58 protein-coding genes (1 of these 58 only partly in view) are annotated in these 57188 nt (G+C 59.3%); 33 read left to right on the top strand and 25 right to left on the bottom strand.

Features of this window, described 5'->3' with window-relative positions:
- The first annotated feature begins 13 nt into the window (after positions 1-13).
- From RBB47_RS23850 to RBB47_RS23800, 11 genes are all read left to right on the top strand, one after another.
- Positions 14-1459, top strand: a complete 1446-nt coding sequence (locus RBB47_RS23850) for a mannitol dehydrogenase family protein (RefSeq protein WP_305988407.1) — start codon at positions 14-16, stop codon at positions 1457-1459.
- Between the two features lie 13 nt (positions 1460-1472).
- Entirely contained in the window at positions 1473-2879 is a 1407-nt protein-coding gene (gene uxaC, locus RBB47_RS23845; protein ID WP_305988406.1) for a glucuronate isomerase, read from the top strand.
- A gap of 138 nt (positions 2880-3017) precedes the next feature.
- Positions 3018-4265, top strand: a complete 1248-nt coding sequence (locus RBB47_RS23840; RefSeq protein ID WP_305988405.1) for an MHYT domain-containing protein — start codon at positions 3018-3020, stop codon at positions 4263-4265.
- A gap of 439 nt (positions 4266-4704) precedes the next feature.
- Positions 4705-5571: a xanthine dehydrogenase family protein subunit M gene (locus tag RBB47_RS23835; RefSeq protein WP_305988404.1), complete on the top strand. Its 867-nt coding sequence runs from the start codon at positions 4705-4707 to the stop codon at positions 5569-5571.
- Between the two features lie 22 nt (positions 5572-5593).
- Positions 5594-6103, top strand: coding sequence for a (2Fe-2S)-binding protein (locus tag RBB47_RS23830; protein WP_371932843.1), 510 nt, complete (start codon positions 5594-5596; stop codon positions 6101-6103).
- On the top strand, positions 6100-8520 hold the full coding sequence (locus RBB47_RS23825; protein WP_305988403.1) for an aerobic carbon-monoxide dehydrogenase large subunit: 2421 nt from the start codon (positions 6100-6102) through the stop codon (positions 8518-8520). The genes RBB47_RS23830 and RBB47_RS23825 overlap by 4 nt, the downstream gene beginning before the upstream one ends.
- Before the next feature lie 208 nt (positions 8521-8728).
- Positions 8729-9610, top strand: a complete 882-nt coding sequence (locus tag RBB47_RS23820; protein WP_305988402.1) for a MoxR family ATPase — start codon at positions 8729-8731, stop codon at positions 9608-9610.
- Between the two features lie 4 nt (positions 9611-9614).
- Positions 9615-10814: a VWA domain-containing protein gene (locus RBB47_RS23815; RefSeq protein WP_305988401.1), complete on the top strand. Its 1200-nt coding sequence runs from the start codon at positions 9615-9617 to the stop codon at positions 10812-10814.
- Positions 10815-10833: 19 nt separating this feature from the next.
- Entirely contained in the window at positions 10834-11709 is an 876-nt protein-coding gene (locus RBB47_RS23810) for an XdhC family protein (protein ID WP_371932842.1), read from the top strand.
- A 23-nt stretch (positions 11710-11732) separates the two neighbouring features.
- The gene (locus RBB47_RS23805; protein WP_305988400.1) at positions 11733-12299 is read left to right on the top strand and encodes a carbon monoxide dehydrogenase subunit G; all 567 of its coding nucleotides are present in this window, start codon (positions 11733-11735) and stop codon (positions 12297-12299) included.
- A gap of 59 nt (positions 12300-12358) precedes the next feature.
- Positions 12359-12553, top strand: coding sequence for a hypothetical protein (locus tag RBB47_RS23800; RefSeq protein WP_305988399.1), 195 nt, complete (start codon positions 12359-12361; stop codon positions 12551-12553).
- A 216-nt stretch (positions 12554-12769) separates the two neighbouring features.
- Here RBB47_RS23800 and RBB47_RS23795 read toward each other — a convergent pair whose 3' ends face one another.
- From RBB47_RS23795 to RBB47_RS23770, 6 genes are all read right to left on the bottom strand, one after another.
- Entirely contained in the window at positions 12770-13420 is a 651-nt protein-coding gene (locus RBB47_RS23795) for a peroxiredoxin (RefSeq protein ID WP_305988398.1), read from the bottom strand.
- Between the two features lie 239 nt (positions 13421-13659).
- Complete coding sequence (locus tag RBB47_RS23790; protein WP_305988397.1) at positions 13660-14685, bottom strand: proline racemase family protein; 1026 nt, start codon at positions 14683-14685, stop codon at positions 13660-13662.
- 9 nt (positions 14686-14694) lie between these two features.
- Entirely contained in the window at positions 14695-15798 is a 1104-nt protein-coding gene (locus RBB47_RS23785; protein ID WP_305988396.1) for a cis-3-hydroxy-L-proline dehydratase, read from the bottom strand.
- 10 nt (positions 15799-15808) lie between these two features.
- A complete protein-coding gene (locus tag RBB47_RS23780; RefSeq protein WP_305988395.1) occupies positions 15809-17059 on the bottom strand; it encodes an FAD-binding oxidoreductase in 1251 nt (416 codons plus the stop codon).
- An 18-nt stretch (positions 17060-17077) separates the two neighbouring features.
- Positions 17078-18016, bottom strand: a complete 939-nt coding sequence (locus tag RBB47_RS23775) for a proline racemase family protein (protein WP_305988394.1) — start codon at positions 18014-18016, stop codon at positions 17078-17080.
- A complete protein-coding gene (locus tag RBB47_RS23770; protein WP_305988415.1) occupies positions 18007-18966 on the bottom strand; it encodes a dihydrodipicolinate synthase family protein in 960 nt (319 codons plus the stop codon). Before RBB47_RS23770 ends, RBB47_RS23775 begins: the two co-directional genes overlap by 10 nt.
- 266 nt (positions 18967-19232) lie before the next feature.
- On the opposite strand from RBB47_RS23770, the gene RBB47_RS23765 reads away from it, so the two are divergent.
- The 7 genes from RBB47_RS23765 (at position 19233) to RBB47_RS23735 (ending at position 24525) form a co-directional block, all read left to right on the top strand.
- On the top strand, positions 19233-19892 hold the full coding sequence (locus RBB47_RS23765) for a GntR family transcriptional regulator (protein WP_305988393.1): 660 nt from the start codon (positions 19233-19235) through the stop codon (positions 19890-19892).
- A 230-nt stretch (positions 19893-20122) separates the two neighbouring features.
- The gene (locus RBB47_RS23760; protein WP_305988392.1) at positions 20123-20449 is read left to right on the top strand and encodes a helix-turn-helix transcriptional regulator; all 327 of its coding nucleotides are present in this window, start codon (positions 20123-20125) and stop codon (positions 20447-20449) included.
- A complete protein-coding gene (locus RBB47_RS23755; protein ID WP_305988391.1) occupies positions 20446-20904 on the top strand; it encodes an SRPBCC domain-containing protein in 459 nt (152 codons plus the stop codon). The genes RBB47_RS23760 and RBB47_RS23755 overlap by 4 nt, the downstream gene beginning before the upstream one ends.
- Positions 20901-21479 (top strand): dihydrofolate reductase family protein, encoded by a 579-nt coding sequence (locus tag RBB47_RS23750; RefSeq protein WP_305988390.1) that lies wholly within the window; start codon positions 20901-20903, stop codon positions 21477-21479. Before RBB47_RS23755 ends, RBB47_RS23750 begins: the two co-directional genes overlap by 4 nt.
- A 312-nt stretch (positions 21480-21791) precedes the next feature.
- Entirely contained in the window at positions 21792-22625 is an 834-nt protein-coding gene (locus RBB47_RS23745; RefSeq protein WP_305988389.1) for a hypothetical protein, read from the top strand.
- 233 nt (positions 22626-22858) lie between these two features.
- On the top strand, positions 22859-23509 hold the full coding sequence (gene maiA, locus RBB47_RS23740; protein ID WP_305988388.1) for a maleylacetoacetate isomerase: 651 nt from the start codon (positions 22859-22861) through the stop codon (positions 23507-23509).
- A 137-nt stretch (positions 23510-23646) separates the two neighbouring features.
- Complete coding sequence (locus RBB47_RS23735) at positions 23647-24525, top strand: LysR family transcriptional regulator (protein WP_305988387.1); 879 nt, start codon at positions 23647-23649, stop codon at positions 24523-24525.
- Positions 24526-24626: 101 nt separating this feature from the next.
- On the opposite strand, the gene RBB47_RS23730 is transcribed toward RBB47_RS23735, so the two are convergent.
- A complete protein-coding gene (locus tag RBB47_RS23730) occupies positions 24627-25688 on the bottom strand; it encodes a Gfo/Idh/MocA family protein (protein ID WP_305988386.1) in 1062 nt (353 codons plus the stop codon).
- Positions 25689-25798: 110 nt separating this feature from the next.
- Positions 25799-26719 carry a LysR family transcriptional regulator gene (locus RBB47_RS23725; protein WP_305988385.1) on the bottom strand — a complete coding sequence of 307 codons (921 nt, stop codon included), beginning with the start codon at positions 26717-26719 and terminating at the stop codon, positions 25799-25801.
- Positions 26720-26851: 132 nt separating this feature from the next.
- Between RBB47_RS23725 and RBB47_RS23720 the strand changes: the two genes are divergently transcribed.
- A complete protein-coding gene (locus tag RBB47_RS23720) occupies positions 26852-27868 on the top strand; it encodes a Gfo/Idh/MocA family protein (RefSeq protein ID WP_305988384.1) in 1017 nt (338 codons plus the stop codon).
- On the top strand, positions 27869-28657 hold the full coding sequence (locus RBB47_RS23715) for a 3-keto-5-aminohexanoate cleavage protein (RefSeq protein WP_305988383.1): 789 nt from the start codon (positions 27869-27871) through the stop codon (positions 28655-28657).
- Here the strand turns inward: RBB47_RS23715 and RBB47_RS23710 are convergent.
- The gene (locus tag RBB47_RS23710) at positions 28654-29052 is read right to left on the bottom strand and encodes a cupin domain-containing protein (protein WP_305988382.1); all 399 of its coding nucleotides are present in this window, start codon (positions 29050-29052) and stop codon (positions 28654-28656) included. The genes RBB47_RS23715 and RBB47_RS23710 overlap by 4 nt on opposite strands.
- A gap of 44 nt (positions 29053-29096) precedes the next feature.
- Here RBB47_RS23710 and RBB47_RS23705 point away from each other — a divergent pair, with 44 nt between their 5' ends.
- Entirely contained in the window at positions 29097-30161 is a 1065-nt protein-coding gene (locus RBB47_RS23705; protein ID WP_305988381.1) for an Ldh family oxidoreductase, read from the top strand.
- Positions 30162-30224: 63 nt separating this feature from the next.
- Here RBB47_RS23705 and RBB47_RS23700 read toward each other — a convergent pair whose 3' ends face one another.
- The 10 genes from RBB47_RS23700 to RBB47_RS23655 form a co-directional block, all read right to left on the bottom strand.
- Complete coding sequence (locus RBB47_RS23700) at positions 30225-30707, bottom strand: OsmC family protein (RefSeq protein WP_305988380.1); 483 nt, start codon at positions 30705-30707, stop codon at positions 30225-30227.
- Positions 30708-30821: 114 nt separating this feature from the next.
- Positions 30822-31781, bottom strand: a complete 960-nt coding sequence (locus tag RBB47_RS23695) for a tripartite tricarboxylate transporter substrate binding protein (protein WP_305988379.1) — start codon at positions 31779-31781, stop codon at positions 30822-30824.
- Positions 31782-31867: 86 nt separating this feature from the next.
- Positions 31868-33349, bottom strand: coding sequence for a tripartite tricarboxylate transporter permease (locus RBB47_RS23690; protein ID WP_305988378.1), 1482 nt, complete (start codon positions 33347-33349; stop codon positions 31868-31870).
- Positions 33346-33894 carry a tripartite tricarboxylate transporter TctB family protein gene (locus RBB47_RS23685; RefSeq protein WP_305988377.1) on the bottom strand — a complete coding sequence of 183 codons (549 nt, stop codon included), beginning with the start codon at positions 33892-33894 and terminating at the stop codon, positions 33346-33348. Before RBB47_RS23685 ends, RBB47_RS23690 begins: the two co-directional genes overlap by 4 nt.
- Positions 33895-33990: 96 nt before the next feature.
- Complete coding sequence (locus RBB47_RS23680) at positions 33991-34920, bottom strand: TRAP transporter substrate-binding protein (RefSeq protein WP_305988376.1); 930 nt, start codon at positions 34918-34920, stop codon at positions 33991-33993.
- 11 nt (positions 34921-34931) lie between these two features.
- Positions 34932-36059: a Gfo/Idh/MocA family protein gene (locus tag RBB47_RS23675; protein ID WP_305988375.1), complete on the bottom strand. Its 1128-nt coding sequence runs from the start codon at positions 36057-36059 to the stop codon at positions 34932-34934.
- Positions 36060-36070: 11 nt separating this feature from the next.
- The gene (locus tag RBB47_RS23670) at positions 36071-37588 is read right to left on the bottom strand and encodes a tripartite tricarboxylate transporter permease (protein ID WP_305988374.1); all 1518 of its coding nucleotides are present in this window, start codon (positions 37586-37588) and stop codon (positions 36071-36073) included.
- Positions 37588-38154 carry a tripartite tricarboxylate transporter TctB family protein gene (locus RBB47_RS23665; RefSeq protein WP_305988373.1) on the bottom strand — a complete coding sequence of 189 codons (567 nt, stop codon included), beginning with the start codon at positions 38152-38154 and terminating at the stop codon, positions 37588-37590. The genes RBB47_RS23670 and RBB47_RS23665 overlap by 1 nt, the downstream gene beginning before the upstream one ends.
- 74 nt (positions 38155-38228) lie before the next feature.
- Positions 38229-39350 carry a tripartite tricarboxylate transporter substrate binding protein gene (locus RBB47_RS23660; RefSeq protein ID WP_305988372.1) on the bottom strand — a complete coding sequence of 374 codons (1122 nt, stop codon included), beginning with the start codon at positions 39348-39350 and terminating at the stop codon, positions 38229-38231.
- Positions 39351-39401: 51 nt separating this feature from the next.
- Positions 39402-39986 (bottom strand): carboxymuconolactone decarboxylase family protein, encoded by a 585-nt coding sequence (locus RBB47_RS23655; protein ID WP_305988371.1) that lies wholly within the window; start codon positions 39984-39986, stop codon positions 39402-39404.
- A 223-nt stretch (positions 39987-40209) separates the two neighbouring features.
- Between RBB47_RS23655 and RBB47_RS23650 the strand changes: the two genes are divergently transcribed.
- The gene (locus RBB47_RS23650; protein ID WP_305988370.1) at positions 40210-41145 is read left to right on the top strand and encodes an AEC family transporter; all 936 of its coding nucleotides are present in this window, start codon (positions 40210-40212) and stop codon (positions 41143-41145) included.
- Between the two features lie 24 nt (positions 41146-41169).
- On the opposite strand, the gene RBB47_RS23645 is transcribed toward RBB47_RS23650, so the two are convergent.
- Both RBB47_RS23645 and RBB47_RS23640 read right to left on the bottom strand, forming a co-directional pair.
- Positions 41170-41808 (bottom strand): glutathione S-transferase family protein, encoded by a 639-nt coding sequence (locus tag RBB47_RS23645; protein ID WP_305988369.1) that lies wholly within the window; start codon positions 41806-41808, stop codon positions 41170-41172.
- A 52-nt stretch (positions 41809-41860) separates the two neighbouring features.
- Positions 41861-42550, bottom strand: coding sequence for a FadR/GntR family transcriptional regulator (locus RBB47_RS23640; protein WP_305988368.1), 690 nt, complete (start codon positions 42548-42550; stop codon positions 41861-41863).
- A gap of 260 nt (positions 42551-42810) precedes the next feature.
- Between RBB47_RS23640 and RBB47_RS23635 the strand changes: the two genes are divergently transcribed.
- The 9 genes from RBB47_RS23635 to RBB47_RS23595 all read left to right on the top strand — a co-directional run bounded on the left by RBB47_RS23635 (position 42811) and on the right by RBB47_RS23595 (position 51449).
- Positions 42811-43956, top strand: a complete 1146-nt coding sequence (locus RBB47_RS23635; protein WP_305988367.1) for a zinc-binding dehydrogenase — start codon at positions 42811-42813, stop codon at positions 43954-43956.
- Positions 43957-43967: 11 nt separating this feature from the next.
- Positions 43968-44891: a dihydrodipicolinate synthase family protein gene (locus tag RBB47_RS23630; protein WP_305988366.1), complete on the top strand. Its 924-nt coding sequence runs from the start codon at positions 43968-43970 to the stop codon at positions 44889-44891.
- Positions 44892-45068: 177 nt separating this feature from the next.
- Positions 45069-46130 carry a C4-dicarboxylate TRAP transporter substrate-binding protein gene (locus tag RBB47_RS23625; protein WP_305988365.1) on the top strand — a complete coding sequence of 354 codons (1062 nt, stop codon included), beginning with the start codon at positions 45069-45071 and terminating at the stop codon, positions 46128-46130.
- 137 nt (positions 46131-46267) lie between these two features.
- A complete protein-coding gene (locus tag RBB47_RS23620; RefSeq protein ID WP_305988364.1) occupies positions 46268-46768 on the top strand; it encodes a TRAP transporter small permease in 501 nt (166 codons plus the stop codon).
- 12 nt (positions 46769-46780) lie between these two features.
- Positions 46781-48118 carry a TRAP transporter large permease gene (locus RBB47_RS23615; RefSeq protein WP_305988363.1) on the top strand — a complete coding sequence of 446 codons (1338 nt, stop codon included), beginning with the start codon at positions 46781-46783 and terminating at the stop codon, positions 48116-48118.
- A gap of 15 nt (positions 48119-48133) precedes the next feature.
- Complete coding sequence (locus RBB47_RS23610) at positions 48134-48439, top strand: DUF1330 domain-containing protein (RefSeq protein WP_305988362.1); 306 nt, start codon at positions 48134-48136, stop codon at positions 48437-48439.
- 27 nt (positions 48440-48466) lie between these two features.
- Complete coding sequence (locus RBB47_RS23605; protein WP_305988361.1) at positions 48467-49441, top strand: quinone oxidoreductase; 975 nt, start codon at positions 48467-48469, stop codon at positions 49439-49441.
- Positions 49442-49450: 9 nt separating this feature from the next.
- Complete coding sequence (locus tag RBB47_RS23600) at positions 49451-50839, top strand: SLC13 family permease (RefSeq protein ID WP_305988360.1); 1389 nt, start codon at positions 49451-49453, stop codon at positions 50837-50839.
- A gap of 103 nt (positions 50840-50942) precedes the next feature.
- Positions 50943-51449, top strand: coding sequence for a flavin reductase family protein (locus RBB47_RS23595; protein WP_305988359.1), 507 nt, complete (start codon positions 50943-50945; stop codon positions 51447-51449).
- Positions 51450-51623: 174 nt separating this feature from the next.
- Here the strand turns inward: RBB47_RS23595 and RBB47_RS23590 are convergent, their stop codons facing one another.
- Positions 51624-52526: a LysR family transcriptional regulator gene (locus tag RBB47_RS23590; RefSeq protein WP_305988358.1), complete on the bottom strand. Its 903-nt coding sequence runs from the start codon at positions 52524-52526 to the stop codon at positions 51624-51626.
- Between the two features lie 117 nt (positions 52527-52643).
- Here RBB47_RS23590 and RBB47_RS23585 point away from each other — a divergent pair, with 117 nt between their 5' ends.
- Positions 52644-53750 (top strand): LLM class flavin-dependent oxidoreductase, encoded by a 1107-nt coding sequence (locus RBB47_RS23585; protein WP_305988357.1) that lies wholly within the window; start codon positions 52644-52646, stop codon positions 53748-53750.
- Positions 53747-54562: a 3-oxoadipate enol-lactonase gene (gene pcaD, locus RBB47_RS23580; protein WP_305988356.1), complete on the top strand. Its 816-nt coding sequence runs from the start codon at positions 53747-53749 to the stop codon at positions 54560-54562. Before RBB47_RS23585 ends, pcaD begins: the two co-directional genes overlap by 4 nt.
- Positions 54563-54671: 109 nt before the next feature.
- Here pcaD and RBB47_RS23575 read toward each other — a convergent pair whose 3' ends face one another.
- From RBB47_RS23575 to RBB47_RS23565, 3 genes are all read right to left on the bottom strand, one after another.
- Complete coding sequence (locus RBB47_RS23575; RefSeq protein WP_305988355.1) at positions 54672-55304, bottom strand: glutathione S-transferase family protein; 633 nt, start codon at positions 55302-55304, stop codon at positions 54672-54674.
- A gap of 154 nt (positions 55305-55458) precedes the next feature.
- Positions 55459-56199 carry an SDR family oxidoreductase gene (locus tag RBB47_RS23570; RefSeq protein WP_305988354.1) on the bottom strand — a complete coding sequence of 247 codons (741 nt, stop codon included), beginning with the start codon at positions 56197-56199 and terminating at the stop codon, positions 55459-55461.
- A gap of 148 nt (positions 56200-56347) precedes the next feature.
- Positions 56348-57188, bottom strand: partial view of an aldehyde dehydrogenase family protein gene (locus tag RBB47_RS23565; RefSeq protein ID WP_305988353.1) — the 3' portion only. It continues 614 nt past the right edge of the window; 841 of the gene's 1455 nt are visible here — the last part of the coding sequence; the start codon falls outside the window, past its right edge — the gene reads right to left on this strand; the stop codon is at positions 56348-56350.

Genomic DNA, 57188 nt, shown 5'->3' with positions numbered 1-57188 from the left:
CAGCACAGACGTTATGAGCGAACCGATCTCAACCCAATTGCACGTAACCTACGACCGATCCGGGCTGCGTCCCCGAGTGCTGCATGTCGGTTTCGGCGCATTTGCAAAAGCGCATGTCATGGTGTTTCACGACGAGCTGCTCCGCAACGAAAGCAGCGACTGGGGCGCCGTCGTGACGCGGCTCCATTCTGGCGAAGGCGAACTCACCCTGCTCGACCAGGCGGATCATCTGTTCACGGTTGGTGAAATGTCGAATGATGACCTCATGCTTCGCGAGATCGGGGCAGTCGTCAAAACGCTGCATCCGAAGCGGGATGGCTTTTCAGCGCTGCTCGCGCAGATCGCTGATCCAGATCTTTCTGTCATCACGCTGACAATTACGGAAAAGGGGTACTGCCTGTCCGGCGGCCACCTCGACATGAACAACCCGGCTGTCGTGCGGGACCTTCGCGAAGCAGACGATGCAGAAACTGCCATCGGAATCCTTGCGAAAGGCCTGCGCTTAAGGCAGGTGGCCGGCCTTGGCGGAATAACAATCCTGTCCTGCGACAATCTTCCGGCCAACGGAACGCTTTGCCGCCAGGCGGTGCTTGAATTTGCAGAACAGCTCGACCCGGACTTGAGCAGGTGGATCGAGGCGGAATGCCGCTTCCCCTGTTCCATGGTCGACCGGATCACGCCAGCCATGACGGAAGCATCGCAGCAAAAGCTTGAAGCCGCACTTGGCCATCCCGATCCGAACGGCGTCCTGTGTGAACCGTTTCGCCAATGGGTGATTGAGGACAGTTTTGCCGGCGACCGACCGGCCTGGGACCTTGCCGGCGCTCAGTTTGTCGCCGACGTCGCCCCATTTGAGGACATGAAACTGCGTCTTTTGAACGGATCACATTCCTTCCTGGCTTATCTCGGCGCGCTCGCCGGAAAGGAAACGATTTCGGACTGCATGGCCGACCCCGTCTTTCTGACCGCCGCCAAAAGACTGATGTTGGACGAACAGGCACCAACGCTCGATCTTCCGGACGGGATTGATGTTTCGCGATATTCCGACGCGCTGATCGAGCGATTTTCAAACACGGCGCTTCGCCACAAAACGACGCAGATTGCCAGTGACGGCAGCCAGAAACTGCCGCAAAGGTTACTTGCCCCGATCCGACAGCATTTGCAAAGTGGCACCGAGTGGCCGCTTGCCGCTCTGGCCGTTGCGGGCTGGATGCGGTATTGCCGCGGCCGGTCCGAAATCGGCGGCCACCTACCCATCAACGATCCGCTTTCCGGCAAGTTCGAGGCGTTCGCAACCCGATCGGACGGGGCGGATTATGTAAACAACTTGCTGTCGCTTGCGGTGGTTTTCGGTACCGACCTGCCGGCGTCTCGGGATTTTGTGAGCCGGATCCAAACCGCGTATGAAGCGCTTGGTGTGAACGGTGCCGCAAAGTCAATCGCCGCTGCCCTCCAATAGCAGGACATCTTCCATGACCGCACCCTTTCTCGGACCGGATTTCCTGCTCGACACACCCGCCAGCCGGCGTCTCTTTCACGAGATCGCCGCGCCGCTGCCGCTGATCGACTTTCACAATCACCTCGATCCTGCAGCCATCGCAGACGACCGGCACTGGAGCTCCATCGGTGAAATCTGGCTGGAAGGTGATCACTACAAGTGGCGCGCCATGCGCTGGAATGGCATTGGGGAAGACCTGGTCACCGGGCCGGCAGATTATCGCGCGAAATTCAACGCCTTCGCCGAAACCATCCCTCACTGCCTTGGAAACCCCCTTTACCACTGGACCCATCTCGAACTGCGCCGCTATTTCGGCTGGGACGGTGTTCTCGGACCGGAGACCGCAGACGAAGTCTGGGAGATGGCAAACGAAAAACTTGCTCAGCCTGGCTTCGGTGCGCGTGGTCTTTTGAAACAGATGCATGTCGACTACGTCGGCACAACAGACGACCCTTGCGACGACCTGGCTTTTCATTCCAGGGTTCAAGCTGACGCCGCGCTCCCATTCCAGGTGGCGCCCAGTTTTCGTCCGGACAAAATCCTAACGCCGGGCGGCGCGCATTTCGCAAATTACTGTGAAGAGCTCCAGACGGTTTCGGGCACTGTGATCGAGCGTTTTGAAAACCTCATTGACGCCCTGTTCAAACGTCTTGATCATTTCGTGACGCTCGGTTGCAAGGCAAGCGATCACGGCCTGAGTGACATCAGACCTTTCGTGAAGCGCGCGAGACATGAGCTTGATGCCATTCTTGTGCGCGGCCGAAACGGTGAGCCTGTCACGGCGCAGGATGAAGCAGATTTCAAGGCGGCTGTCCTGATCGAACTCGGACAGGCCTATCGGGGCCGCAACATTGTGATGCAGTTTCACATCGGCGCCTTCCGGAACCGGAGCAGCAGACTGTTCGACACTCTCGGACCGGACATGGGCGGCGATTCCATCTCGGACGAGGCAGTCGGTGGAGCCCTGAACGCTCTGCTCGATCAGATCGACCGGCGCAGCGGACTCCCGCGGACGATCCTTTATTGCCTGAACCCGGCGTTCAACGAGGTGCTGGTGACGACTGCGGGCAATTTCCAGGACGGGTCGGAGCCCGGCAAGATCCAGTCCGGCCCGGCCTGGTGGTTCAATGATCAGCTCGATGGCATGGAGCGTCACCTGGAACAGGTTGCGCAAATGGGGCTCTTGTCGCGATTTATCGGCATGTTGACCGATTCCCGGTCCTTCCTGTCCTTCCCGCGGCACGAATACTACCGGCGCCTTGTCTGCCGGATGGTGGGCCGTTGGATCGAGGACGGCAGCGTTCCCGATTCGCCGGATCTGACGGACGGACTGATCCGGCGCATTTGCCACGAAAATGCACGGGACTGGTTCCTGCAGTAACTGCAGATCATTGGCCCGGGTCTTTGCAACCGATGCACCGGAAGACATGATTGCTGCCCCTGACCCTTTACCCTATCATGGGTAATCGAGTGCCTGTTCGTGAGGCAGAAACGGGCAAAGAGGGAGGAGAGCCTCGGCATGACAGTGACGCACGAGCCCTGGCTCGTTGCGCTTTCCCTGGTTATGGCCTTTCAGGGAAGCTTTGTTGGTTTAAGTCTGGCAGTTCAGGTTCGCAATGCAGTTGACCCCCGGCGGCGTTTGCTTCTGGTCGGGGCCGCGCTGACGCTTGCCCTTGCTATCTGGTCCATGCATTTCGTTGGTATGCTCGCGGTCAGATTTCCGCTTGGTGTCGATTTCCTGGTCCTGCCGACGCTGCTTTCCTTTCTTGTTTGCGTCCTCGTTGTCGGTGTCGCCGTGTTCACGGCCAGCAATCGCCGCCTGACCTCGTTCAGGCTTGGATTGGCAGCTTTCGTGATGGGAACGGGCATCTGCACGATGCACTATCTCGGCATGTATTCCCTGCACACTTCGCTTCAGATGGCCCACAGCCCGACCTATGTTCTGGCGAGCTTCCTGATAGCTTTCAATGCAGCCGGTCTGGCGCTGTGGTTGCTGTTCGGCCTCGGCAAGCGTCCCCCCATTGTTGTTTCAGCCGCGGTCATGGCACTTGCCATCTCCGCCATGCACTACACCGCCATGTCCGGCATGACATACGAGTTGACGCAGGCAGCCGGTGACCTGTCCGCGCCGTCGCTCGGCCCCGGCACCCTGGCGATTTTCGTATCCTGCGTGGCCTTTCTCGTGTCCGGGCTGTTTCTTCTGGCCCTTGTGCCGGCCGAAAACGCCGAAACTACAAAGACTGAAGAACCAGGCCTTGCCGCGGACGTGGCACCAGAAGCCCAAGTTGTTGAAGAGCCGGTCGAGCAAAAGCCCGCTGAAGAGGCTTCAAAGCGTGCTGCCGCCGGTCTCCAGGCTGCAGCAGCCACGCCGCGAAAATCGACGACAGGTTCAAGGCGGACCCTGCCGATTGAGCGCGATGGTCAAAAAGCGCAGATCAGCGTTTCGGACATCGCAGCCGTCCATGCCGATGCCCATTACACCAAGCTCTATGACGGGCAGCGGGAGTATTTCTGTCCGCTCTCGATCAGCGAAGCTGAGCAGCAGCTCGATCCGAAGGTCTTCAAGCGGGTTCACCGCAGTCACATCGTCAATCTCTCCTGTGTTTCCAGTTTCAAACGCTCAGGCGACGGTGGCTTGCTGGTTCTCGAAGGCGACGACGGCCAGACCGTTCCGGTCAGCCGGTCCAGATGGGGCCGTATTCGCGACCGGCTGACGGCACTTGGCGAAGGCCCGGACCAGCCAAACCAGCCGGCCGCCGCGCAATAGTTTCTGTACATTGATTGATCGCCTGCACGGTTGTGCAATGCAATATTTCGATTGCACGCCCGTCATTCGTGCAAGTTGCACGAACGGCGCCCTTTGCAGCCGCAAGACCCGGCCAAAAGCTGCTCTCCGGTCTAAATTCATATTTTTCAATAACTTATTGGTCGTATCGTTACGAGTTGCGAGCCACATTCCACGAAATGCGTCAGTTTTCCTGTCGCATTTCGTGGCTTCAAACTCCGCAACCGATGTATTCCGGCAGGTATTCGGTGCATGGCTCCTTGAGTGTGCAGTGCACCGCTCCGCACCCTTGGGGACATATGACATTCCGCCGCCTCACGACGGCGATGCACGGTTCAGCCGGTCGAACGACTCATTGAGAGAAAGCGACGTCCGGCTTTCGGTCCGAAGTATTTCGGGCCGTCAGAGGGAGGAGAAAGACGTGATCCCTGGTGAATTCACCTATCACCGGCCATCATCCGTGGCCGAAGCCGTTGCCATTCTGGTAAGCCACGGCGATGAAGCCCGGCCGCTGTCCGGTGGCCACAGCCTGATCCCCATGATGAAACTGCGCATGGCGGCGCCGGAACATCTGGTAGACCTTGGCGGTATCGCCGATCTCAAGGGCATCAGCGAAGACGGCGGCACGATAACCATCCGTGCAATGACAACCCAGCACGAGCTTATCGGGTCGGATCTTCTGGCAGAAAAATTGCCGATCATCAAAGAGACATCGCTGCTGATCGCAGATCCTCAGATCCGCTACGTTGGCACTCTCGGCGGCAATGTCGCCAACGGTGATCCGGGCAATGATATGCCGGCGCTCATGCAATGCCTGAACGCGTCCTACGTTCTGACCGGTCCGGACGGAGACCGCGAAGTGGCGGCGCGGGACTTCTATGAAGCGGCTTATTTCACCGCGCTCGCACCTGAAGAAATCCTGACCGCCGTCAAGATTCCGACACCTCCGGCAGGTCACGGCTACGCCTACGAGAAGCTCAAGCGCAAGGTTGGCGACTACGCCACCGCAGCAGCTGCCGTTCTGCTGACCATGAACGGCGGGAGCGTCGCGAGCGCTTCGGTCGCCCTGACAAACGTTGCGGACACGCCACTTTACGCTGCCGACGCGAGCAACATCCTGACCGGCTCAACACTGGACGACGCCACAGTGGCAAGTGCTGTTGCAGCTGCTGAAGCCATCACCGACCCGGCTTCCGACGGTCGCGGCCCTGCAGAATACCGGACCAAGATGGCAGGTATCATGATGCAGCGCGCGCTCGCCCGCGCCGCAGACCGTGCACGTTCATAACACCGGACCGAGGGAAACACTCATGAGCGATATCGAACAAATCCCGGTCACGGTGACCGTTAACGGCAAGAAGGTGCAGCGCTTCGTCGAACCGCGCACGCTTCTGATTCACTTCCTGCGAGAAGAACTGAACCTGACCGGCCCGCATATCGGCTGCGAGACGTCTCATTGTGGCGCTTGCACCGTCGAGATGAACGGCATGTCGGTGAAATCTTGCACAATGTTTGCCGCCCAGGCCAACGGTGCTGAGCTCACCACAATTGAGGGCATGGCGAATCCGGACGGCACGCTGTCGGCCCTTCAGGAAGGTTTCCGCCAGATGCACGGCCTTCAGTGCGGTTTCTGCACTCCGGGCATGATCACCCGGGCACACACGCTGTTGAAGGAAAATCCCAACCCGACCGAAGAAGAAATCCGGATGGGAATTGCCGGGAACCTTTGCCGCTGCACCGGATACCAGAACATCGTCAAGGCCATCCAGTATGCCGCCGAAAAACTCAATCAGCCTGAAACCCAGGAGGCTGCAGAATGAATGACATGACCCCGACACGGGAACAGCGCGAAGCCGCCCTGGAAGGCATGGGCTGCAAGCGCAAGCGCGTTGAAGATGTCCGGTTCACGCAGGGCAAGGGCCAGTATGTCGACGACCTGAAGCTGCCCGGCATGGTGTTCGGCGATTTCGTGCGGTCACCCTATCCGCACGCCAAGATCACCAAGATCGACGCCACCGAGGCGCTGAAAATCCCGGGCGTGATCGCGGTGCTCACCGCCGAGGATCTGAAAGGCGTCAATCTGGCCTGGATGCCAACGCTCGCGGGCGACGTCCAGATGGTGCTCGCGGACGGCAAGGTCCTTTACCAGAACCAGGAAGTCGCCTTCGTCGTTGCCGAAGACCGTTACATCGCAGACGACGCCATCCAGTTGGTTGACGTCGAATATGAAGAACTCCCGGTGCTGGTTGATCCCTTCAAGTCGATGGATCCGGACGCTCCGGTTCTTCGTCCGGACCTTGACGGCAAGACCGAAGGTGCGCATGGCCCGCGCAAGCACCACAATCACATCTTCAACTGGGAAGTCGGCGACAAGGACGAAACTGCGAAAGCCTTCGCAGAGGCGGACGTGACCATCAACGAGATGATCTCTTACCACCGGACGCACCCGTCGCCGCTGGAAACCTGCCAGTGCGTCGCGTCGATGGACAAGGTGAAGGGAGAACTGACCGTTTGGGGGACCTTCCAGGCACCCCATGTCATCCGCACCGTTGCCTCGCTCCTGTCCACCATCCCGGAGCACAAGATCCACGTGATCGCGCCGGATATCGGTGGCGGCTTCGGCAACAAGGTCGGCGCCTACCCCGGTTACATCTGTTCGATTGTCGCCTCCATTGTCACCGGCGTGCCGGTGAAATGGGTCGAGGACCGGATGGAGAACCTTTCGACCACGTCCTTTGCCCGCGACTACCACATGACCACGGAAATAGCCGCCAGGAACGACGGCACCGTGACTGGCCTGAAAGTGCATGTCCTTGCCGATCATGGCGGGTTCGATGCCTGCGCTGACCCGTCGAAATGGCCGGCCGGCTTCTTCAACATCGTCACGGGATCTTATGACTTCCCGGCGGCGCATCTCTCGGTCGATGGCGTCTACACCAACAAGGCACCGGGCGGCGTCGCCTACCGTTGTTCCTTCCGGGTGACCGAAGCGGCGTATTGCATCGAACGTGCGATGGACATTCTTGCGCAGAAGCTGGAGATGGACCCGGCGGACCTTCGCATCAAGAACTTCGTCAAGGCTGACCAGTTCCCGTACCAGTCCGCTCTCGGCTGGGAGTATGACAGCGGCGACTATCACACAGCGATGCAGAAGGCGATGGACACGATTGGATATCGTGAACTGCGCGCCGAACAGAAGGCCAAGCAGGAAGCCTTCAAGCGTGGCGAGACCCGCGAGATCATGGGGATCGGCGTCTCCTTCTTCACCGAAATCGTCGGCGCAGGCCCGTCCAAGAACTGCGACATCCTGGGTGTTGCCATGTTCGACAGTGCCGAGATCCGCGTTCATCCGACCGGGTCCGTTATCTCGCGCATGGGCACCAAGTCCCAGGGGCAGGGCCACGAGACCACCTGGGCGCAGATCATCGCGACGGAGATCGGCATTCCGGCTGACGACATCATGGTCGAGGAAGGCAATACCGATACGGCGCCTTACGGTCTGGGGACCTATGGCTCGCGTTCAACGCCGGTCGCAGGCGCTGCCATTGCACTTGCGGCTCGCAAGATCCGCAACAAGGCGCAAATGATCGCGGCACATATGCTGGAAGTTTCCGAATACGACCTAGAGTGGGACGTCGACGGTTTCCAGGTGAAAGGCAATCCGGAAGCGCGCAAGTCGATGAAGGAAATTGCCTGGGCCGCCTACCACGCTCCGCCGCCAAACATGGAGCCGGGTCTGGAAGCGGTCAGCTATTATGACCCGCCCAACATGACCTATCCGTTCGGCGCCTATTTCTGCGTGATGGATATCGACGTCGATACGGGTGTCGCAACAACCCGACGCTTTTATGCGCTGGACGATTGCGGCACACGCATCAACCCGATGATCATCGAGGGCCAGGTCCATGGCGGCCTTACCGAAGCCTTCGCGATCGCTATGGGTCAGGAGATCCGCTACGACGAGACGGGCAACGTGCTCGGCGCGTCCTTCATGGATTTCTTCATCCCGACCGCCGTGGAAACCCCGCATTGGGAGACCGACCACACGGTGACCCCGAGCCCGCATCACCCGATCGGCGCAAAAGGTGTCGGCGAGAGCCCGAATGTGGGCGGCGTTCCGGCGTTCTCGAACGCTGTCAACGACGCGTTCCAGTTCCTCGGCAACACCCATATCCAGATGCCTCATGACGCCTGGCGCATCTGGCAGGCCGCCAAGGATCTCGGCGCGCACGGCTGAACGATCAGGTAATCGCGGAAAGGCCGGCCTCCGGTCAGTCAATCCGCGATGACCTCTCTTCGGTCCTTCCACGGCTCGACCATGGAATTCATGTCGCTTCGTTGCCGGCTTCACATTCACGAACCTGGATGACAGGCATCGGCATGGATTGCCGGATCAGGTCCGGCAATGACGACGAGATCGAGAACAGGTGAACAAGACGAACCCGATGAGCAAAACCAGGGAACAATTGGCGGAAGCGCTTTCAGAGACAGGCTACGTGGCAGACCACGGCCTCGCGACCGCGCTGACGCTGACGGAGATGCTGAACCGTCCGCTTCTCCTGGAGGGCGAGGCGGGCGTGGGCAAGACCGAGGTCGCCAAGGCGCTGGCAAAGCTGGAGGAAACGGATCTCATTCGTCTTCAGTGTTATGAGGGTCTCGACCGCTCCGACGCGATCTATGAGTGGAATTATCAGCGCCAGCTGCTTGCGATCAAGGCTCGTGAAGGCTCCGGCGAAGATGCCGAACGGGTCGAGGAGGCAGTGTTTTCAGAGAAATACCTTCTCGAACGCCCCTTGTTGGCGGCGATCCGGCAGGAGAAACCGCCCGTACTGCTGATCGACGAAGTCGACCGGGCTGACGAAGAATTCGAGGCGTTTCTGTTGGAGATCCTGTCGGACTACCAGGTATCCATCCCCGAGCTCGGAACGGTTCATGCCGCAAGCATTCCGCGCGTCGTGCTGACATCGAACGGCACAAGGGAACTGTCCGATGCGCTCCGCCGCCGCTGTCTTTATCACTACGTGGATTATCCGTCGCCGGACCGGGAAGCCCGTATCTTGCTGGCGCGCGTTGATGGACTTGATGCTGCCCTTGCCTTGCAGATCGCGGAGCTGATGGGCAAGCTCCGCAAGGAAGACCTGACGAAAGTTCCCGGTGTTGCCGAGACAATCGACTGGGCAGCGGCTCTCCTGGGTCTCGGCGCAAAAGACCTGCACGAGAACCGGGAACTGGTGTTCGACACGCTCGCCTGCGTGTTGAAGACTCGCGAGGATCAGGCACGTGTAACCCAGGAAGTCACCGACCGGCTTTTGGGAAAGGTGGCCTGAGGTGATGGCTGCCGTTCAAATGGACTCAAGCGATGAGATCGGCGCCGCACTCAGGCTTCGGCTTGCGGGCTTCGTGCGTTCGCTCCGGGACAGCGGTTTCAAGGTCGGGCTGGCCGAGACAAGAGACGCGCTCGCTCTTTTGCAGTCCCCGTTCATGCGCAAACCGCACAGTCTCAAGGGCGCATTCAGGTCCCTCTTTTGCGGCCGCTTGTCGGACTGGAAGAAGTTTGACGAACTCTTCGATGCCTATTGGTCCGGAAAAGGTGTGAAGTCGGGCGTGAAGGTCTCTGGCACCAGTTCTAAAAAGAGCATGAAGACCATCCGTGAACTCATGGATGCGCAAGGCACCCGGCAGGAGACGATTGCCGGGGATGTCGAACGTCAGCCGGGCGAAGAGGACGAGGACACGGACGACAGTCCGTCCGGTCGCCGGGAAGGTGCCAGCATTGCGGACAATCTCGGCCAGATCGATTTCCGTAACTTGCATGATCCCGAAGCGATCGCGAAAGCCCATGAACTGGCCGAGAGGCTGGCCCGGTCGATGCGCGTGCGCCTCACGCGCCGTGACAAGCAAAAACGCAAGGGTCCGCGCCTCGATCTGCGGCGGACGATCCGACATTCGATTGCTCATGGCGGCACGCCGATCGAACTGATCCGCAAAGGTCCGCGCCACCGGCAGCTGAGATTGGTGATCCTGCTCGATGCCTCGGGCTCGATGAACAACTACACCGCGGTCTTCACCCGGTTCGTGCATGGCATGCTGGACAATTTCCGAGAGGCCGAAGCCTTCCTGTTTCACACGCGGCTGGTCCACGTGTCATCTGCACTTTCAGAACGCGACGCAGCGCGTGCGCTCGACCGGATGGGCCTGATGGCGCAGGGGATCGGCGGCGGCACGAAGATCGGCGAGGCGCTTGCCGAATTCAATCGCTGGCACGCGGCCCGCGTCATCCATTCGCGCACCTGCGTCCTGATCCTGTCCGACGGCTACGACACCGGCGCGCCGGATGCCCTGGGTGAAGAGATGGCCCGGCTTCGCCGACGCTGCAAGCGGATCGTCTGGCTCAATCCGCTGATCGGCTGGCAAGGCTATGAGCCGACCGCCGGCGGCATGCAGGCGGCGCTGCCGCATGTCGACCTGTTCGCTCCGGCGCACAATCTCGACAGCCTCGCCGCACTCGAACCTTACCTGGCCAAGCTGTGATGCCATGGGAGACGAACCGATGAAGCACTCTTCCCGACCGACCGCGCAAACCGGCGCCGCGCCCGAGCTGACAAGCGACCTGCAACCGCTCATGAACCGGCTACAGACCGAAAGCGAGCCTTTTGCGCTTGCAACGGTCGTCCGGACGATTTCCGTGACCGCGGCGAAAGCGGGCGCGAAGGCGGTTATCGCGAAGGACGGTTCGATTGTCGGCGGATGGATCGGCGGCGGATGCGCCCGCGCCGCAGTGATCAAGGCAGCAAAGGCTGCGCTTGATGATGGCGAGACCCGGTTGATCTCAATTCAGCCGGAAGATCTTCTGGCTGACCTCGGCGTTGAAGCGGGAGAAGAGCGCGAGGGAGTCCAGTTCGCGAGGAACATGTGTCCGAGCAAGGGCACCATGGACATTTTCGTCGAGCCAGTTCTGCCCCGGCCAAACCTGGTCATCTGCGGTGCCAGCCCGGTCGCCATCGCCTTGTCCAAGCAAGCACCAACCATCGGGTTCGACGTGACGGTCAGCGCACCCGCCGAGGAGCTCACCGCTTTCCCCGGCACACCCAAACGGATCGATGGCTACGATCTTGATCCGTTGGGCAACGCTGAAACCTACATTCTTGTGTCGACACAGGGTCGCGGCGATCTCGCGGCTCTCGAAGGCGCCCTGGCTGTTTCGGCCCGGCACATCGGGTTCGTCGGCAGCCGGCGCAAGATTGCCGCGCTGAAAGACAAGTTGCGCGAAAAGGGCGTGAAAGAAGAGGCGCTGGAGCGCATCGAAGGCCCGGCCGGTCTCGATCTCGGAGCCATCACTCCAGAGGAAATCGCGCTGTCCATTCTCGCTGAATTACTGGTGATCCGCCGCAAGGACCAGCGCCAGACCAACGTTGAATTTATCTGACATCTCTATTGGAGACACGCGACATGCAAATGAACGACAGCCAGCGCATTGAAGCCCCCCGGCAAAAGGTCTGGGAAGCACTGAATGATGCGGACGTGCTCAAGGCTTCGATTCCGGGCTGCGAAGAGCTGATCAAACACTCGGACACCGAGCTGGAAGCAAAGGTGAAGCTCAAGGTTGGCCCGGTAAAAGCGACATTCGGCGGCAAGGTCACCCTGAACGATCTCGATCCGCCGAACGGCTATACGATCGAGGGCGAGGGTTCCGGCGGTGTCGCCGGTTTTGCGCGGGGCGGTGCGAAGGTTCGCCTTGAAGAGGACGGACCCGACGCGACCATCCTGCACTATGACGTCGACGCAAAGGTTGGCGGCAAGCTTGCCCAACTCGGCGCGCGGCTGATCGACTCGACTGCCAAGCGCCTGGCCGGTGAATTCTTTACCGCCTTTGCCGAGCAGGTGGCACCAACGGCGCCAGCGGAAGCTGCTGCCGAAACGGCAGAGGCTGACGCGCCCGACCAGAAGAAGGGCTGGCTCGGCGGCCTTTTCGGGGGCAAGAAGACGGAAGCGTCGACCGAAGAGCCGGTGACTTGATTATCAGCGCGTCCGGGTTGACACTTATCCCGACGCGTCGCTCTCGAGGGGAGGAACTCATGGAAAAGACGCAAGACGCCGGACCAGCCGTTTCAACGATTGAAGAGATCCGTCAGGATCCCTCGCTGATGCTCGCGCTGGCAACTGGCACGGTCCTGACTGCATTTCTGTTGACCGTGCATGCCTGTTGCATCGGCCTGGCGACGCCCGACCATCTGGCGGCGCTTCTGCAAATCTGCTCGCCGAGAGGCTAAGACGGCGAAATCAGTGTTACCCCGGCTGCGCAAAGCAAGAGCCGGGGCCCACTCGTTTGCAGAGAAGCTGCCTGACCAGCAGTTGTCCATCGGATAGAATCGCTAGGCTGCTGCTAGCGGTTCTTTGAGTAGGCCCCGGATCAGCGCTTCGCTTGTCCGGGGTGACAGCACAAACCATCCTCCGGGACCTACTTTAAGATCGATCCGCGCAGTGCGCTATGCAGGCGCCTTGATCTTGCGCAGATACGGCAGCACAGCATCAAACTCACCGAACTTCGCTCTGGCGTCGTCATCATTGACGGACGGCGGGATGATCACGTCTTCACCCACGTTCCAGTTGGCAGGTGTGGCAACACCCTTTGCAGATGTCTGCAGGGCATCAAGCGCGCGGACGACTTCCCCAAAGTTGCGGCCAACCGTCATCGGATAGGTCATGGACAGCTTTAGTTGCTTGTCCGGACCGATGATGAAGACGGAGCGGACCGTGGCGCTGTCAGCCGGTGTGCGGCCATCAGGCAGGTAAGCTTCGGCGGGTAGCATGTCGAACAGCTTGGAAACCTTCAGGCCGTCATCGGCGATGATCGGGAAACCGGGCGTCGCGCCGGAGACCTTTTCGATGTCGAGCTTCCATTTCTTGTGGTCTTCCGCGCTGTCGACTGAAACGCCGATAACCTTGGTCCCGCGCTTTTCCCATTCGTCCTTCAGCTGACCGACAACACCGAACTCGGTTGTGCAAACCGGTGTGAAGTCTTTCGGATGGCTGAACAGAATGGCCCAGCTGTCGCCGATCCATTCGTGAAAGCTGATCGGTCCCTGGTCGGTCTCAGCCGTAAAATCGGGAACCGTGTCATTGATGCGAAGAGACATTTGAAAAGTCCTTTCAGGTATCTGCGGGAAGGGCATTCAGTGCCCGACCGAATGCAGTGCATTAGGTAATTGATCCGCTTCGGCGGGGCAATGGGTCTGCCCTTCAAACGTCGCCTTGCAGATGGGCGGGATGGGGCGACAGGCTCCGGCCCTCCCAACCAGGGCACTATACCAAGTTACCGTCGCCCGGCGTCAAAAATCGGCAAATTTGCCGCACAAAGGCGCGCCTCCGGCAGACCTCACGCCCCCCATGTGTCGCTCAACTTGTATCCACCGGGCCATGGATCGGCTGGATCCAGCATGTGCTGGTGAATGCCGGTGATCCAACCGCGCCCACTGATCTGAGGGATGATGCCCGGCCTGGAACCTACAGAAGCTTCGCCCAGGATTTTGCCGGTGAAGGTGGAACCAATAATTGATTTTGCCTCAAACTCCTGTCCAACGGAGATCTGGCCGCGAGCCGCCATCAGGGCCATGCGGGCCGAGACTGCCGTCCCCGTGGGCGACCGGTCGACCTTGCCCGGCTGAATTGCGACCGCCGAACGGCCTGTCAGTCCTTTGTCAGTCGCGGTCAACGGGCCGCAAAACGCGCAGAACGATATATGATCCCAGTCCGGATTTTCGGGGTGGCTGAACCCGAGCTGCGCGTTCGCCGCGTTGGTGATGCGGACACCGAGCCTGGCTATGTCGGCCGCCTCGCTTTCCTCAATGGAAAATCCAAGCGCGGCGGCGTCGACGACAACAAAACTGTCTCCGCCGTAGGCGGTATCGACCGTCAGTGTGCCAAAGCCCTCGACTTCAAGAGACGCGTCCAGCTTGTCTGCGAAACTTGCAACATTCTGGACGTAGATCCGTTCTGCCTTCCCTTCCCTGCAGTCCGCCCTCACGTGTACCAACCCGCCAGGTGCTTCCAGAAGAAGTTCAGTCACAGGTTCCGTCATCGGCACGATGCCGCCGTCCAGGAGAACCGTCGACACGCAGATGGAATTGGAACCGGACATGGGCGGGGTATCTTCCGGTTCCATGATGATGAAGGCGGCATCGGCGTCCGGATTCTTTGGCGGAACCAGAAGATTGACATGCCTGAAAACCCCTCCTCGCGGCTCATTGAGGACAAAGTTGCGCAGCGTCTGGTCTTCAGCAATGTGGCTGCGCTGGTCCCAGATCGTCTCTCCCGGCGGAGGCGCGACGCCGCCCACGATGACATCTCCGACCTCGCCCTCGGCGTGGCAGGAGATCACATGAATGGTTTTGCTGCTGCGCATGGTTGAACCTCAAGAATAGATGGCGACAGGCTCGCCGAGAGCTTCGAATATCGGAGTGATGCCAAGGCCCGGCCGGTCCGCTGCCGTCATGCGGCCATTGACACGCTTCGGGGCTCCTTCCGCGATATCAACGGTTCCGTAGCTGTTGAAATCGGTTGCGGAGAAGGTGAATTCGGCCGGAGTTGAACGGGCAAGGTGTGCGATCGCGGCGGTGGTGATGTCACCGCCCCAGGTGTCCTCGATTGTCATCGGCAGGCCATGCAGCACGCACAGATCGCGCATCAGCTTGGCCTTGGTCAGACCGCCAACCTTTGAGATCTTCAGGTTGATGCAGTCCATGGCATCTTCCGAAATGCCGCGCACAAGCATGTTCGGACCATCGATGACCTCGTCCAGAATGAAGGGCAGCCCCGTCCTGCGGCGGATCGAAACGCTCTCCTCATAGGTCAGGCAAGGTTGCTCGATATAGACGTCGAGCGAGGACACCGCACCGACGACCCGGGCAGCTTCGTGCCGGGTCCAGCCGGTATTGGCGTCGGCAACCAGAAGATCTGAAGGTTTCAGGACCGTGCGGGTTGCATGGATGCGCTCTATATCGTCATTGGCGTCGCCCCCGACCTTCAGCTGGAACTTGGTGTAACCCTCGGCTGCATACCCCTCGATCTTCTTCGCCATGACATCCGGCGCTTCCTGGCTGATCGCCCGGTATAGAACCACATCGTCCTGCGCCGCGCCGCCCAACAGCGTATAGACCGGCAGATCCGTCGCCTTGCCGAGAAGATCCCAACAGGCAATGTCGATGGGCGCCTTGGCATAGGGATGTCCGCGCAGAGCGGTGTCCATGACGCGGTTGACCTCACCGATATTGAGCGGGTCTTGACCGATAAGTTGAGGCGCCAACTCCTCAAGACCTGCCCGGACGCCACGTGCAAAGCTCGGCAGATAGGCCGATCCGAGCGGGCAGCACTCCGCATAGCCCTTCAGACCCTCGTCGGTGACAATCTCGACGACGGTGCTGTCGAAGACCTCGATGAAGTTGCCGTTGGACCAGCTGTAGCGGCCTTCTTTCAGCGGCAGTCCGACCTGAAACACATTGATGGCCGTAATTCTCATGAGTGTATCCTTAGAACCTGCGCGCAGAGAACGCGCTCACGTCGATTGGCGGGGTCTTGTTACTGATTAGCGCCGATACAAGCTCGGCGGTTCCAGCCGCCTGGGTAAGCCCGAGGTGACCGTGCCCGAAGGCATAGAACACACGGCGGTCGGTCGGCGATCTGTCGATGACCGGAAGGCTGTCCGGCATGGAAGGACGGAACCCCATCCATTGCTTGCCGTTTTCCGTTTTCAGATCCGGAAGGAAACGCTTGGCTTTGTTAAGCAGCGTTTCTGCGCGCCTGAAGTTCGGCGGAAGCACGAGGCCGCCGAGTTCAACGGCGCCGCCCACCCGGATGCCGTCATTGATGCGCGTGACCACAAATCCATGACCGCCGAAGGTCAGATGCGTTTTCAGATGGAAAGCGCCAGGGTCCAGCGTCGTGTTGTAACCGCGTTCGGTTTCCAGCGGAAACCGGTCTCCGAATGTCCGCGCAATCCTGTCGGACCACGCGCCTGCGCACACAACGACCTGGCGTGATGAGATTTCACCGGAGGACGTGATCAAGGCGACTGCGGTCTCGCCTGGCCGAACGGACCTGACCTCGCTGTTTTCAATCCTCCCGCCGCGCGCCACAAAGATCTCTGAAAGGTGCTTCAACCACTTTGCAGGATCGCAGATATTCATCCAGTCGGGCGTAAAGCCGGCATGGGTGAAACGGGCATCAATGCCTGGCTGGATAGCCGCGATCGCATCCCGTGTTTCCAGTAGTTCAAACGGAATGCCGTGGTCGCGCCGCAAATCCCAGGTGTCGAGACTGGCGCGAAATTCCCGTTCGCCCTCATAGAGCTGCAATTGACCTTCGCGCTGGAACAGATGATCTGCGCCCGTCTCTGCGATTTGCTTTTCAAGCGCATTTCGGGTGATCTCCATCAGGGCTGCCTGCGCGCTCAGGGAGTGACGATACCGGTCCGGCCAGCTGGCACGCCAGAACCGCAACATCCACGGGGCGATTTTGAAGGCATACGCCGGCGGAACCGAAAGCGGACCGAGCGGATCCAGCAGCCACTTCGGCGCCTTACGCATGATGCCGGGCGTTGCCAGAGGCACAATGTCGGTGAAAGCGAAAGCGCCGGCATTCATTTCAGACGCCTTCGCCTTGCCATCGTCCTGGTCCAGCACAAGGACGGACCGATCCTGCGCCTGCAACGCCAAGGCCGTGCTGATGCCGATGATCCCGGCGCCAACCACCACAATGTCGTGGGCGTTGTTGTCCGTCATGGCCGAGACAAACCCTTGCTAACCTTCGCTTCGGATGCCGAGCCGATACGGATCCGCCGGATTGAAAATCAGGGTCGCATCCGACGTCACAAAGGCTTCCCCGGTGATCGTCGGAACGACAGCCCCGTTCTCTCCAAGGTGATAGCTGGCCCGGTATGTGCTGCCGATAACGCTTTCCTGCAGCCACTCCCGACCAGGTTCAAGAAGCCCGTCTTCGGCGAGGCAGGCGAGCTTTGCAGAACATCCTGTGCCACAGGGGGAACGGTCATATGCTCCGCCAGGGCAAAGAACAAAGTTGCGGCTGTTCGCAGACGCGGACCGAGGCGGTCCGAAGAGTTCGATGTGATCGATCCAGGCGCTCCCAGCGCCGGTAATCCCGTTCTCTTCAAGCGCCTCACGGATTTTCAGGGTCAGATCGGTGAGCGGTCTGATATTCGCAGACGTCAGATCAATCGGACTGTCCTTGACCAGGAAGAACCAGTTGCCACCCCATGCAACGTCGCCCGTAAAACTGCCATATCCGCGCACGTCGACAGTGACGTCTTTCAGGTGACGATAGCTTTCGACATTTGTCACGGACACGGTGTTTTCGTCACGGAGGTTGATTTCGACAACGCCAACCGGGGTTTCAAGCCTGTGACGGCCCGGTTCGATCCGGCCCATGTAGGCAAGCGTCACCCCAAGACCGATAGACGCGTGCCCGCACATGCCAAGGTTCTGCAGGTTGTTGAAATAGATCACCGAGGCAACGCAGTCGTCTCGCGAGGGCGGCAACAAGAGCGCGCCGATGATTGCGTCATGCCCGCGCGGCTCCAGCACGACCGAGGTGCAAAAATCCAGATGCTCCGCCTCCAGGCGCGCAGCGCGCTCGGCCAGCGTTCCGGACCCGAGATCCGGTCCGCCATCAACCACGACACGGGTCGGTTCACCGGCCGTATGACTGTCGATCACGCGCATTCAGCGACCACTCCTCCCTGCCTCGACCAATCGGCGTACCATGTCTTGAAGAGACGGTATTGCGCTTCGACATAATTGCGCTGCGCATCCGTCAGGGCATCTGTCTCATTGAAGTGGAGACGATATTCATCCTCGCCGTTCAACACCATCAGGTGCTTGTAATAGAGAACCAGGTCCGGACCTTCATCAAAACTGGACAGGACGCCGAGCGCTACTTCCAGTTCCTGCGCCCTCTGGCGCGCTTCCACGTTGCTTTCAGCCGCCTTTTGACAGAGCCTGACCAGATGCAGAACTTCTTTCGGGAGGGCATTGCCGATCCCGGTGATCGCGCCGGTCGCACCGCAATTGACGTAACCGTGCAGAACAGCGGTGTCGACGCCGACCATGAGCGTGACCTTGTCGTCATGTGACGTGATGTTCTCGGCTGCGTAACGCAGGTCATCCAAACCGCCGAATTCCTTGAAGCCAATCAGGTTCGCAAACTCCTTTCGCAGGTCGAAGAACAGATCTGCGCGCGTTGCAAAACCATAATAGGGGCTGTTGTAGATAACCGCCGGAAGTTTGGGCGCGGCCGACAGGATTGCGCTGAAATGGTGTCGCTGCGCATTGGGTGAGCTGCCCCGGGACAGCACCCGAGGAATGACCATGAGCCCATGAGCGCCGACCCTGGCGGCATGCGTCGCATGGGCGACGGCAGATCTGGTATTGATGGCACCGGTACCGACAACAACCGGCACACCGGCGCCCGCCAACCGGGCGACCCCTTCCATGCGCTCCTCGTCGGTCAGCAACGGCCAATCACCCATGGACCCGCAATAGACAACAGCCGACATGCCGGCCGCGATCAACTCCTGCCCCTTTCTGACGAGCGCATCATGATCCGGTGTGCGGTCAGCCTTGCAAGGCGTCATCAACGCAGGCATGCAGCCGGAAAAGATATTCGTTGTCATCATTCACTCCTTCAGATGCAGGCCTGCCGTGTCTGCACCGCGTCTTGTCGGGGTGCAGGTCCGTCGTCACCAAGATGGGCGCCTTCTCGGCACACGTCATCAAGAAAACGCAGGTGACGCTCTTCGTGGCATCGCCGGGGAAAGTCTTATTGCAGAGATTGATAAACCAATTTGGATCCAATATTCAATATAAAATATTCAAAAGGATTTCAGCTTTCCCGGCCCGGGCGCTTCGCTTAAAAGACGACTTCAAGGAGAAACGGCCCATGAAACTGACTTCGATGGACATATCCGCAACCGCGTCCGCGTCCTCGATCGTTTTCGACGCCCTCAGGAAAGCCATTATCCAGGGCCAGCTGGAAGAAGGTGAACCACTTCGCCAGGACGAAATCGCCCGCCTTTTCAACACCAGCCGCATTCCGGTGCGCGAAGCCATCTCGCGCCTGGAAGAACAGGGGCTGGTCAAGACCCAGCGCTACAAGGGCGCGGTTGTCGCCGGCCTGTCGCCAACCGAAACCAATGAGATCTTCGACTTGAGGGCCCTGGTCGAACCCGAAATCATCAAGAATGCCGTACCTCTGATGACGCGGGAGCTGCTGGTACAGGCGCGTGAAAAATGCGCTGCCTTCTCCGCCTCGAAAAACTCCATGGAATGGGGCGATCTCAACCGGGATTTCCACGAAACGCTTTACAGTGCCAGCGACCTGAAATTCTTCAAGGAAATCGCCCGAAACGCCATCGACCGGGTGGAACGTCAGACCCGCGCGCAGCTGGTCATGTCAAATGGCATGGAACGCGCGGGCCGCGAACATTTCGGCATCATGGATGCCTGCGAAGCCGGGGACGCGGACCTTGCCGCCACACTCACACGCGAACACATCCAGGGTGCGAAGAGATCATTACTCAAGCATCTCGAGGCTGTGTGAAAGCTTTAGAGTACGAGCCTTGGGGTCTGTGCGGCTGAATCGCTGACCCGGTTGGCAACCCGAAGAGTTAAATCCGTTTTCCCGTCATCGGATCGATCCTAGGGATCTTGTCCGGTCCGGTTACACCCCAGAGATTACAGCGCTGCGCAATACATCCTGACCGGGCAATTCATTGACAGAAAGCCTCACGTAAATTATATAGCCATATGGCTATACAATATCAAAATCCCATGGACAGGTTCTTCCATGCGCTCGGCGATGGCACGCGGCGTGAGATGATTTCCATGCTGGCCAGAAATGGCGCGCTGTCAGCAAATGATCTGAGGAAACCGTTCAACGTGGCGCAACCGACGATCTCCAAACATCTGAAGGTGCTTGAAAAAGCCGGATTGGTCCGGCGGGAAATCAGCGGGCGCATGCACAACTTTCATTTGGAAACAGCGCCCCTTGAGGAAGCGGAAAACTGGATTTCCAGACACCGCACCTTCTGGCAAGGCACACTTCAGCAATTGGAGGACTTTGTCGGTGCATCGGACGTCGAGGAGAACGGGGAATGACCCAGTCGTTGATACCACTTGTCGTTCGCCGCACGATCAATGCGTCGCAGGACAGGATCTTCGACGCGTTTTCGAGTGCGGCCTCTATGACAAGCTGGTTTACACCCAACCCCGACATAACCGTCGAGGCGCTGGAATACGATTTCTTCGAGACCGGTTGTTTCAAGCTCAGATACGCCATGCCGGACGGCCGCCACCCGGTTGTCGCAGGCGTCTTTGAGCGCATCGACCGCCCCCGGCTGATCGTCATGACGTGGATTTGGCAGGCTCCGGACCCACTGGAAAACGTGCCGATGAAAGTGACATTCCGGTTTCTGGAGGAGGCAGGCGGCACCGAAGTCGTCATTTTCCATGAGGGCATCCCGACGGACATTGCCTGCACGATACATGCCGATGGCTGGGAGGGAACCCTGACCCAATTCGAAGCCTTCCTCGCAAAGGAGTTCGATCGATGAGAGACCTTGCAATTCTGACCTTCGTCACTCTTGACGGTGTGATGCAGGCGCCCAGCATGCCGGATGAAGACCGCTCGCGCAGCTTCGACCTGGGAGGCTGGGCCGCTCCCTTCTGGGAAGGCGTAATGGAACAGGTTCAGCGGGAAGCCATGGCCATGCCCTACGATATGCTATTCGGCCGCAAGACTTACGATCTCTTCGCCGGGCATTGGCCGGATACCGATGACGATCCGATCGCGGACATGATGACAGCGGCCAGGAAATATGTCGTGACATCGTCCACGTCCGGTCTGACCTGGAACAACTCGCAGGCTGTCTCGGGTGACCTGACACGAGAAATTGCGAAACTGAAGCACGAGGATGGCCCGCTGCTGCAAGTTCATGGAAGCTGGCAGTTGATCCAGTTTCTACTCGCCGAAGGCCTTATTGACGAATTCAGGATCTGGACGTTCCCTGTCGTCCTTGGGTCGGGCAAGCGCCTTTTTGAGAGCGGTGCGCGCCCGTTGAAGCTTAAACTGCAGAAGTCGGAGGCCCTCGCCGACGGCACTGTCATGAGCCTCTTCAAACGCGGCTAGTCCTTCTGCGAAGACAGCCGAGCGACATCCCGCATCGTCCGGCGGCGCGAGCATGGCCGGGGCTTGTCTTAACCTTTCCGTTTCAGACCGCATCACCCGCGGCGGCTGTTACACTTGATACAAAATTGCCCGCCCACAGACACATTGTAACAGGCAATTTGTGTTAGCTTCTTTCCATTGCAGAAATGGCGTTGGAAGAGGGCATTGCGAGCCTCATTAGACAACGCCACTCATAGCCTTTTTTGCAGGCAAAGTGATCCGGACAACTTCGTTAGCGGTTGCCAATACAAATTCGATTCATGGAGACTGAACGTGGCTGAAGCATTTCACCTGCCGTTTGAATACGTGAACCTTTTGACCAAGCCCGGACTGCCGACCAGCGCCGGCCCGGTCGCGCTCAACCAGTACCTGTGCAAGGACCGCGGCAACGGCGGCAACGACAGTGCGCACAGTTTTTACAAGAACTTTCGCTGGATCAAGAATGAGTACGGCGAAAACTTGAACCGGAGTGTTGGGGGTCGCGCGATCGATCTCGCCCTGAAGGGCCAGGGAAACGACAAGGCCTTCATCGAGATCTGGAATTTCATGCTCAAGCACAAGGACCTTCTCGACAAATACAAGGTCGAGGTCTGTGGCCGGGCCAACAAAGATGGCTCAAAGGACGTCGAGCAAAAGGGAAAGATCAAGCAAATCTATTTCGACAAGATGTCTGACCGGGCTGCTCTTCAGGAGATGGTCCAGGATCGCTTTTTTGGCATGGATTGCATTGGTTTTGTTGCGAATTTTCTCATCTGGGTCGGCGAGTGGGACAAGTACTACGGCGTGTCGCCGCGGAAATATCCGCAAAGGGTCTGCAAGATCAACATCGACGAAATCAGTGAAGTCAAACCGCTCGACTTCATGGTCTGGAACGGCCATGTGGCGATCGTCGACTGGGTCTGGGAGCAGATCGATGACAAACGCGCACGCATCGATTTTTGCCAAAGCTCCAGCGGGGGGCCCCAGTGCAATGAATGGGTGACCCTCAGGCAGACCAACGGCAAGGGCATCAACGGCGGACGGGAATTCACCATCGACGGTGGCACACCTGCGCCGCCTGTTCGCGGGCATTTCACAATCTGGCGCCGCCAGGGTTTCTGGTATTGATCAGACACGCCACTTTTGTCACGAGCAAGCCGGCTCTCCTTCAAATAGATGATGGAAAGCCGGACGCCCGAATATGTGATGCCGCATTACTCGAAGGTGCTGGGCGAGGAAGAGTCCGTTGAACTCTGGGTGAGCTCCACACCCATCAAGACACCTGTCTGAGATTGTGCGCCATTGCGCGGAGCCTCCTCCACGGTCTATCACTTGATGGTTCGGATCAACCGGAGGACCTGATGGAGCGGACGGCAATACTTTTCGACTACTGGCGGTCTTCGGCCAGCTATCGGGTGCGGATTGCGCTGAACCTTTTGCAAATTCCGACCGAGCACCGGCCGGTCAATCTTCTGACCGGAGCGCACCGCTCGGAAGCTTACCTTGTAGAGAACCCGCAGGGGATTTTGCCGACGCTCCAGATCGACGGCAAAACGCTCACTCAGTCCCTGGCCATTATCGAATATCTGCATGCAACCACCCCAGGCTCAGGTCTTCTGCCAGACAGTGTCGACGGCCAGTTCAAAGTGCGTCAGCTTTCCGATGCGATTGCCATGGAAATCCACCCCGTCTGCAATCTTGGCGTCGCCCAGCATGTCGTCGAACTCACCGGTGGCGGCGACGAGGTCAAGGCTGAATGGATGCGGCATTTCATTTCCAAGGGTCTGTCTGCATTCGAGATGTTACTGGCGGCAAGCGACGGGCCGTTTTGCCTCGGCAGTCAACCGACCATGGCCGACTGCTGCCTGATACCGCAGCTCTATAATGCCGATCGATGGGGCGTCGACATATCCGGTTTCACCCGAACGCTGGAAGCAAGAGACGCTGCCAACGCGCTGAAAGCCTTCCAGGATGCACATCCCGACGCCATCGGTGCCCCACCAGCGAGCTAACAGACCCCTTGGGTGATCGCCATTTGCAACAGAGTGTTTCGAAATCTCGCCTTGCATTTTCAAGCGCTTGTGCCGAATAAAACCTATTCGGCACAGCTCAGCAGATCTGCCTGCCGGCAACGGAAAAAGGCGTACCCATGAATTTCCGGCAACTGGAAGCCTTCCGCGCCGTGCGCGATACCGGCTCGACCACGCTGGCCGCCGATCGGATCGGTGTCACCCAATCGACCGCCAGCCGCCTCATCCTCCAGCTTGAAGAAGACATCGGTTATCAGCTGTTTGACCGGCAAGGGGCCGGCCTGACCCTGACGCCGGAAGGTTTGGATTTTTCTGAAATCGCCGAACGTATCCTCGCCGAAATTGAGCGTATCAACCTGATGTCGCGCAACATCCGGCAGCTCAGCACGCGCACGGTCCGCATCGCGGCCATGCCCGCAATCGGCACCTGCATGACGCCGAAACCGCTGCGCCGATTTCTCGACGAGAACCCGAATGTTCATCTGAAAGTCGACCTGAAGCCGAGGTCGGAGGTCCAGTCGCTTGTTATCAACGGCAAATGCGATCTTGGCCTTGTGACCCTGCCGCTTTCGGATGACGGACTGCATATCGAGCCGCTCTGTCAGGAGGAAACAGTGTGCGTCCTGCCGCCCGGCCACCGGTTGGAAGACAGGCAGCAGATTACGTTTGAAGATCTGGCTGACGAGCGCCTCATCAGCATCGCCACACACACGATCCTGCGCTACCGGCTCGAGGAAGCACTCAGCAGCGCGGGCGTTCGGCTCAGCTCGGTTTGCGAGACGGATTCAACCGTGCTTGTGGCCAATCTTGTTGCCGCAAATGCCGGTGTCGCAATCATTCACAAGGTGGTGGCGGACATGCTCAAGGACCGGCTGATCATCCGCCCGTTGGCAACGCCGATCCAGCTTTCCTACGGCATCATCCAGCGCCGAGGCAGCCCGCCACGCGTTCTCACCGAACGGCTCGTCGCGTGTTTGAAGGCCGCGTTCCCGGCTTAGGTCCAGGGTACGGACGCAGAAGTGAAGCCGATTTGGCACAGGTCCCGGATCTCCGCTGCGCTGCGTCCGGGACGGCACTGTTTCATCTCGGAAAATGATTGTCAGGCCATGATCGAACTGATGTTGGCGTCGTTCAGCGGCAGGTTGACGGGTTCACCGCGCTCGGCCGACAGATCGGCCGCGATATAGACTTCCATCACCTGCCGGGCCTGATCAGCCGTCACCAGAACAGGTTTATCCCGTGCACAAGCGTCGATGAAGTGATGGGTCTCCGGTGCCATCGGCCCGGCATAGGCGTGGCCGACAAACTCCCCGGGCATGGAGGACATCGGGAACTGGATGCCGTTGTCTTCCGTGTTCAGGACAACGTCCTTATGGCTGTCATCCACCATCAGCGCGCCCTTGGTGCCGACCATTTCAAGCGTGGTGCTGGAATAGTTCGGATAGCCAAGCGGCAGGATCCAGCCGGCACCGATGGTGAAGGCGATGCCGTTGTCCATGGTGACGATGATCCAGGTGCAATCCGGAGCATCAACACCCTTGCCCTTCATGTAGCGGTAGACGTTCTGGGCATAGACCTTCACGGGCTTGGCCGGCTCCAGGCACCAGAGCACGAAATCGAGATCGTGGGTTGCTTCCATGGCGGCCGGAGACAGCTTGGTCCGACCCGAGATCTTGCTGCCGAGGCTACGCGTGATATGCCGGCTCACCAACGCCGAGACCGGTTCGCCCAGGGTCCCGTTCAGGAGGCTCTCCCGGATATAGGCATATTTGTAATTGAAGCGCTGCGAATATCCGATCGTGAACTTGACGCCGTTCTGTTTCGACAGAGCCACCAGTTCGTCGGCCTCCGCAAGCGTGATCGCAATCGGCTTTTCCAGAAAGACGTGCTTGCCGGCGGACAGAGCCGCCCTCGCCATCGGATAATGCGTATCCTCCGGCGTCGCCGAAATGATCACCGATGAGATGTTGCCGTTTTCGATGATCTGCTCATAACTGTCCGTGGCCGTCGCAGGGGCGTAGAGATCCTTCATTTCCTGAAGGCGCTCGCTGCGCGTTTCAGCAATATGAATGGCCGCGACCTGCGGATTGCGCGACGCGGCCTCAATGCGGATGCCGCCGCACCAACCTGCACCGATAACACCCAGCTCGATCTGTTCCATACCCTGGCTCCCTTGACTGCAGAGCCGTAAGGAACGGACTCCTGCTCACTTTCGGGGCATGTTGGTCAAGCTGAAGGCCGGGGTAAAATTCTGAATCCGCGTTGCGTTATTCAAACTCCGCATCGGGCCGCTTCCCGGGTCGCGGCAATGGTCCGGGTGAGTTCGTCCTGCAGGATTTCGCAAAAGGCCTGGGCAGCGTCGTTGAGCGGTTTTGCGGCCGGCTCGATACGGCTGTAGCTGACGGTAAGCTCGGGGCCGACGAGCGGGTGAAGCCGCCGGCGCTGCCCGTCGAGATCGGCCGCACACATGATGCCGGGAAGGATCGTGTGCCAGTCGGAGCGCGCAACCAGATCGATTGTTCCGAACATGGCATCGAGCTCCAGAATATCGTCAACACGGATGTGGTGATTGGCAAAATAGCGGTCGATCCGGCGCCGTCGGGAATTGGCAGGGCTCGGCAAGACGTAACGCAGAGGCGCGTGCTCAATCAGGTTGACCGGCTGAAGATGCGTCGTGCCCGGAGCGCCGACCAGGAACTCATGATCCGTACCCATGGGCTCCGCACGAATGTTCTCATGACCTTCAAAAGCCGGAACGATTGCAAAATCAAGCTCTTCGCGGCCGACCGATTCAATCAGCTGGAACGAATAGGCCTCCACCATCGACAGGCGCACCATCGGATAGGTTTCGGTAAAGCGCAGCATTGCCTCGGACAGAACGCTCCGGGTCAGCGTCGGGATCAGCCCGACGCGAACCTGGCCCGTCATGGTGCCTGACGCCCGCTTCAACGTCTCGTCGGCATCTGCAGCCGAGCGCAGAACGTCGATGGCCTTCTTGTAGAACAAGCGCCCCGTTTCAGTCGGCGTAACGCCGGTCGACTTGCGGATCAGCAACTGGACGCCGTAGCGGTCTTCCAGTTCCCGGACCTGCATGGAAATACCCGATTGCGTCGCGTGGACACGATTGGCGGCCGCAGAAAACGAGCCTTCCTCGTAGACCGCGACAAAGAATCTGAGTTGCTGTAGCTTCATCCCAAGCCATCAATTTTTCTGTTGGCAAATATCATTGATAATGAGTTGCGTTGAAGGCCGCAAGTTCTACTAACTATCGGAGGGAAACGCTGCAAGAATGCAAAAAACCAGACCGGTCAGCAGGGCAAAGCTATGAACATACAGAATAAAACGTTTTGTATCGCGGTCGCCGGGTTTGGTTGGTGGGGGCGTCATATCGTCAACCGCCTGAAGCTCACGGACGGCTTTGCCGTGCCCGCTGTCATCGAACCGAATGAGAGTGTCCATGATCAGATCAGGGATGCCGGGCCGACGCCCTACGCCAGCTTCGAAGACGTCCTCAAGCGCCCCGACGTGGATGCTGTTGTCCTGACCACGCCCAATCCGTTGCACGAGGAACAGGTGCACCAGTGTGCGGCTGCCGGCAAGCACGTCTTTTGCGAAAAACCGCTTGGCCTGACAGGCGAAAGTGCACGCCGTTCGGTGAAAGCCTGCGAGGATGCGGGAGTAACCCTTGGCATCGGCCACGAACGCCGTTTCGAACCGGCTATGGAGGCCCTGAAGGCTGCGATCGACAAAGGCGCTCTCGGCAAGATCATGCATGCGGAAGCCGCCTTCAGCCACGACAAATTGATCAACGTACCTGCGGGCGACTGGCGCACATCCAAGGCCGTCTCTCCCGCTGCGGGCATGACCGCGATGGGTATTCATCTGACAGATCTGCTGATTTCCTTTTTCGGGCCGGTCAAGACCGTGCAGGCCATGACGGCAAACCGGTCGCTCGGCTGGGAAACCGGAGATCTCGTGACCGTCCAGCTCGGCTTCAAGGAAGGTATGACGGCAACGTTGAGTGCCATTTTGCACACGCCGCATTTCATTCGCATGCATGTGTTCGGAACGGACAGGTGGATCGAAGCACGCAACGACACCCATCCCGATACACCCGGTGGCAAGGTGAGCTATGTTGAGTCGATGACCGGAGAGCCGCTGAAGGAAACTGTCTACGAATGGACCGACGCGGTCGTCAAAAACCTGGAAGCCTTCAAGGATGCATGCCTGGGGCGCCAGCCCTACCGGTTTTCCCACCAGGAAATGATCCACAATATTGAAGTTCTTGAAGCAATTGCGCAATCTGCCGAGACCCGCGAAACCATCCACCTGAATGTATAAATGACCGAACTACCCAAAATTCTCGTCGCGCCGAACGGCGCGCGCCGGGACAAGTCCGCCCATCCTGCCCTGCCAATGAGCATTGACGAGCTGGTTGAGACCTGCCTTGCGTGTGCTGCAGTAGGCGCGGGTGGTGTCCACGCCCACGTCCGGGACGACGAAGGCCTGCACAGTCTCGATGCCGGGAGATATGCGGAGGTCATCGAACGCCTCACAGAAGCGCTTCCCGGCTGGTTCGTTCAGATTACCAGCGAAACAGCCGGACGCTTCAGCGCAGCCGACCAGAGAGACCTGATAAGGGCGATGCGACCCAAGTCTGTCTCCGTCGCCGTCAGGGAATTTCTACCCGATACGGAAACGCTCCCGGCTGCCCGGGAAACCTATCACTGGGCCCACGACAACGGCGTCTCGATCCAGCATATCTGCTACGCGCAAGACGAGCTGAAGCGCCTTGTCGGCCTTGTCGAAGAAGGAATTGTTCCAGGGACGTCGCATCAGGTGCAACTGGTTCTTGGCTCCTACGATGGCAGCAAAGTCAGCCGTCCGGAGGATATTGAACCCTTCATCGAGCCGATGATGGACCTTGCCGGGCGTCATTCGTTCGACTGGATGCTGTGCGCCTTCGGCCGCGAGGAAACCGACTGCCTCCTGAGAGCTCTCGAACTTGGCGGCAAGGCCCGCATCGGGTTCGAGAACTCGCTCTGGAACAAAGATGGCACGCTTGCGAAGAACAACGCTGAACGTGTCGCTGAGCTCGCTGGCTTAGCCGGCAAAGCAGGTTTGATTTAGACTTGGTCGCCCGACGAAAGATGCGCCACGGTTTCTCCGGTTTCGACAAAGGTGCGCGTCACGTCGCGCGCGCCATAGATCCACATAATGACAAGGCGGCCTTCGCCGGTGTTCTTGAAATAGTGTGGGGACTCGGCTTCAGCGAAAGCCGTGTCACCTTCCACCAGATTGTGAATGACGCCTCCGATACTGGCTTCAGCCTCGCCTTCCAGGATCGTGACCTGTTCATCGCAGTTGTGGTAGTGCATCGGGGCACTGCAGCCGGGAGGAAACACAGTCGTTCCGGTGGTGAACGGTGCGCTGTCACTGACCGATTTGCCGATCAGGAGCCGGGTCTCGACACCGTCTCCGCGCTGGAAGGGCTTGATATCCTTGTAGGTGATCACGGTGGACACGACTTCATCCTTTTTTGGAACGGAAACAATGGTGGAACAGGTGGATGTCTGAGACACGCGTAACTGGAGCAGCGCTTGAGAGCTTTATTTCCGGCATCCTTGAGGCAAATGGCCTTACCGTCCAAGATGCGGGCATCGTTGCAGGTCTGATGACGACGGCCGATCTTATCGGCCAGGACGGTCACGGCGTTTTTCGGCTTGCGCAATATGTGAAGCGCATCCGGGCAGGGGGCATCAATCCATCGCCGGCCTTTTCGCTTGCAGAAGACTATCCGGCCAGCGCGGTTGTCGACGGCGACAATGCCATGGGTCACCTGGTGATGAACCATGCCGCCGATCTTGCGGTCGACAAGGCGCGGCAGACCGGCGTTGCCTGGGTCGGATCGCGGAATTCGAACCACGCAGGACCCGCCTCCCTTTATGCGATGAAGGCGCTTCCCGAAGACATGATCGGGCTCTATGTGGCGGTCGGCAGTGCCAACCACATGCCGCCCTGGGGTGGAACGGACATGCTGCTTTCCACCAACCCGATCGCCGTCGCGATCCCGGCAGCGAAGCGTCCGCCGATCATTCTCGACATGGCCACCACTGTTGCCGCCTACGGCAAGGTTAAGACAGCCGCACAACGGGGCGAGATGATGCCCGAGGGCTGGATGATCGATCGCGAAGGCAAACCCCTTCTCGATCCGAAGAGATCCGCCGAGGGTTTTCTGCTGCCCATTGGCGGGCCAAAGGGGTACGGGCTTTCGCTGGTATTCGGTATTTTGGCAGGCGTTCTCAACGGTGCCGCCTTTGGCCGCAACGTGGTTGATTTCAACGCGGATTCGGTAACGCAAACCAATACCGGTCAATTCATCCTCATGCTCAATATCGCCGCCTTCATGGACCCTGCCGCCTTCAAGACCTCGATTGACGCGGTCTGGGACGAGATGAAATCGTCGGAGCGTCTTCCCGGCGTTGACGACATCCGGCTGCCCGGCGAACGGCTCGAGGCAACGCGCCGAGAACGCAGTGCCAAAGGCATCCCAATTCCTCCGGCACTTCTTGCCGTGCTTGACGGTCTGGCCGACGAGACTGGAGTTCCAAAGGTCGACCGCAAAGCAGGATAATGCCGATTTGGATGCCAGACCGGCCCGGTGCTTTGCCGGACCGGCCTGTTCAGCCGAAACCGGTCAGGCGGCCTCTGCCCCCCAGCTTCGACCGTTTATCGTCCATGCCTCGGTCACCCGGCTGCCCGACATCTGCAGCATCTTCGAAACCGCACAATGATGACGCAGCTTTTCAACGACGGCGGCGATGCCCTCATCGGTCCCGTTCATTTGTGCCGTGATCGAGATTTTCACGTCCGGAAACGGCACGTCGATCGGCTCGACAAGGCGTGTGCCGCGGCTGTCCATCGTGGTGACGACGTCGATATCCATCTCGGTGATGTCGACATCATTTGCCCTGGCGAGCTTGTTTGAAATGACGTGCGTACAGCCAACCAGACCGGCAATCATGGTCTCGACCGGCATGGGTCCGAGATTGGTGCCGCCGCGTTCGATCGGCTCGTCGATTACCATTTCGACGTCGCGAGCACGAACGACAGATTTGGTCCCTGTTTCCTGATGTCCGCTGACCCGGAAGGTCCAGATCTGTTTTTCCTTAATTCTCATGCCGGATCCCTTTCCGCGCGAGACAAACCAATCCCTTTGCCCCCGCCGGACAGGGGGTCATGGATGCGTTCCAGTGGTCTTGACCGGCCGGCACGATGCCGGCCGGTGCTCACCTTACTGCGTGATCGAAGCGACCAGGTCCTTGTAGGCCTCAGCCTGTTCTTCGCGCATTTTCTGGTAGTCGGCGCCGGACATGTAATCGACGTTCTCGCCAAGGCGGGACATCATGCGATTGTAGGTCTTGTCCTCCAGAAGAGACGCGAAAGAGGCTTCCAGCTTTTCCAGAACTTCCGGCGGCGTTCCAGCCGGAGCCAGCACGACGCGGTGCATGAAGCCGACATCGCCTTCAACACCAACTTCGCCGAATGTCGGAACGTCAGGATAGATCCGCTCTGCACCGGCGGTTGCCAGAACCCGAACGTCACCTGACGCCAGCAGGGAAGAAAGCGTCGACGGGAAGCCCATGGTCAGGTCCGCGTCACCGGACAAAAGCGCCTGCATAGCCGGGCCGCCACCCTGATAGGGAACCATGTTGAAATAAGCGTCACGCGCTTTCATGATCTGCGCAGCGGGAACGAACAGCGCGCCCCAGTTGCCGGAATGGGCCATGCGGATTTCACCCGGCTTTTCTTTTGCTGCCGTGATCAGTTCCTCGAAGGTCTGATAGGGGCTGTCAGCCCTGACAACGACGGCGATCGGCGCATAGTTGATGCGGGCGACCGGAACGAAGTCTTCCATCGGATTGTAGGGCAGGTTCTCAACGTGCTGCTGCAGCATGTCGATGTAGTTGTGGCTGAACAGGAGCGTATAGCCGTCCGAATTGGAATTGGCGACTTCCTGGGTTCCCTTCTGGCCGCCAGCACCGGGCGTCAAGCGAACGATCATCGCCTGGTTCAGGAACGACGGGATCGTCGAGGTGATGACACGGGCATTAAGGTCATGCGACCCGCCGGCACCGAGCGGAATGACCATCGTCACCGGCTTTTCCGGATATTCTGCCAGAGCCGGCGAGACTGCGCCCGCAAGGGTCGCTGCGGCCGCAAAAACCGCGCCTTTCCATAGCTTCTTGAACATTACTTCCTCCTCCGTATGCATCGATTGAAGGTGTTGGAGAGCCAGCGGACGATGCAGACGCGGCCTCCTTGTTCCTCAATGGGTAGCTAGCCCGTGGCCATCCTCTTCATCCTCCTCCAAAGGATGAAGGCAATGACCGGAATGAGGATCAGAACGAAAAGCATTCCCTGCCGCTCGGTGAACAGGAAGGCGAACGGAGCATTGTTCGCCATCGCGACCGTCTGGCCGAAGGCGTATTCCATCGGCGGCCCCAGAATGAAGCCCATCACCATCGGCATGACATCAAACCGCGCTGCCCGTGCGATCAGGCCGAAGGCGCCGAAGCCGACCAGCATCAGGAGATCGATGGAATCGGAACGGAACACGAAGGCGCCGGCAAAGGCGAACATGATCACGACCGGCACAAGGATCGAGTTTTTCAGGGTCACCAGGCGCGCGAAAAACGGCACCGACAGGTAGCCGATGACCAGGAACAAGAGGTTCGCCAGAACCATGGCGATCAGGATCGCAAACACCGTCGCGCCCTGTTCCTCGAAGAGTTGCGGTCCGGGACGCAGGCCCTGTGCAACAAAGGCGCCGAGCAGGATCGCGGTCACGTTGTCGCCCGGAATTCCGAGTGTCAGCAGCGGCACAAGCGTCGGGCCGTTGACGGCGTTGTTCGCCGACTCCGCCGCAGCAACCCCCTCGATCTCACCCTTGCCGAAATTCTCAGGTGTCTTTGACGCGTTCTTGGCCGCCGTGTAGCCCATCATGGCGGCAACAACCTGCCCGAGACCCGGAATGATGCCGATGCTCGTTCCAATGACACAGGAGCGGCACAGGGTGCGGAAGATCCGTTTGAATTCAGACCATTTCAGGCGGTCGCCCACAACAGCGGCAAGCGCCTGCCCCTGCGTCGAGCGCATCACCACATTGACGATCTCTGGGATGGCGAAAACGCCGATCAGCATCGGAAGGAGCGGAATCCCCGATTTCAGATCGAACAGGCCGAAGGTAAAGCGTTCAACGCCGCCGAGCGGGTCGGTGCCGATGAAGGAAAGCCAGATGCCAAGCAGCATCATGATCAGGCTTTTCAGAACGTTTCCGCCGGTTGTCACCGCGATGATCACCAGCGACATGAGCAGTACCGCGAAGATCTCCGGTGGGCCGAACTGCATGACGAGCAACGCGATCGGAAAGATCATCACAAGCGTGAAAATGTCGGAGAACGTGTCGCCGAAGGCCGAAGAGACCAGCGCAGTATCGAGCGCCTTGCGCGACTGGCCCTTCTTGGTGAGCTGGTAGCCGTCGAGGGTCGTTGCGACCGCCGCACCAGTTCCCGGCATCGATACCAGGATCGCCGGTACGCTACCGCCGAACATGCCGCCCTTATAGATGCCCAGCAGGAACGGGATGCCCACCAGCGGATCGAGGAAGAAGGAGATCGGCAGGAGAATGGCCATCGCCATCAGGGTGGTAAACCCGGGCAGCGCACCAACCAGCATGCCGCCAAACAGACCAAGGCAAATGAACACAATCGTGTCCAGCCGGAAGGCCATTTCAAACCCTTGAGCGAACTGCTCGATCATTGGGCTGCTCCCCCGTTGCCGCCGCTTTCACCAAGGATGTAGGCGTAGAAAAACTCGATCGGCGACAGTTCGGGCAACGCGACCGCAAGCAGGCGGGTGGCGCCGAGATAGAGCACGACCGGAGGGAGGAACGAAACGAGCGCGATCTGCCAGGGGCTGCGATTGCCGACAAGAATCGTGATCATGGCGAGGGTCAGGACGCTTGAGATCAAAAATCCAAGCGGTGCCATGGTGAGCGCATAAAACAGCATGATCGCGAAAAGCAGCAGGCCCCGGATGCTGCTTTGTTCGGCATAGACAGGTTCGGACCAGAAGCCTTCGGGCCGCACCTTGCAACGATACAGAAACAGAAGGTTGAGAAGGACCAGCCCAGTCAGGACGAGGTAAGGAAACAAGGTCGGCGAGATGGCCGTGAGCGACCGGCCGAAGAGTACCTTCGGTGGTGCCACCAGAGCCGACATAAAGACGATCGACAGGGCCGACGCCACTCCCAGGACTGCCGAGACAATCACTTCCGGGTCGATACGTCTGTTAACAGGATTCATCTGTGCTTTTTCCTTCCATAAGCACCAGACTAACGACCCGCCAAATTGATCCGAAATGCTAACTTTGAGTAGACGAATGCAGAACACGAATAGTGCTCATGCTGCATCTAACTCCTTGTCAAACAACGAGATTAGCTCGGCATCAAAGGCCCTGCGGGTCGTATCGACTTCCCCTCTGCAGGTGGAGGCAAACCTGGCACGCTCCTCTTCGCTCAGGTCGATGATTTCAACGCCCTCTGCTTCCAGCGCGTCGCGGCAGATCTGATCGTCTTCCTCGGCAAATCGGCGCTGTGCCAGAGTTGCTTCGGCAACGGCTTTTTCCACCGCAAGGCGGATGTCATCCGGCCAGCTTTCCACCGTTTTGGTCCGGAAAAGGACCAGAGCGACACCCAGCAGGTGGCGTGACAGCGTGATGCTGCGGTGGGTCTTGTGCAGACCGAAATTGTAGATGTTTGTCAGCGGATTTTCCTGCGCGTCGACTGTGCCGTCTTCTACTGCCGCCGGCAGGTCGCGGACGTCGATGGCCTTTGGATCGAAACCGAGCGCGCGAAAGACCCGCTGATGATCCTTGTTGGCAAGCGTTCTAAGCTTGAGACCGGTGCAGTCACCGGGTACCCGGATCGGTGCCCGGCTCGAAATGTGGCGCAAACCGTTGTCCCAGTACCCAAGCACTGTGTAACCGGTCGCCTCCGAGACCTTTGTCTTCAGCCGCTCGCCAAGCGCCCCATCGAGCACCGCATAGGCCCTGCGGCGGTCAGGAACGACGAAATGCTGATCGAACAATCCGAGCTCGGGCACGCGTTTTGCCAGATAACTCGAAGAGAAGTAGCAACCGTCGAGCGTTCCTTCTTCGGTCATAGACAAAAGATCCGCGGCCTTGTGGCCGCGGATGACTATGTTTTCGTCGAAGTCGATGGATGCAGCGCCACCACTTGTGCGTTTGAGCGCTTCGACAAGCGCTCTTCCGCCTCTTGTATGGACGGATTTGTCACCCTGGTACCCGCCGAACCTGATCGTGATGGTCATGGTCTTTCTCCTCAGGCGAGTTCCGCCATCAATTCGGCCGGGTCCGGTGGCAACGCCACTGCTTCGCCTCGCTTGGCGGAAAGATCCATTGCCATGGTCAGCAGCAGGTTGCGGTGACCGTCCTGTGCGGTTGCGTGCGGCGTGTCGAGGCCGGCGTAAAGCCGCTGGTACCAGGCGTTGGTCTCCTCACGCATCGGTCCCCACAGCTGGCCGAGATGCAGGTCGCCCGGCGGGTAGCTGGTCAAGAAGTCAACGTGCCGGTCCGGCGCCTTGTAGCCTTCCGGCGCATATCCGGCGCCCTGCGCGACATTGGTTGCCATGACCAGGTCGCGGTGCGTGTCCTCGATATCGATGACACCTTCCGACCCGACGATACCGATCTCGATGCCGTAAACGGCACCCGGCCAGACTTCCGGCAACGCCCAGGAGATGTTCATGGAAAAGATCGTGCCGTCATCCATGGTAAAGATGCCGAACGTGGAATCTTTCGTGCCCCAGGCGCCAAGGACCTTGTCCGTCGAGCGGGCGTAGACGCTGACCGGTTTCTTGCCTTCCAGAAGCCACAGCGACATGTCGAGGCTGTGTGTGCCGGAGACGACCATCGGCGTGAGGGTGGCGCGTTCCTGCGTCCGCTGCACGGTCGCGATCGGCACCATGCGGTTCATGAACGCGCGCGTGACGACCGAATGAACATCGCCGATCTGTCCGGTGATCAGGCGCTCCTTGATTGCCAGGAAGCGGCGGCGGAAACGCTGCGTGTAGCCGATGACGGCATCGACACCGGCTTCTTCGATCGCCGCCAGGATCTGCGCGGACTGGCGGGCATCGGTTGCCAGCGGTTTTTCGATGAAGAGATCATGCCCATGCTGGATGGCCAGCATGGTCGGTTCGAAATGAAAGTTCTCATCCGTCGCAATGATCGTTGCGGTGATTTCCGGCCGGACAAGCAATTCTCTGAAATCTGTCGTGAAAAAGTCCGCCTGGACATCGTCGGCAAGCTTCTGGCCGATATCCGACTTGATGTCGCAAAGGCCGATCCAGCCGACACCGGGATAGGCGCGTGCAATTTCGGCCCGGATGCGGCCGATCGTGCCGCAGCCGACAATGGCAAGACCGATTTCCTTATTCTTCGTTGGCACCAAATAACTCCTTAGTTTGGTGGGGACGTGAGTGTCGGTTCCGCGTCATCCGATCCCTTGCGCAGCGACATGAGGGCGCGCAGGACACCTTCGATGATGACAAAGAACACAGCGATCATCAGGACCGTGCCGATCCACTGGGACAGGATGAAACCGATGGACTTGTCCTCAAAAACCAGCAGCGAACGGCGCAGATTTTCGTCGGCAAGCGGTGCCAGGATCACCCCGAGCACGACCGGCGCTGTTGGAAACCGCATCATCGTGAAGACCCAGCCGAAGACGCCGGCAGCAAACATGATCCAGACATCGGCCATGGTCAGCTTGACCGCAAAGGCACCGATCACGCAGACCGGCAGGATCATCGGCATCAGAATGCCGCGCGGCAGGCTGAACAGTTTCACGCACGGCCCGATCAGGGCGAAGGCGGCGACGTACATCATCAGGTTCGCGACGATGAGGCAGGCATAAATGAAATAGATCAGACCCGGATGATCGATCTCGATGGTCGGACCGACCACGACATTCTTCAGCGTCAGAGCCGCAAGAAGGGCCGCCGCCGCTGCATTGCCCGGGATACCAAGCGCAAGTGTCGGAAGCATCGACCCGCCGATATTGGCATTGTTGGCTGTTTCCGCGCAGACAATGGCCTGGTAGCTGCCCTTGCCCCATTTCGCCTTTTCCTCGGGACGGGCCCACCGGCGGCCGATATCATAGGCAAGGAAGGACGCCACGTTTGCGCCGGCCCCCGGGATTGCGCCGATAAAGGCACCTATGGAGCCGGAGCGAAGCGCGCTCGGAATGTACTTGGCCAGTTTTCCGAGCGGCGGAATGATCCGCCCGACATCGGAGGGGATGGTCGGCATGTCCTTGGCCGGCAAAGTGCGCAGGATCTCCGAGAGACCGAACAGACCAATCAGCACGGCGACATAGGATATGCCGTCGTAAAGGGCGAAGGACCCGAAGGTGAAACGCGGAACCGCGTGGATCGCATCCAGCCCGACAAAGGCGATCAGCATACCGATCCAGCCCGCGATCCAGCCTTTGAGCGGCACCGAACCGGCGGCCATCGACCCGGCCACCATGATGCCGATAATCGCCAGCCAGAACATCTCCCAGGATTTGAAATTGAGCGCGAATGCCAGGATGAGCGGGATCAGCATGATCAAAAGCGCGATTCCGACCATGCCGCCGACAAAGGAAGCGGCAATCGACATGCCAAGCGCCTGGCCGCCCTCACCTCTTTGGGCAAGCTGGTGCCCCTCGATCATTGTCGGTACGGCGTCAGGCGTTCCGGGAATATTGATCAGAACGGCGGAAATGGCGCCGCCGAAGACACTGCCTGTGTAAACCCCGAGCATGAAGCTGATGGCGACTTCCTGCGACATGCCGGCGGACAGGCCGATCAGCAGGCCCATGGCCATGGTCGTCGACAGACCGGGAAGGGCGCCCCAGATGATGCCGAGGCACACGCCGCAAAGCGACATGAACAACAGGCCCGGCTGCATGGCCGCAAGTAGCGCGTCAATCATCAGAAGGACCCCGGCAGCGGAATATTGAAGACATGCTGGAAAACCGCGCTCAGGAGCAGGGTCCAGAGAACGGAGACCGCACAGATGATCCAGAGCGGCCCGTTCCAGGACATGCGCATGATGACCGCAAGTGCGAGAATGGTGACGGGTTCGAACGCAGTCACCGAATGCCGGATATCGCCGATGACAACGTCATGACGAAAGGCGAGAAACTGAAGGCCTGCGATATAGACGGCGATCGCGGCTGCAAGGATGAGGGACTTTACATCCGTTGAGATGTCCCGGCCTTCGAGGATGGGGACCCTGACCCCCTGGCGCCAGCGGCCGACCGCGGATGCGCCCAGGCCAAGCGCCATCACCATTAGGCTGGCAGCTACGATAAAGGGCAGCAATCCGGGGGCTGTGAGCAGATCGTCGGGCACGGGCAGCGCCATGCTGCCGATCATGACGGCAACCGAGAGCAGGATCAGCAAGATTGCCGCGATCATGTCGAGACCCGGCGAGGCGTAGCCGGTGCCGGCTTCTTCGCCCTCGAATTTCACGTCAGGCTGGGTGTGGTCGCTCACTGGCGTCCCCTCGATTCATTTTTTTGATTGGTCAGTGCTTGGCCCCGGCTGATGCAGCCGGGGCCGGACTTTGCTTACGCGCCGGATTTGATCGGCGGCGGCGTGTAGCCTTCAGGCGGCCACCAGGCGTCGAAGTCTTCGGGTTTCGGCAAGCCAAGTTCCTCGGCCGTCTTCACGTCGGCACCGATCTGGTCCTTGAACTTGTTGAAGATTTCAACGGTGACTGCTTCCATCAACGCGCCTTCACGGTCCGCTTCCTCACCGATCTTGACATCGGGCTGGAAGAACTTGGACTTCAGGAGCTCCTGGAAACCGTCGGAATTGACCGCAGCGACAAAGCCGTCCGCGAGTGCCTGCATGGCTTCGGGCGGAATGTCGCGCTTGACCATGAAGTTGTAGGTCGCACCGACCGGCAACAACGCTCTCGATTCGGGAATGATCGAAGCGATCGACGGCAGCACCGTGCCATCGTCAAGGGTGATGTCCTCGATGCTCGTATGGGTGAGGTTGCGCAGCTTGCCGGCCCGGATCAGGTCGATATGCTCATGCAGACCACCACCGGCGATATCGGTCTCGCCCTGAAGGCCTGCCAGTGTTGCCGGCTTGCCGCCCTTGTAGGGAACGTACTTCAGCTCGATGCCGGCCATGTTTGCAATGATCATGGCAAGTTCGTGCCAGACACCGCCCGTTCCGGACGTGGAGATGGTGACGCTGCCCGGGTTGGCCTTGGCCGCCTCGATCACGTCATTCAACGTCTGATACGGGCTGTCGGCCGCGACCGACCAGGACGCCAGCGCGTTTGCCGCCTTGAACGGAACCCAGTCCTCCCAGGGCGTAAAGTCCGCATGGCCGAGAACCCGGACAAAACGGTTGTAGTTCGCGCCGCCAAGCACGGTGTATCCGTCGGAGCGCTGTCCGCCGACAAACTGTGTGGCGATGCCGCCCACGGCGCCCGGCTTGTTGATGACATTGACGTTCCAGCCCTGGGCGTCTGCCATCTCCTGCGCGATCTTGCGCATGATGGTGTCCGTGCCGCCACCGGCGGAATACATCACGACCAGGGTAATCGGACGTTCCGGGAACCCGGCTGCCAGAGCCGTTCCGGGAATGGTAATTTGAAGCCCCGCCATACCGGCTGCAGCGCCGGCACCAGCGAGGAACGTTCTGCGGTTTGCACCACTCTTCTTCTCAGTCACGTTTCTTCCTCCTCCTGCTTCGGACCGTCTCCTCAAACGGCCCGTCTGGCCTCACGCACTTGCGTCAGGTCCGTGGTAATTGCTGCTGTTCACAAAGTTGACGACACTCTCCTCCAGTTCAGTTTCCATCAGCGCGTTCCAGCGGTTGTTGAAACCGAACAACGCAATGACGGAGCAAATTTCGACGATCTGCGCCGTCGAGTAATGGCGTCTGAGAATTTCCATGTCGGCCGGGTCGGCCGAGGCCGGGCACTGCCCGCCGGTCAACGCGATCCGAAGCGCTGCCCGTTCCACGTCCGAAAACAGCGGATTGGTCTCAAACTCCCAAAGAGCCTCGAGTTTTTCCTGCGGTACGCCATTGTCGGCACCGTTTTTGAACGTGTGCGCGGAGCAATACTGGCACCCGTTGGAAAGGCTGGTGACATGGGCAACCATCCACAAGAGCGCGGGGTCGACCGTGGCATTCGGGTTCCGGACGACCGCCCGAATCAGATTCAGCACCGCCTTGGCGATTTCCGGACGATGAGAAAGCGTCAGCATCGAATTTGCGACGAATCCCGTCTGACCGGCCAACCACTTGATTTCCTCAGCCGCTTCCCGGCTGGCCTCAAGATCAACAGGCGTTACGTGAGCCAATGACACCTCCCGAAAAAATCGAATTTTTAGTCGTCGCTACATGAATATCGAATAACGAGAGCTTTTCTAAATCAGCTTTTCTGATAGCGCGTATTGGCAATTCTGAACCGAGCGAGCGACATCGAGACTTGACGCAAGCCTTTGTCCTGCCGTCAGATCCGGCTCCGCGGACCACCTGAAACCCGCCCCGGCCGGCCTCTTCGGATTTTCGAGGACTATTGACTTGATTGGTGAACTTGTTGGCGTGATCGCGCCGCTGCTGCTGATGACGGCGATCGGATACTGGATCGAGAAGGCCGGGCCGAACCTCGAAACCAAAAGCATGAGCATGCTGGTCATGATGGTGGGCACGCCGGCGCTGGTGTTTTCCTCGCTGACATCCACCGAACTTCCCGAACAGGTGCTTCTTCTGATGTCCTTCGGCGCAATTTGCGCCAGCATCATTGCCGGGATCCTGTCGACGGCCTTTCTGCTTGTGTCCAGGTTCGACCTGCGCAGTTTCCTGCCAAGTCTGACAATGCCGAACTCGGGCAATATCGGTCTTCCGATCGTGCTGCTCGCCTTTGGCGAAGAAGGTCTTGCGATCGGTGTCGCCTTTTTCTTCGTGATCGCGATCCTGCAGTACACGGTGATGCCCATTGTCACCGCCGGCTCGTTCTCGCTGACTAGAACATTGAAAGAACCCCTGGTCTGGTCGGTGACCGCCGTGCTCATCGTCAAAGCGACAGGCATAACGCCACCTGAGGTCGTCAGCGAGACGACCCGTCTGCTTGGCGGCATGATGATCCCGGTCATGGTGATTCTGCTGGGTGCCGCAATCGCGCGCCTTCATGTCAGCGACATCAAGACGGCTCTGGTGCTGGCTGTGGCGAGACTTGTCATCGGCATGATCGCCGGCACCACGACGGTCATACTTCTGGACGCCACCGGAATTGCTGCCGGGAGCCTGTTCCTGATGGCCGCGATGCCGTCGGCCATCGTCACGTATGTCTTTGCCGAGCGCTTCGACCGGGACCCGGAAAGGGTCGCCGGCATGATCGTTGCGTCGACACTGATGACCTTTGCCGCCTTGCCCGGCCTCTTGTTGCTTGGGCTGAGCATCGCAGACCTGAACGCTCCGCTCGGCACGGTTCTGCCGGCGCTTTTTTCCAGTCTGTGACGCGGTAAAGGTCATTTTGCCGTCCTAGGGAATGGGAACGTCGTTCACGTATTTCGGAACCTGGTAGCCGCGTTGAACCGCCGGTCTTTCGGCGATCCGCACATACCAGTCCTTGACGTTGGGAAACTCGTTCAGGTCAATTTCCTGCCAGTCGTAGCGCGATACCCAAGGCCAGCACGCCATATCCGTGATGGAGTATTCGCCGCGGCCATCGCCGGCAATGTAATCGCGACCTTCCAGACGGGTGTTGAGAACCTTGTAAAGACGCCGTCCCTCGGTGGAGTACCGCTCCTCGCCGTATTCGGACTTGCCCTTGTTGTATTTGACGAAGTGGTGCACCTGCCCAAGCATCGGCCCAAGTCCGCCCATCTGCCACATCAGCCATTCAATCGCCGGCCAGCGAGCGGCCCCTTCGGGAAGGAACTTTCCGTACTTTTCGGCGAGATAGAGCATGATCGCGCCCGTTTCCATCATGGTGACGCCGGTCTCGTGATCGACGATCGCCGGAATACGGTTGTTGGGAGCGATCTTCAGAAAGTCAGGCTCGTGCTGCTCTCCCTTGGAAATGTCGATCGCATGTGTCGTGTAGTCGACACCAAGTTCTTCAAGAAGGATCGACACCTTCCGTCCGTTGGGAGTGGTCCAGGTATAAAGATCAATCACGCGAAATGCCTCTCGGTTTCAGTATTTCAGCCCACTTTCTGGGGGCGTCTCATCAGTCTTCGGGCAGAAAGGTCGCCCGGACGGATTTCAGGTGTGCACGCATGGCGTTCTTGGCGCCGGTCACATCGCGGCGCTCCAGCGCTGCCACGATGGCCTCGTGCTCGGTGAAGGAATGATAGTCCGCCGGCGGGCCACCTTCAGGCACATCAAGGCGCGACCAGACGACCGAAACGCGGACCTTGTTGACCAGCCAGTGAAGCTCGCTCAGCAGCGTATTGCCCGCCGCTTCCGCAATCTCTGTGTGAAAGGCGAAATCGAGCTCCTCGTAAGACGGCCAGGACGTTGCCGCGCGCATTTCCTGAGTGAGCTCACGCAGACGGACAAGATGGCGCGGCGTGGCGTGGACCGCCGCCAGGGCGGTGAGTTCCGGCTCCATAATCAGCCTTGCAACCATCGCTTCGTGCGGGCTCGTCCGGTCGGCCAGAAACATGAGGCTTTCCGAGGTGGCGCCCGCAATCGCATAGGCATCGCCCAGGAAAGTACCCTTGCCGACTTTGCGGTGAACGACCCCCTCGGCTTCAAGAACAGTCAGAGCCTTGCGCAAGACGCCCCGTGAAACGCCCAGCGTGTCGCACAGCTCGCGTTCGGGGGGCAGGCGGCCGCCGGGACGCAAGCCGGATTGATTGAGCCAGCCTCTCAAAAGGTCAAGGGCGGGTATCGATGGGGCCTGCAGCTCTAACACCAATTTGGTTCACCAATTTCTATTTTGGTCAAATTTCAGCTATTTCAGTTTAGGCACACTCGTAAAAAAGACTCAAGTACGGATTTTTTTATCGATTTTTTCTTTACAGGAGCCGTTTTATGGTGAAACTATGAATCAAATGAACCAAATTGGTTAACCAATCTGAGTCCAAGGACCCTCGTGAAAAGGGCCGGAAACACCCGCCTGAAGATCCTTTTGACCAGACAAGGTGACCTGCCCAGACAGCCAGGGAGGGCCGCGTGAGTTCGTCGGCAATCAATTCCGTTCCGTCAAAGATGAAGGCCTGGGTTCTTGGAGATCCCGACGAGCTGCATCTTGTAGAAAAAGACGTTCCCGTGCCGGGCAAGGCCGAAGCGCTGGTCCGTATCGATGCGGTTGCGATTTGCGCGACCGATCTGGAGATCATGACCTACGGAACGCCGGCCCTGATCCAGGGCGGGCCACCCTTCAACAAGAACTTCACGCCCGGCCATGAGTACATGGGAACCATCGCCGGTCTCGGACCGGGTGTTGACGAGTTCGAAATCGGCGACCGGGTCACGGTCGAGATCCATGCCGGATGCGGCCAGTGCAAGCGTTGCCGGATGGGCATGTACACGTCGTGCCACAACTACGGCAAAAACTACGGCGATCAGAACAAGGGTCATCGGGCCAATGGCTTCACCACCGATGGCGGTTTTGCCCAGTACGCGATCAACAACATCAACACCATGATCAAGGTGCCGGACACCATGCCGGACGAGGAGGCAACGCTCGTCGTGACGGCAGGCACCTCGATGTACGGCCTGACGGAACTGGGCGGCCTGGTGGCGGGCGAAAGTGTTGTGGTGATCGGCCCTGGACCCATCGGTCTGCTTGCAGTTGCTGTTGCCAAATCGCTCGGCGCCTCCCCCGTCGTTCTGGTGGGAACGCGCGAGAACCGCAACAGGATCGGACTGGAACTGGGCGCCGACGTGACGATCGACGCCCGCAACGAGGACGTTGTCGCCCGGGTCAAGGAACTGACCGGCGGAAAGGGCGCCGACTATGTCGTCGACTGTGCCGGCAGCGAGACCACGGTCAACCAGGCGGTTCACATGACCAACCGGGGCGGCCGGGTCTGTCTTGCAGCCTTCCCGAAAAAACCGGTCGAGTTCGATCTCGGCTATCTGGCCGTCAACAACATCTATCTCTACGGCATCCGCGGCGAAGGAAAATCGGCCACCCACAGGGCGATGGCATTCATGGCCGAAAAGCGCTTCGATGCTTCCAAGATCCACACACACACCTTTCCCATGGAAGACCTGCCGACGGCGCTGAAATACGCCCGTGAGCGCATCGACGATGCCATCAAGGTCGTTGTCTCCATGAAAGACACACACGCCGCAGCAGAAGCCGCGGAATAAGGAGCTGTTTCATGTCAAAAGCCCGCCGCGGTATTTACGCTGCTGCCGTTACTCCCTTTGACGATCAGGGAGCTGTGGACACCGCCAAACTGATTGCCTATTGCCGCCACCTTGTGAGTGAGGGCGGTTGCGACGGTGTCGCGCCCACCGGAACAACCGGAGAAGGAAATTCCGTCGCGGCGACAGACCGGCTCGCCCTTCCTGCCGCGTTTGCAGCCGCAGGATTTGAGGCCGACCAGGTCATTTTCGGAACCGGCGCCTGCGCCTCTGCCGATGCGGTCGCCTATACAAAGGCCTCGCTTGAAGCAGGCTTTCCAAGCGTGCTCGTCCTGCCGCCCTTCTACTACAAGAACCCCAGCGACGACGGTCTCTACGCTTATTACGCGCGCCTTATCGACAAGGTAAACTCGGACGCACTCAGGATCTATCTCTACCACTTCCCGCAAATGTCGATGACGCCGCTTTCGCCGACGCTCGTCGCGCGCCTGAAAGCTGATTTCGGGCCCGTGATCGCCGGCCTGAAGGATTCCAGCGGCGACTTCTCGCAATCGACAGCGTTTGTCGAGGCAACTGGCGGCGTCGACAAGGACTTCGACGTTTACCCTTCCAGTGAAGCAATGGTCTTTGACGCTTTGGGGGCGAAGTGCGCCGGCATCATCTCCGGTTCGACCAACGCTTTCGGCGGCCTGGTCCGCACTGCCTTGAATGCTGAGGGAGCTGCGCGCGGTCAGGCTCTTGAAAACGTCAAGGCTGCCCGCGCAACCGCAGCAAAGTATCCGCTGATGGCGGGCATGAAACAAATGGAAGCGTGGCGGACAGGTGACGACAGCTGGACGCGCATGGCACCGCCACTCGTTCCGCTTAGCGAGGAGCAGAAGACCGGGCTTCGCGCGGATCTAGACGCACTTCAGGCTGCCCGCAGCGCTGCGGAATAAAGCTGAAGGAACGCAATAACTTCTACTGCGGGGCAGGTGTTCGAAGACCATGCCCGGCGCGAAATACCCGGCGGGACCGCCGGATGAAGGAACGGAAGACCGGCTCGTTTCAAGAAGGCCGGATTCCGGCGTCACCGGATGGATCGGTGCATGGAATTTTGACTACGGGAGGAAAGCATGAAGAAGACACTCGCGAGTGCCACACTGGCTGCATCGCTTGCCCTGGCAAGCACGTCGGCGATGGCCGAAGAAATCACATTGCGTATCGGCTCGGGACACCCGCCGGGCGTGGTCTATGCAGGCCTGATGATCGACTATTTTCAGCCTGAGCTGAAAAGACGCGTTGAAGAGCGCACCGACCACACGATCAATTTCGTAGAGGGCTATTCCGGCTCGATCGTCAAGGTGACCGAGGTTTTGGAAGGTGTCCAGGACGGTATCATCGATATCGGCGGGTTCTGCTACTGCTTTGAGCCGTCCAATCTTCCGCTGCATGCGTTCCAGGTCATGATGCCATTCGGCACGATGGATCCGGTCCAGTCGCTGCAGATCGCTCAGGACGTCTACGCTGAAGTTCCCTATCTGACCGATGTCTTCCCGCAGAAGTTCAATCAGGTTCTTCTGTCGCGCATCGCGGACGGAGGTTACAACCTCGGAACTTCGTTCGCGTGGGAAAACCTGTCCGACCTAAAGGATCAGAAAATCGCAGGCGCAGGTCTTAACCTGAACTGGCTGAAATATGCCGGCGTATCTCCGGTGCAGTCGTCCCTGGCAACGGCCTACACGGAAATGAACACCAACGTCTATGAAGGCTGGATCATGTTCCCGTCGGCCTGGGTGAACCTCAAGCTCTACGAGCCGGGCCCCTACTACACGCTGATCGGCTTCGGTTCGATGACCTGGCATGGCCTGACCATCAACCAGGACACCTACAACGAGCTTCCGGACGACGTGAAGGAAATCCTTCATGAAGTCGCGGCGGACTACGAAGAGCAGACCGGTATCGTCAACCAGAAGGAATACGCCCGGCTGGTGGAAGAACTTCGCGGACTGATCACCGTGACCGAAATTGATCCGGCAGTCCGTGCAGCCTGGGCAGATAGCCTGAAAGACTGGCCGCAACAGATGGCTGACGAGCTGGAAGGTCAAGGCCTGCCCGCAAAGCAAGTTCTCAACCTGGTGCTCGATAAGGCCGAGGACCGTGGCTACACCTGGCCCGTACGCTACGAGATCAAGTAATCAAACGCAGCCAACTGGTGCTGCAGCCCTATCGGCTGCAGCATCTTTTCCCGACAAGGGGCATGGACCTGCAAACTAGCCTGTGCCCTTGAGACCGCGGTCTTTCCGCGAAATATCTCTGAAACGGCTGAAGTCCAATGTTCCTGATCCGGGCGACCGACCACCTCACCAAACTTCTCATGATCCTGGCCGCCGCCTGGGCCTTCATCCTCTGTTTCTTCATTCTGGCCGACATCATTTTCCGGGCGCTCAACATGCCACTGCAAGGCACCAAGGAGATTGTTGCCAACTCGGTGGTCATGATCGTGTTCCTGCAATTGGGTTTCGCGGTCCGGTCCGGCTCGATGCTGCAAGCAGACTTCCTGATCGACGCGTTCAACCCGACAATCCGCAAAATCATCGTCATCGTCGGACTTCTTCTGGGCGCTGCCTTCTTTCTCTTCTTGATGAAGGCGGGGATAAAGCCCGCGCTCCGATCTTTCGCCAATGGCGAATTCGACGGCGAAGGAGCCCTGCGCGTCCCTGTCTGGCCGGCGCGATTCACGATCATCTTCGGCAGCGGCCTCGCTGCCTTCAACTATCTCCTGCTGGCCGTCATTGAAGCCTTTGGCTTGTCCGACCGGCTGAAATTCCGGTGAGGGTGCGTTTCCTTGTTTGATTTCGGCACTGCATTTCTTGTCGTCGGCGGCCTGCTCGGGCTGGTCCTGCTCGGCGTCCATGTCGCCGTCGCACTCGGTCTTTCCAGCGCGCTCGGCATCTACCTCGTCACCGGCAAGATGCGGATCGTGGAGGCGACTGTCGCGTCGACCGCCGCAGAGGCCCTGCGCGATTTCACCTTTGCCGTCATTCCGCTCTTCATGCTGATGGGTGAATTCATCGGCCGGTCCGGTGCAATTACCGACATCTATAACGGCATCAATCGCGGCATCAAACGGCTACCGGGCCGGCTGGCGATTGCGACGGTGCTAGGAAACACTGTCTTTTCCTTCGTCACTGGCGTGTCGATAGCATCTGCAGCCGCCTTTTCGCGGATCGCCTATCCGGAAATGAAGGCGTTCAATTACCGCCGCGGCTTCGCGCTTGGTGCGATTGCCGGCTCCAGCTGCCTTGGCATGCTCATTCCACCCTCGGTCCTGATGATCGTCTGGGGCATCCTGACCGAGCAATCCATCGGCCGCCTGTTTCTTGCAGGTGTCATGCCGGGCATTCTTCTGGCAAGCCTGTTTCTCGGGTACATCATCGTTTCGGCAATCCTGAACCCTGAAGTCGTCGGCGAGAACCGTCCCGAAGCCCAACCGCGGGAGACGGCAGCCGACCGCATGGAGATGAGTTTCGGCCAGTTGCTTTCCAGCATGGTCGGTGTCTTCGGCATCATTCTGGCCGTGCTCGGTGGTATCTGGTTCGGGATCTTCACACCGACCGAAGGTGCCGGTGCCGGTGCCGCGCTCGCGCTCCTCTTCGCGCTGACGAAGGGACTTACCTGGCCGCAATTCATGCAGGCGGTCTATGCGGTCGGCAAGACCGCCGCACCGATCCTGATCCTGTTGTTTTGTGCTGCGCTCTATTCCAGAACGCTCGCCATGACCGGGGTGACCACCGCCATTCGCGAGTATTTCCTCGCTTCGGGACTGGAAGCCTGGCAGGTGCTCGCCGTCATTCTTCTGATCTGGTTCATTCTGGGCATGGTCATCGACAGCATCTCGATCATGCTTCTGACCGTTCCCATCGTCGAACCCATCGCAGTCGCATTCGGTTTCGACCGGCTCAGTTTTGCGATCATCGGAATTCTTGCGATCGAGGCGGGCTTGCTGACGCCGCCCTTTGGACTACTTGTCTACACGGTCAAGGCCGCGATCGAGGACCCGAAGGTTGGCGTTCAGGAGATCTTTCTCAGTTCGATTCCCTATTGGGGGATCATGCTGTTTGCCGCCGTTTTGCTGATCGTCTTCCCCCAGATCGCAAACTGGCTTCCAGAAACCCTCATGTAACTTCCGGAGGAAAGCATGCCCGCCTACTGGATCGCGCGCGCGAAAATCAACGACCCGGTCGAATACAAGAAATACACGGACCTTGTCCCCGGCATCATCGAGAAGCATGGCGGCAAGGTGCTTGCCCGTGGCGGCGATTACGAGATCATGGAAGGACCCGAGCATTTTCACCGGTTCGTGGTTATCGAGTTTCCGAGCCTGGAAGCGGGCGTCAATTGCTTCAAGTCGGAAGAATATGAGCAGGCGGCCGCCTATCGCCGGGCCAACGGCGCCGGTGAAGTGCAAACCGTTGTCGTGGAGTCCGGCGACGCGACCGTCTGATCCATCCAAACGCAAGGGAGACCGCGCATGCAGGCGCAACGCATCATGTTGACCGGGCAAGGAGCGCCTGAGGTCATGAAACTGGAGCCTTACGAGGTTCCGCCGCCGGGCGCGGGGGAGGTTCAGATCGAGCAGACGGCCGTCGGCTTGAACTACATGGACGTCTACCAGCGGTCAGGCCACTATCCGCTTGCCATCCCGAGCCCGCTCGGACTGGAAGCAGCGGGCCGCATCACCGCAATCGGCCCAGAGGTCGAGGGATTGAGCCTCGGTGACCGGGTCGTTTATGGCGGCGTGCTCGGGGCTTATGCGACGGTTCGAAACGCTCCAGCCGCGCGCGTCCTCAAGATCCCGGACGGCGTCACGGACGAGGTCGCCGCGGCAGTCCTGATGAAGGGCATGACTGCAGAATATCTTCTGGAACGCTGCTTCAAGGTCCAGCCGGGACAGGATGTTCTTTTCTTTGCCGCCTCGGGTGGTGTTGGCCAGTTGGCGGGGCAGTGGGGCAACTATCTCGGTGCACGCATGATCGGCGTCACGTCAGGTGCCGAAAGCTGCGCGTTGATCAAATCGCTTGGATACGCAGAAGCGATCGACCGGACGTCGGAGAATATTGCTGAACGCGTCAAGGAGCTGACCGGCGGCAAAGGCGTGCCGGTGGTCTATGACAGCATCGGCAAGGCGACATTCGAGACCTCCATCGAGTCGCTTGCCACATACGGCATGTTCGTTTCCTTTGGTGCAACCACCGGCGAGGCACCGCCCGTCCCGCCAAGTCTTCTCCAGAAGGCCGGATCGCTCTATTTCACGCGTCCGACGCTCGCGAACTACGTCGGGCCCCGCGAAGATCTTGAGCATTCCGCCAAGCGGGTTTTCGACATGATCCTGGGCGGGCATCTGTCGGTGAACATCAATCAGAAATGGCCGCTTTCAGATGTGGTGGAAGCGCACCGGGCGCTTGAATCGGGAACAACCACCGGGTCGTCCCTCATTCTCCCGTAAGGCACGGGGATGAGACTCACGCTACCTATCACGACGCTGATCGCCGCGGCCCTTGCCGCGGCGGTGCTGATTGCGCTCGGCATCCGGTCGGAAGGCCAGGACCAGGGTATGCTGCTGGCCAGCGGCGTCGGTGTCTTTTCGATCGCGCTCTTTGCCACAAGGGTGTTTCCGGACATCGTCGCAGCTTTTTTCGTGTTCCTGCTGAGCCTGTCGGTCTCGATCGCACCGGCTTCGGTTGTTTTTTCCGGACTTGAGTCCGGCGGCTTCTGGCTTCTGGTTGGCGGGATCATCCTGGGCGTGGCGGTCATCACGACAGGTCTCGGAACCCAGATTTCGAACCGGATGCTCACGCTCTCCGGCGTTTCCTACCCCAAAGCGGTGCTGGTGGTGGCAACGGCCGGGTTTCTGCTCGGCATTCTCATTCCCTCAACCATCCCCCGCGTGCTGATCCTGATCCCGGTTGCCGTTTCGCTGGCAGCTTCGCTTGGCCTCAAACCGGGTAGCCGCGGGTCGATGGGCCTTTGTGCCACCGCCGCCGCCGGAACACTCCTGCCAACCTACGCCATCTACACGGCCAACCTGCCGACAATTGTGCAGTTCGGTGCTCTGGACAGCCTCTTCGGATTGAAAACAACCTATTCCGGGTACTTTCTGGCCCAGTTCCCGGTCAATCTTCTGCGCTTCGCGGTTCTGCTGCTGGTTCTGTGGCGGTTCAGCAGCGAGCCGCTGGAACCGCAGGACCCGGACCGGCACTCGACGGGAAGCCTGACCGGGCCGCAAGCCCGACTGCTCGGCCTGTTGCTCATCGCCATTGCGCTCTGGGCGACGGATTTCCTGCACGGTATCCAACCGGCATGGATCGCACTCGCAGTCGCCACGATCGCGCTCTGGCCGAAAACGGGCTTGCTGCCCGGCTCGGCAATGAAAGAAAAGATCGACTTGACGCCTGCACTGCTGTTCGGCGCCATTTTCTGCGTCAGCGCGCTTGCCCGTCACGTCGGTCTGGATGTTGCGCTCGCCAACACATTGATTGAGAAAATGGCCCTCGTTCCCGGCAATCCGGTCTGGAACATTTATGCAATCTTCGGCTTTTCCGTGCTTCTGTCTCACTTGACGACGGCGCCAGCCGCCCCGCTGGTGCTTGTGCCATTTGCCGAACCGCTCGCAACGGCCTCCGGCCTTCCGATCGAAACCGTTGCCATGACGCAAATGATCGGTATTGCCAGTCCACTACTGCCTTACCAGGCGCCTCCGCTGATCGTTGCCATGTCACTTGCGGATATTTCAACTGCAATATTGACCAGGGTCTGCCTCGCATTGTTCGCAGCTGTTCTTGTGATCGGTCTTCCGGTGACGATTTTCTGGTGGCATCTCACAGGACTGCTGCCCGGGACATGAGCAATTTCAATTGCATCAGAAAACCTGATTACGTCGATAATACCTTATAATTTGTCATAATGTCGCACCCCGCTATCTTCAGAAGCAACCGAAGGAGGGGATCATGAACGCAATGACTGATACCAAAGAGTTCGACATCGACCCGAAGGCACTGCGGCAGACATTGTCCTGCTTTCCGACCGGCGTCGCGATAGCAACGACGCTGTCGCGTTCGGGCGACCCGATTGGTGTCACCATCAGCTCGTTCAATTCGGTTTCGATGGACCCGCCTCTGGTCCTGTGGAGCCTCGCGCGTAAGGCTGGCAGCCTTCCCGAGTACAGGGCACATCCCGGTTTCGCCATCAACATTCTTTCGGCTGACCAGGCACATCTTTGCAAACTCTTTGCCAGCCCGGAGAGAGACCGTTTCACTGGGCTTGAGTGGTTCCAAGGTGCACATGGTGTGCCGTGCATTGCCGGGTGCGCTGCCGCGCTCGAGTGCGAAACGCACGCGGTTCACGAAGGCGGCGACCACGAGATCTTCATTGGACGGGTGCTCGCCCACACAAGCAGCGAAAGAACGCCGCTTGCTTTCGGCAAGGGACAGCTTGGCGCCTTTTCCCTGGGATAATCGCCTGCTTTCAAGTTCGTCGGACCGCCTGAAGCGAAACGGACGGCCGGGCTCCAGTCAGTTCTTGCCTGAGCACCTTTTTCAATTGCAGCCCCCTTGGAATGCTGGATCCCGGTCCTGCCGCTGACGCGGCAAACCGGGACGACACCTGACAGGTTCAATGGACTTGCAGATTTACGCCGCGACCAGCCCTGCGACTTCCTTCTTGAGTTCATCCAGAAACACGCGCGCCTGTGCAGACAAGGGCCGGCGCGCGGGCTCGATCTGCACCAGATCAAGATAAAGCGGCGGATCTTCGATCGGGGCGATGCGCCGGACGGATCCCTCACTGTCCGGCGCGCAAATCAGCCCGGGAAGGATCGTCACCCAGTCCGTCCGCGCGACGAAATCGAGTGTCCCGAGCATGGCATCCATTTCCATTGTCCGCTCGACACGGATTGCGTGGGTGGTGAGATAGTCTTCGATCCGCGCTGACCTGATATTGGTGGGCGACGGGGTCACCAGCTTCAGAGGCGGCAAATCACGCAATCGCACCGGCTTGCCGTGAACAACATCGCTCTTTGGTCCTCCGACAAGCATCTCGCGGTCCCGCGCAAGGTGATGCACATTCAGTCCGACAGCCCCTCCGAACGCCGGAACAACAGCGAAATCAAACTCCTCCGCCTTGACACTATCCGTCAAAGCACCGCTGTAACCCTCCATGATCTGGATCGAGACATCGGGATGCTGCCGGGCCATCGTCTCAAGCGCAGGAGCCAATGCGGCGCGGGCCAGAACGGGCATGATCCCCGCGCGCACGGTGCCGGAGAGCGTGTCCTGGCGGCTCTGGGCATCAATGATCGCCTCTTCGGCGCCGCGCAAGACTTCCAGGACCCGCTGATAATACCTGTTTCCCGCCGGCGTCAGCAGCACGCCGTCGCTGGTGCGCTCAAAAAGCCGGATCCCAAGGACATCCTCGACTGCTGCAACATGCTGCGAAATACCGGACTGGGTTGCGTTTTCGCGCGCGGCAGCACGGGTGAAGGACCCTTCCTCCGCGACCGCAACCACAGAACGCATCTGACGCAGTGATATCATCAGAACCTCATTAGAATTCTTGATAGCCCAATTTAGTACTTATAATTTTCCCAAACACCAACCCCGGCAGTAAGGTTTGATCCAGATCAATGACTCGTGCTTGAGAGGAGCAGGCCCATGGAACTCGGTTTCTTCACCATGCCGATCCACCCGCTGGACAAGGACTGGCGGCTGACGCTGAAAGAAGACCGCGAAGCGTTCCTGCTCGCGGATGAACTTGGCTTCACGGAAGCCTATTGTGGTGAACACGTCACCGACCAGGCCGAAAACATCACGTCCTGCGCGATGTTCGTTGCCTCACTGGCGTCTGCCGTCAAGAACATGCGTCTGGGAACCGGCACGGTGAACATGCCGAATGCGCATCCCGCAGCGGTTGCCGCACAGGTGGCCATGCTCGATCACATGCTCGACGGGCGCTTCAATTTCGGCATTTCGCCTGGCGGTCTCCTGTCGGACGCAGAGGTTTTCGGCAACCTGGACGCAGACCGGAATGAAATGTTCCTCGAGGGCATCAATACGGTACTGAAAATCTGGGAAAGCGAGCCTCCCTACAACATTGAAGGCAAGTACTGGAAGATCACGACCGAGCGCACGAGCATGGCTGAAATCGGCCAGGGCATCATGCCGAAACCCCTGCAGCGGCCGCATCCGCCGATCGTTGTCACCGCCGTCGCGCCGTTTTCCAAAGGCGTTACGGAAGCTGCGGCCCGCGGTTGGGATCCGATCAGCGCCAACTTCCTGATGCCCCAGTGGGTTGCCAGCCATTGGCCAAAATACGTGGAAGGCTGCGAACGCGTCGGCCGGCCCGCGTTGACCGAAAACTGGCGCGTCGCACGTTCCGTTTTCGTTGCCGACGATCTCGATACGGCCCGCGAATATGCGCTGGGGCCGGACAGTCCCTACCGCTTCTACTACGAGCAGATCCTTACCAAGATGCGCAAGAACAATCGCCTCGGCCTGTTCAAGACACATCGGGACCAACCCGATGAGGAAGTGACGCTGGAGGGTGTTCTGGAGAACCTTGTTACCTGGGGAACTCCGGACAAGGTGACCGAGGATTTGCTTGCCTATCGCGAAACCGTCGGTGACTTCGGCACACTGCTTTATGCCGGCAAGGATTGGGCCGATCCGGATCTCGGCCGGCGCTCGATGATCCTTTTGGCCGAAAAGGTCAAGCCGGCGTTCAATGCCGCCGTTTCCTCAGAAACGCAGGCCGCACAATGACCGGCCGCGTAGACCTCGGCAGCCATAGCCTTCAGACCTATATCGATGGGCCTGAAGGTGCGCCATGGCTGATCCTGTCGAATTCCCTCGGTGCGAGCGCTGAAATGTGGGATCCGCAGATCCCCGCGCTCAGCGAGCATTTCCGTGTGCTGCGGTATGACACCCGCGGTCACGGCAAATCCGATGTTCCGAGCGGCCCCTATACGTTTGACCATCTTGTCGGCGATGTGATCAGCCTGATGGACAGGCTGGACATTGAGACAGCCCGGTTCATGGGTCTTTCCAAGGGCGCCATGACCGGCCTCGGACTTGCGCTCGCGCATCCCGACCGGATCGAGCGTGTCGTTTGCGCAGACGGGCGTTCGGATGCACCGCCACCGTTCAAGTCCATGTGGGACGACCGGATCGGCAATGTCGAAGCGAATGGTATGGCCGGGATTGTCGATGGCACGATGGCGAGCTGGTTCACACCGGACTGGCTAGACGCCAATCCGGAGACCGCCGAGGGCGTTCGCCGGATGATCCTGTCGCATGATCCGGCCGGCTACATCGCCAACTGCCGTGCACTCCAGGGCCTCGACTATTTCCGCCGGCTCGACAAGATCGGGATCCCGGTTCTCTATGTAGGCGGCAGTCACGACAAGGGTGCGGCCCCTGCAGTCATGCAGGCCATGGCCGATGCGACACCCGGCGCAAGCTTTGTCGAAATTCCGAACGCGGCCCATGTGGCCAACATCAATGCACCGGAAGCTTTCAACGCGGCGGTTATGGATTTCCTGACTGCCGATGTGGCAGCGCAGGCAACCGCCTGACGGAAGGGCTCCTCTGGACCGCGATGCGGGGCCGGTCCTCGACTATTCCCCTCTACCCGCATTCAAACTTCGAGCCGCCCTCCCCACGGGGCGGCTTCTTTTCGTGAGCTCAGGCGCCCGGGACTTTCATGCTCATGAAATCAACCATGACGAAGTCGCGATAGGCCGGCCGCTCGCACAGGCGGTCGTAATAGGCGCGCAGTCCCGGAAGGTCGGCCTTTTCGAAATCCATTTCGTAGTAACGGTAGAGCAGGCTGCCGATCTGGTAGTCGACCAGATTGAGGGAATTGCCACCAATGAACGGGCCTTCAATAAGGCCTTCTACAATCGACATGGATTGCTTGAGCGAGGCGATCGCATTCGCCACGCCCGCCTCGTTCCTCTCGCTTGCCGGGGTGCGGATGAGCTGCCAGAAAATCATCGGGATCAGAGGCACATAGACATGCTGCCTGGACATATCGGCCCAACGCTCGATCCGCGCGGCAGCCATCGGGTCGGCCGGGTGTCCACCGTAGCGGCGCATCAGGTAGCGCAGGATGGTGACCACCTCGGAGATCGCCTGCCCGTCCTGCTCCAAAACGGGAACCAGTCCGAGCGGGTTCATGGCCAGGAACTCCGGTGTGTCGTTGCCACCGAAGGGTCCACTTACATCGAGACGCTCGTACTCAAGGCCAAGCTCTTCAAGACACCAGATCACCGGTTGAACATTGGACGACGAAATACGGCCGTGAATTGTGATCATTTTCTCAATATCCCTGTAAAAACGTTGCCGCATCGCGAGCGGCGATCCGGATTTTGACCTGTACGGAGCAACCGACAAAGCCCCGTTGGCGAAAATTATGTGATCCGAAAGCCCGAACTGATTGCCGAGGATACGGATCCCTTCAGGATTAACGTCAAACGCAACGGCCGCCATCGACCTCAAGTGCGGCACCAGTGATCATGCTTGCCTCGTCCGAGCACAGGAAGCAGGCGGCATTGCCCATGTCCTCAGGAGTCGAAAAGCGGCCAATCGGAATGGTGGACAGAAACTTCGCCCGGATCTCGGGCGTATCCTCACCCATGAAGCTCTTCAGAAGCGGCGTTTCTCCGGCAACCGGGCAGATGGCGTTGACGCGAACGCCGGAGGGTGCCAGTTCCACCGCCATGGTCTTGGTCGCCGTGATCATCCAGCCCTTGGATGCATTGTACCAGTTCAGTCTCGGGCGCGGACTGAGTCCGGCGGTGGAAGCCACATTCAAGATCGCTCCTTTGCCCGCGTCGGCCATTGCAGGAACGAAATACCGAGACGTCAGGTAGACGGACTTGCAGTTGACCGAAAAGACCTTGTCGAAGTCCTCTTCGCTGACGTCCTGAAGCGGCATGGGCAGATGGGTAACGCCCGCGTTGTTAACGAGAATATCAACCTGTCCGAGAACACCGGATGCAGTTTCTGCAAGGGACTGGACACTTTCTCTGCTGGACACATCGACCTTCAGTGCCACACCACCGACCTGGCGTGCGATGTCCTCTGCAAGGTCCTTGTTGAGATCGGCAATCAGAACCTTTGCACCTTCGGCGGCAAACTTGCGCACGATTCCGGCACCAAATCCCGATGCGCCGCCGGTCACGATCGCTGATTTTCCCTCCAGTCTCATCTGGACTTCCTTTCTCATTGTGTCGCTGTCCCGGCCTGATCCGGAACGTTCCCCATTTCACCGCTCGGACCCGGGTTCAAAACCGGGACGGCGCACGAAACGGGACAGACTTTGCGAGCGCTCTTAGGGTGCGGACCCAATTGGCGCCTCACCCGTGGTAAGCCGCCACCGTCTTCAGCGTGGTGAAGCCATAAAGCGCTTCGAAGCCTTTTTCGCGGCCATGACCTGATTTGCCAACGCCACCAAACGGCAGTTCGACACCGCCACCGGCACCATAATTGTTGACGAAGACCTGACCGGTGCGGATCTTTTTCGCAAGCCGCATCTGCCGTGCTCCGTCCCGGGACCAGATGCTGGCAACAAGGCCATAATCCGTGCCGTTTGCGATCGCGACCGCTTCATCCTCATCGTCAAACGGAATAACAACCTGTACCGGCCCGAAAATCTCATCCCGTGCCAGCGTATGTGTCGGGGAAACCCCGGTAAAAAGTGTCGGCCTGACATAGTTGCCGCCTTCCGGTGTATCCTGGAAGTCTCCCTCTGCAGCCTTTTCCAGATCGTCGCCGCGATCCAGGAAACTGGTGACGATGCCCTTTTGCTTGGCCGAGATCAGCGGACCGACATCAAGGTCCGCCAGAGCAGGACCTACCTTCAGCGCCGCATATCTTTCAGCCATACGCCCGACAAGCTGATCCGCTATCGACCGGTGAACCAGAATGCGCGAGGACGCCGAACAGGTCTGACCGGCGTTCTGAATGCCGGCATTGACCAGAAACGGCAGAGCGGCCTCAAGATCGGCATCCTCGAAAACGATCTGGGGCGACTTGCCCCCGAGCTCCAGCGTCACCGGAACGACGTTTGCAGCGGCTGCCGCCTGCACCCTTGCGCCCGTCGCAACCGATCCGGTGAAGCTGACGTGGTGCACGCCCGGATGAGCCGAAAGGGCAGCTCCTGCCTCCGAACCAAGGCCCGGAACAACGTTCAGCGCA

Origin of the sequence: Roseibium sp. MMSF_3544, assembly GCF_030732845.1 — a bacterium.
Taxonomy (GTDB): domain Bacteria; phylum Pseudomonadota; class Alphaproteobacteria; order Rhizobiales; family Stappiaceae; genus Roseibium.
This window is presented reverse-complemented; position numbering and strand designations above follow the sequence as displayed.

Bases quoted from the DNA above. Each gene is read 5' to 3' on its own strand.
- RBB47_RS23595 (WP_305988359.1), top strand. From the start codon at position 50,943: ATGAACGCAATGACTGATACCAAAGAGTTCGACATCGACCCGAAGGCA.
- RBB47_RS23790 (WP_305988397.1), bottom strand. From the start codon at position 14,685: ATGCGCAGCAGCAAAACCATTCATGTGATCTCCTGCCACGCCGAGGGC.
- RBB47_RS23805 (WP_305988400.1), top strand. From the start codon at position 11,733: ATGCAAATGAACGACAGCCAGCGCATTGAAGCCCCCCGGCAAAAGGTC.
- RBB47_RS23830 (WP_371932843.1), top strand. From the start codon at position 5,594: ATGAGCGATATCGAACAAATCCCGGTCACGGTGACCGTTAACGGCAAG.
- RBB47_RS23695 (WP_305988379.1), bottom strand. From the start codon at position 31,781: ATGTTCAAGAAGCTATGGAAAGGCGCGGTTTTTGCGGCCGCAGCGACC.
- RBB47_RS23750 (WP_305988390.1), top strand. From the start codon at position 20,901: ATGAGAGACCTTGCAATTCTGACCTTCGTCACTCTTGACGGTGTGATG.
- RBB47_RS23585 (WP_305988357.1), top strand. From the start codon at position 52,644: ATGGAACTCGGTTTCTTCACCATGCCGATCCACCCGCTGGACAAGGAC.
- RBB47_RS23730 (WP_305988386.1), bottom strand. From the start codon at position 25,688: ATGGAACAGATCGAGCTGGGTGTTATCGGTGCAGGTTGGTGCGGCGGC.
- RBB47_RS23725 (WP_305988385.1), bottom strand. From the start codon at position 26,719: ATGAAGCTACAGCAACTCAGATTCTTTGTCGCGGTCTACGAGGAAGGC.
- RBB47_RS23690 (WP_305988378.1), bottom strand. From the start codon at position 33,349: ATGATCGAGCAGTTCGCTCAAGGGTTTGAAATGGCCTTCCGGCTGGAC.
- RBB47_RS23720 (WP_305988384.1), top strand. From the start codon at position 26,852: ATGAACATACAGAATAAAACGTTTTGTATCGCGGTCGCCGGGTTTGGT.
- RBB47_RS23765 (WP_305988393.1), top strand. From the start codon at position 19,233: ATGAAACTGACTTCGATGGACATATCCGCAACCGCGTCCGCGTCCTCG.
- maiA (WP_305988388.1), top strand. From the start codon at position 22,859: ATGGAGCGGACGGCAATACTTTTCGACTACTGGCGGTCTTCGGCCAGC.
- RBB47_RS23840 (WP_305988405.1), top strand. From the start codon at position 3,018: ATGACAGTGACGCACGAGCCCTGGCTCGTTGCGCTTTCCCTGGTTATG.
- RBB47_RS23850 (WP_305988407.1), top strand. From the start codon at position 14: ATGAGCGAACCGATCTCAACCCAATTGCACGTAACCTACGACCGATCC.
- RBB47_RS23605 (WP_305988361.1), top strand. From the start codon at position 48,467: ATGCAGGCGCAACGCATCATGTTGACCGGGCAAGGAGCGCCTGAGGTC.
- RBB47_RS23630 (WP_305988366.1), top strand. From the start codon at position 43,968: ATGTCAAAAGCCCGCCGCGGTATTTACGCTGCTGCCGTTACTCCCTTT.
- RBB47_RS23825 (WP_305988403.1), top strand. From the start codon at position 6,100: ATGAATGACATGACCCCGACACGGGAACAGCGCGAAGCCGCCCTGGAA.
- RBB47_RS23800 (WP_305988399.1), top strand. From the start codon at position 12,359: ATGGAAAAGACGCAAGACGCCGGACCAGCCGTTTCAACGATTGAAGAG.
- RBB47_RS23590 (WP_305988358.1), bottom strand. From the start codon at position 52,526: ATGATATCACTGCGTCAGATGCGTTCTGTGGTTGCGGTCGCGGAGGAA.
- uxaC (WP_305988406.1), top strand. From the start codon at position 1,473: ATGACCGCACCCTTTCTCGGACCGGATTTCCTGCTCGACACACCCGCC.
- RBB47_RS23795 (WP_305988398.1), bottom strand. From the start codon at position 13,420: ATGTCTCTTCGCATCAATGACACGGTTCCCGATTTTACGGCTGAGACC.
- RBB47_RS23785 (WP_305988396.1), bottom strand. From the start codon at position 15,798: ATGAGAATTACGGCCATCAATGTGTTTCAGGTCGGACTGCCGCTGAAA.
- RBB47_RS23620 (WP_305988364.1), top strand. From the start codon at position 46,268: ATGTTCCTGATCCGGGCGACCGACCACCTCACCAAACTTCTCATGATC.
- RBB47_RS23570 (WP_305988354.1), bottom strand. From the start codon at position 56,199: ATGAGACTGGAGGGAAAATCAGCGATCGTGACCGGCGGCGCATCGGGA.
- RBB47_RS23780 (WP_305988395.1), bottom strand. From the start codon at position 17,059: ATGACGGACAACAACGCCCACGACATTGTGGTGGTTGGCGCCGGGATC.
- RBB47_RS23705 (WP_305988381.1), top strand. From the start codon at position 29,097: ATGTCTGAGACACGCGTAACTGGAGCAGCGCTTGAGAGCTTTATTTCC.
- RBB47_RS23735 (WP_305988387.1), top strand. From the start codon at position 23,647: ATGAATTTCCGGCAACTGGAAGCCTTCCGCGCCGTGCGCGATACCGGC.
- RBB47_RS23815 (WP_305988401.1), top strand. From the start codon at position 9,615: ATGGCTGCCGTTCAAATGGACTCAAGCGATGAGATCGGCGCCGCACTC.
- pcaD (WP_305988356.1), top strand. From the start codon at position 53,747: ATGACCGGCCGCGTAGACCTCGGCAGCCATAGCCTTCAGACCTATATC.
- RBB47_RS23755 (WP_305988391.1), top strand. From the start codon at position 20,446: ATGACCCAGTCGTTGATACCACTTGTCGTTCGCCGCACGATCAATGCG.
- RBB47_RS23715 (WP_305988383.1), top strand. From the start codon at position 27,869: ATGACCGAACTACCCAAAATTCTCGTCGCGCCGAACGGCGCGCGCCGG.
- RBB47_RS23625 (WP_305988365.1), top strand. From the start codon at position 45,069: ATGAAGAAGACACTCGCGAGTGCCACACTGGCTGCATCGCTTGCCCTG.
- RBB47_RS23680 (WP_305988376.1), bottom strand. From the start codon at position 34,920: ATGACCATCACGATCAGGTTCGGCGGGTACCAGGGTGACAAATCCGTC.
- RBB47_RS23700 (WP_305988380.1), bottom strand. From the start codon at position 30,707: ATGAGAATTAAGGAAAAACAGATCTGGACCTTCCGGGTCAGCGGACAT.
- RBB47_RS23820 (WP_305988402.1), top strand. From the start codon at position 8,729: ATGAGCAAAACCAGGGAACAATTGGCGGAAGCGCTTTCAGAGACAGGC.
- RBB47_RS23670 (WP_305988374.1), bottom strand. From the start codon at position 37,588: ATGATTGACGCGCTACTTGCGGCCATGCAGCCGGGCCTGTTGTTCATG.
- RBB47_RS23770 (WP_305988415.1), bottom strand. From the start codon at position 18,966: ATGACAACGAATATCTTTTCCGGCTGCATGCCTGCGTTGATGACGCCT.
- RBB47_RS23575 (WP_305988355.1), bottom strand. From the start codon at position 55,304: ATGATCACAATTCACGGCCGTATTTCGTCGTCCAATGTTCAACCGGTG.
- RBB47_RS23600 (WP_305988360.1), top strand. From the start codon at position 49,451: ATGAGACTCACGCTACCTATCACGACGCTGATCGCCGCGGCCCTTGCC.
- RBB47_RS23685 (WP_305988377.1), bottom strand. From the start codon at position 33,894: ATGAATCCTGTTAACAGACGTATCGACCCGGAAGTGATTGTCTCGGCA.
- RBB47_RS23775 (WP_305988394.1), bottom strand. From the start codon at position 18,016: ATGCGCGTGATCGACAGTCATACGGCCGGTGAACCGACCCGTGTCGTG.
- RBB47_RS23810 (WP_371932842.1), top strand. From the start codon at position 10,834: ATGAAGCACTCTTCCCGACCGACCGCGCAAACCGGCGCCGCGCCCGAG.
- RBB47_RS23610 (WP_305988362.1), top strand. From the start codon at position 48,134: ATGCCCGCCTACTGGATCGCGCGCGCGAAAATCAACGACCCGGTCGAA.
- RBB47_RS23760 (WP_305988392.1), top strand. From the start codon at position 20,123: ATGGACAGGTTCTTCCATGCGCTCGGCGATGGCACGCGGCGTGAGATG.